The sequence below is a fragment of the Pseudomonas sp. JC1203 genome, from assembly GCF_056175065.1.
This window is the reverse complement of the sequence record NZ_JBWCAM010000017.1, coordinates 1-47,861: the sequence shown is the minus strand read 5'-3', so window position 1 is coordinate 47,861 and position 47,861 is coordinate 1. Positions and strand designations below refer to the sequence as shown.

Genomic DNA, 47,861 nt, shown 5'->3' with positions numbered 1-47,861 from the left:
GGGGGGGGGTGGGGGGGGGGGGGGGGGGGGCGGGGGGGGGGGGGGGGGGGGGCCCCCCCCCCCCCCCCCGGCTCCTACCGGGGGTGTTGTAGGTCAGCGGCGACGGAACAGCGGCAGCGGTTCGTCAGTGGCGGCCTGGTAGGTCACCGAGAAGTCTTTCAGGCTTTCCAGCGCCTCGTACGGGTCTTTGTCCGCGCGCAGGGCGAAGGCATCGAAGCCGCAGCGGGCCAGGTAGAACAGCTGGTCGCGCAGTACGTCGCCAATGGCGCGCAACTCACCCTTGAACTGGTAGCGGTCACGCAGCAGGCGCGCGTTGGAGTAGTTGCGCCCGTCGGTGAAGGCCGGGAAGTTCAGGGCGATGACCTGGAACTGGGCGACGTCGTCACCGATTTCCTCGGCTTCTTCATCGCTGTCCAACCACACGCCCAGGCCGCCGTCGCGGGCCTTGAGGGCGTGAGCGTGCTCGCGCCACAGGGCCAGCGGCACGATCAGGTCGTCGCAGTTGCTGATGCCGTCCAGCGTCGCGTCCTTGGGCAGCAGGTGCCAGGTTTCGTCGACGACGGCGTTGTTCTTAATGATTCGCTGCATAGACGCGTTCCTTGAACAGATCGATACCGATGCGCTGGTAGGTGTCGATGAAACGTTCATCTTCAGTGCGTTGTTCGATGTACACGTCGATCAGCTTGCTGATGACGTCGGGCATGGCTTCCTGGGCGAACGAGGGGCCGAGGATCTTGCCCAGGCTGGCGTCGCGGCTGGCGCTGCCACCCAGGGACACCTGGTAGAACTCCTCGCCTTTCTTGTCCACGCCCAGAATGCCGATGTGGCCCACGTGGTGGTGACCACAGGCGTTCATGCAGCCGGAAATGTTCAGGTCCAGCTCGCCGATGTCGAACAGGTAGTCCAGGTCGTCGAAGCGGCGCTGGATGGATTCGGCAATCGGGATCGACTTGGCGTTGGCCAGCGAGCAGAAATCGCCACCCGGGCAGCAGATGATGTCGGTCAGCAGGCCGATGTTCGGCGTGGCGAAACCACCTTCGCGCAGTTCCAGCCACAGTTCGTGCAGGCGGCTCTGCTCGACGTCGGCGAGGATGATGTTCTGCTCGTGGGAGGTGCGCAGCTGGCCGAAGCTGTAGCGGTCGGCCAGGTCGGCGACGGCGTCCAGCTGCTTGTCGGTCAGGTCGCCAGGGGCGACGCCGGTAGGCTTGAGCGACAGGGTCACGGCCACGTAGCCCGGCTTCTTGTGGGCCAGGGTGTTGCGCACGCGCCAGCGGGCAAAGCCCGGGTGCTCGACGTCGAGGGCGGCCAGTTCGGCGGCGAAGTCAGGCAGGGCCTTGTATTCGGGGTCGACGAAGTGCTTGGCCACGCGCTGCAGTTCGGCTTCGGTCAGCGTGGTGCTGCCGCCGCGCAGGTGTTCCATCTCGGCGTCGACCTTCTGGGCAAACACCTCGGGGGTGAGGGCCTTGACCAGGATCTTGATGCGCGCCTTGTACTTGTTGTCCCGGCGGCCATAGCGGTTGTACACCCGCAGGATGGCATCCAGATAGCTGAGCAGGTCTTGCCACGGCAGGAATTCGTTGATGAACGAACCCACCACCGGCGTACGGCCCAGGCCGCCACCTACCAATACGCGGAAGCCCAGTTCGCCGGCTTCGTTGTGCACGGGCTCAAGGCCGATATCGTGCACTTCAATGGCGGCGCGGTCGCTGCTGGCGCCGTTTACGGCAATCTTGAACTTGCGTGGCAAGTAGGCGAATTCAGGGTGGAAGGTGGTCCACTGGCGGACGATTTCACACCATGGGCGCGGGTCGATCACCTCGTCCGCGGCGACGCCGGCGAACTGGTCGGTGGTGACGTTGCGCAGGCAGTTGCCGCTGGTCTGGATGGCGTGCATCTGCACAGTGGCCAGTTCAGCCAGGATGTCCGGGATGTCTTCCACCGCCGGCCAGTTGAACTGCACGTTCTGGCGAGTACTGATGTGGGCATAGCCCTTGTCGTAGTCGCGGGCGATCTTGGCCATCATGCGCGTCTGACGCGAGGTCAGCTGGCCGTAAGGCACGGCCACCCGCAGCATGGGCGCGAAGCGCTGGATATAGAGGCCATTTTGCAGGCGCAGCGGGCGGAACTCTTCTTCGCTGAGTTCCCCGGCCAGGTAGCGTCGGGTCTGGTCACGGAACTGCTTGACGCGGTCCTCGATGATCCGTTGATCGTACTCGTCGTAAACGTACATAGGTGTCCTGTTCTCAGGCTGCTTACAGCAAATCTGCGCGCACGGCCGCGCACTCCTAACGGAGCCGACGAAAGATACCAGTTTAGGGTTATGCGCAAAAGTGATGTTTGAATATAAGGAAAGAACCAAAAGTACTAACCTTAGTACTTTAGTCTCAAGTCCATACTTGCCGTGGGGGCAAGGCTGAACTTTACTGCGAAGGCGTCCTGATAAAAATCATAAAGAGGCGAACGCACCATGAGCAACCCCGTGAAAAGCCGCAAACCCGATAGCAGCGTCGACGCCTGGGCGATTCTGTTTTTGATTATCCTCGTTGTTTCTGCCGCCGTGTTCTGGGTGAGCCACCAGTAACTTCCCCTTGGCAGCTGCCGTCAGGCTGCGTCAGGGCCTGGACGCGGCCTGGCGGCCGCTGCTACGTGGCGAGGTGGATTACCAGCTTTACCAGGCCGAACAACCCCAACGCAAACACCACCGTGCACAGGATGCCCAGCACAATGAAGTGCGCAGGCTTGCCGTGGGTGAAGTCGCGCTCGCGGTTCTTGTGGCTCTGCACGCCGAAGGCGGCAGCGACGATGCTGTGCAGCATCTGCCAGAGGGTAGGGGGCTTGGAGTCGGCCATGACGGGCATTCCCGGACGGATATGCCCAAGCGTAGCAGCAACTCTCCTGTGGGAGCTGGCTTGCCAGCGAGCTTTTAGGGCCTCAACAGCTCGCTGGCAAGCCAGCTCCCACACCTGTAGCAGCTGCTACAGGGGAGCGGGGCTTACGCGTCGTAGCCCAGGTTTGGCGACAACCAGCGTTCGCTGATGGTCAGGTCCTGGCGCTTGCGGGCGCTGTAGGCCTGCACCTGGTCCTTGTCGACCTTGCCCACGGCGAAGTACTGCGCCTGTGGGTGGGCGAAGTACCAGCCGCTGACGGCCGCTGCCGGGAACATGGCGAAGTGCTCGGTCAGGGTCACGCCGCTCTGGCCGTTGTGGTCCAGCAGTTCGAACAGGGTGCCTTTTTCGGTGTGGTCAGGGCAGGCCGGGTAGCCCGGGGCCGGGCGGATGCCTTTGTACTGCTCCTTGATCAGCGCCTCGTTGTCGAGCGCCTCGTCCTTGTCGTAACCCCAGTGCTCCTTGCGCACCTGCTGGTGAAGCCACTCGGCGCAGGCTTCGGCCAGGCGGTCGGCCAGGGCCTTGACCATGATCGAGTTGTAGTCGTCGCCCTTGTCCTGGTAGGCCTTGGCCACTTCCTCGGCGCCGATGCCGGCGGTGGTGATGAAGCCACCCACGTAGTCGGTGACGCCGCTTTCCTTCGGCGCCACGAAGTCAGCCAGGCTGAAGTTCGGCTTGCCGTCGGGCTTGATGGTCTGCTGGCGCAGGTGGTGCAGGCGCGCCAGCGGGCGGCCGTCGTCGGCGTACACTTCGATGTCGTCGTGGTCCACCTGGTTGGCTGGCCAGAAGCCGAACACCGCGCGGGCGCTGATCAGCTTCTCGTCGATCAGCTTGCGCAGCATGACCTTGGCGTCCTCGAACAGGGCCGTGGCCGCTTCGCCCACCACCTCGTCAGTGAGGATGCGCGGGAACTTGCCCGCCAGGTCCCAGGAGATGAAGAACGGCGTCCAGTCGATGTACTCGGCCAGCACGTTCAGGTCGATGTCATCCAGCACCTTGGCACCGGTGAAAGTCGGCTTGGCCGGCTGGTAGCTGGCCCAGTCGAAGTTGGCCTTGGCGGCGATCGCCTGCTCGTAGCTCAGGCGCTCGGTGCGGGCGCTGCGGTTGGCGGTGCGTTCGCGCACGTCCACGTAGTCCAGGCGGGTGCGCTCGACGAAGCCGGGCTTGAGTTCCTTGGACAGCAGCTGGGTAGCCACGCCCACGGCGCGCGAGGCGTCGGTGACGTAGACCACGGCGTCGTTGCTGTACTTGGGCTCGATCTTCACCGCAGTGTGGGCCTTGGAGGTGGTGGCGCCACCGATCATCAGCGGCAGGTGGAAGCCCTGGCGCTGCATTTCGCGGGCCACGTGCACCATCTCGTCCAGCGACGGGGTGATCAGCCCGGACAGGCCGATGATGTCGCACTTCTCTTCCTTGGCCACCTGCAGAATGCGCTCGGCCGGCACCATCACGCCCAGGTCGACGATGTCATAGCCGTTGCAACCCAGCACCACGCCGACAATGTTCTTGCCGATGTCGTGCACGTCGCCCTTCACCGTTGCCATCAGGATCTTGCCCTTGGCTTCCGGTTTGTCGCCCTTTTCCTCTTCGATGAAGGGGATCAGGTGCGCCACGGCCTGTTTCATCACGCGCGCCGACTTGACCACCTGCGGCAGGAACATCTTGCCCGAGCCGAACAGGTCGCCAACGATGTTCATGCCCGACATCAACGGGCCCTCGATTACCTCGATAGGGCGCTTGAACGACTGGCGCGACAGCTCGGTGTCTTCGACGATGTGGGTGGTGATGCCCTTGACCAGCGCGTGCTCCAGGCGCTTGTTGACCTCCCAGGTGCGCCACTCTTCGGTCTCCGCTTCCTTGACGCTGCCGTCACCCTTGTATTTGTCGGCGATGGCCAGCAGGGCGTCGGTGCCTTCCGGGGTGCGGTTGAGCACCACGTCTTCCACCGCGTCACGCAGTTCCTGCGGGATCTGGTCGTAGATTTCCAGCTGGCCGGCGTTGACGATACCCATGGTCAGGCCGTTGCGGATCGCGTACAGCAGGAACACCGAGTGAATCGCCTCGCGCACCGGGTTGTTGCCGCGGAACGAGAACGACACGTTGGACACGCCGCCGCTGCTCAGCGCATAGGGCAGCTCGTCACGAATGAAGGCGCAGGCGTTGATGAAGTCGACGGCGTAGTTGTTGTGTTCCTCGATGCCGGTGGCCACCGCGAAGATGTTCGGGTCGAAGATGATGTCTTCCGGCGGGAAGCCCACCACGTCCACCAGGATGTCGTAGCTGCGTTTGCAGATCTCTTTCTTGCGCGCCTCGGTGTCGGCCTGGCCGGCTTCGTCGAAGGCCATCACCACCACGGCGGCGCCGTAGCGCTTGCACAGCTTGGCGTGATGAATGAAAGCGTCCACGCCTTCCTTCATGCTGATGGAGTTGACGATGCCCTTGCCCTGGATGCACTTGAGGCCGGCTTCGATCACTTCCCACTTGGAGGAGTCGATCATGATCGGCACGCGGGAAATGTCCGGCTCGCCGGCGATCATGTTGAGGAAGGTCACCATGGCCTTCTTCGAGTCCAGCATGCCCTCGTCCATGTTGATGTCGATCACCTGGGCGCCGGCTTCAACCTGCTGCAGAGCCACTTCCAGCGCTTCGGTGTAGTTCTCTTCGCGGATCAGGCGGGCGAACTTGGCGGAACCGGTGATGTTGGTGCGCTCGCCGACGTTGACGAACAGCGAGTTGCGATCGATGGTGAACGGCTCCAGGCCCGACAGGCGGCAGGCCCGCGGAATGTCCGGGATGGCGCGTGGCTTGTGCTTGGCCACGGCTTCGGCGATGGCCTGGATGTGGCCCGGGGTGGTGCCGCAGCAACCGCCGATGATGTTCAGGAAGCCGCTGGCAGCGAACTCCTCGACCACCACGGCCATCTCGGCCGGGGTCTCGTCGTACTCGCCGAAGGCGTTCGGCAGGCCGGCGTTGGGGTGCGCGGAGACGTGGGTGCCGGCCTTGGTCGACAGCTCTTCCAGGTATGGCCGCAGGTCTTTGGCGCCCAGCGCGCAGTTCAGGCCGACGGAGATCGGGTTGGCGTGGCGCACCGAGTTCCAGAAGGCTTCGGTGGTCTGGCCCGACAGGGTGCGGCCCGAGGCGTCGGTGATGGTGCCGGAGATCATGATCGGCAGGCTGAAGCCGATCTTCTCGAACACGCCCTGCACGGCGAAGATCGCCGCCTTGGCGTTCAAGGTGTCGAAGATGGTCTCGATCAGGATCAGGTCGGCGCCGCCCTCGATCAGGCCTTCGGTGGCCTCGGTGTAGTTTTCCACCAGCTCGTCGAAGGTGACGTTGCGGTAGCCGGGGTCATTCACGTCCGGGGAAATGGAGCAGGTGCGGCTGGTCGGGCCCAGCACGCCGGCGACGAAGCGCGGCTTGTGCGGCGTTTCCAGGGTCTTGGCGTCGGCCACTTCACGGGCGATGCGTGCGCCTTCAACGTTCAGCTCGTAGACCAGGGATTCCATGCCGTAGTCGGCCTGGGACACCTGGGTGGCGTTGAAGGTGTTGGTTTCGAGGATGTCGGCGCCGGCGTCCAGGTAGGCCTTCTCGATGGCGGCAATGACGTCCGGGCGGCTCAGCAGCAGCAGGTCGTTGTTGCCCTTGACGTCGCTGGGCCAGTCGGCGAAGCGCGTACCACGATAGTCGGCTTCCTCCAGGCGGTAGCTTTGGATCATAGTGCCCATGCCGCCATCGAGAATCAGGATGCGCTCTTTGAGGGCTTGCTGAAGTGCTTGGAGACGAGCGCTGCGGTCAGACATAGGGCTACCTGTCAGGACAAAAACAAAAAGAAAGCGAATATATAAGGTGCGAAATCATAACAAACCTGCGCGCTTTTAAACGCTTCTACCTTTTACATGAATTCGGCTCATGTTGGAGGGGCGCCGCCACAGGTAGAATTGCCACTGCTAATACACAATCAGGACACCGCCACATGGTGCATCGCTTCCTTGCCGCCGCAGTCACACTGTTTGCCTGCCTGACCGCGCACGCGCAAGACCCCGTCGCCAGCCCGGCGATTTCGTACACCCGTGACATCCAGCCTATCCTCACCGAAAAGTGCGTGGCCTGCCATGCCTGCAACGATGCTGCCTGCCAGTTGAACCTGGGCAGTGCCGAGGGTGCCACCCGTGGGGCCAGCAAGGTGCCGGTGTACCAGGGCGACCGCAGCACGGCCGTGGCGCCGTCGCGCATTTTCTATGACGCCCAGGGCGAGGACGCCTGGCGCCGCAAGGGTTTCTACTCGGTGCTCGACGCCCAGGGCAGCCAGGCCGCGCTGATGGCGCGCATGCTGGAGCTGGGGCACAAGAACCCGTTGCCGCCCAATTCCAAGTTGCCCGACAACATCATGCTGGGCCTGAACCGCACCAACATGTGCCCGATGCCCGGCGAGTTCGACGCCTACGCCGCTGCCCATGTGCATGAAGGCATGCCCCTGGGCGTGACCGGCCTTACCGATGCCCAGTACGCCACCGTGCAGCGCTGGATAGCGGCCGGCGCGCCGGTCGACCAGCAGGCGCTGAAGGCCAGCCCCAAGGAGGCCGCGCAGATCGCCGAGTGGGAGGCGCTGCTCAACCGCCCAGGTTCCACCGAGGCGCTGGTGGGCCGTTGGCTGTATGAGCACCTGTTCCTGGCGCACATCTATTTCGTTGGCGGCGAGCCGGGCCACTTCTTCCAGTGGGTGCGCTCGCGCACGCCCAGCGGCAAGCCGATCGACCTGATTGCCACGCGCCGCCCCGACGATGACCCGGGCGCCGTCTTCTATTACCGGCTGATGGCGGTGCAGGGCGTGATCGTGCACAAGACCCACATCACCTACCCCATGGGGCCGGCCAAGCTGGCGCGGGTCAAGCAGCTGTTCTACAGCGGTGACTGGCACGCCACGTCGCTGCCCGGCTACGGCCCGCGGCACCGCGCCAATCCGTTCGAGACCTTCCAGGCCATTCCAGCCGTGGCGCGCTACCAGTTCATGCTCGATAACGCCGAATACTTCGTGCGCACCTTCATCCGTGGCCCGGTGTGCCGCGGGCAAATCGCCACCGACGTGATCCGCGACCACTTCTGGGCGCTGTTCCAGGAGCCGGCGCGCGACCGCTATGTCACCGATGCAGCCTACCGCGCCAAGGCCACGCCACTGCTGGAAATGCCTGGCCAGGACGACAACGTCGGCAGCATTCTGTCGCTGTGGCTGGCCTACCGCGACAAGCGCAACGAATACGAAGACCTGCGCCGCGATGCCTACGCCGACATGCCGCCGCCCAGCTGGGCCACGCTGTGGGCCGGCAATGACAACGCGCTGCTGACCATCTTCCGCCACTTTGACAGCGCCTCGGTCACCAAGGGCCTGATCGGTGACGTGCCTACCACGATGTGGCTGTTCGACTACCCGCTGCTGGAGCGCACCTATTACCAACTGGCGGTGAACTTCGACGTGTACGGCAACGTTGCCCACCAGGCGCAGACGCGCCTGTACTTCGACCTGATTCGCAACGGTGCGGAAATCAACTTCCTGCGCCTGATGCCGGCCGACAAGCGCGGCAAGCTCTTGGACAGCTGGTACCAGAACAGCGGCAAGGTGAAGATGTGGCTCGATTATCAGAAAATCGACACCAGCACGCCCAGCGCCATGGCGCTCGACGAGCATGACCCCAAGCGCGACTTCGGCCTGAAGTTGATCCAGCGGGCGGGCAGCCTCAACGCCAGCCCCGACCCGATCAACCGGTGCACGGGCGCGTATTGTTCGCGTGATGGCATCAGCGAGGAGTTCAAGAACGTCGAGCAGTCCCTGAGCCGCCTGGTGTCGCGCCCCGAGGCCGGCCTGCCGGTGATCGAGCGCATGCCCGAAGCCACCATGCTGCGTATTCCGGGCAAGAGCGGGCGCATGGTCTACAGCCTGTTGCGCAACCGCGCCCACACCAACGTGGCGTTCCTGCTGGGCGAGGCCTACCGCTACATTCCGGGGCTGGACAGCCTGACCCTGTGGCCAGGGGTGCTGAGCAGCTACCCCAACTTCATGTTCAACGTGCCGGCCGACCAGGTGCCTGCATTCGTCGACGCGATGCAGCAATCCCGGGACCAGGCCAGCTTCGACAAGATCGTCGAGCGTTGGGGCGTGCGCCGCACCAACCCGCAGTTCTGGGATTTCTTCCATGACCTGAGCCGTTATATCCAGGAGACCGAACCGCAGGAAGCAGGGGTGCTGGACATGAACCGCTACGAAAACCTCTGATCAGACCTGTGGGAGCTGGCTTGCCAGCGATTTTTTAGTAGCTGAACAGCTCGCTGGCAAGCCAGCTCCCACAACGGGCGGTAACCACCGCCCGTCAATCGGGATGACCTTTGCCCCATTTCTGTAGTCGGACCTAGTGAGCGTGCACCGAAAGGGCGCACAGTCCGGTTACAGGAACAGGCGGTAAACAATGCTGATTTCGCTTCAAGCCCTCCGGGCACTGGCAGCCTGGACGGTTGTCTGCCATCACTTCATGCAGATCTTCTTCGACTTCCATGCCAGCGGCCCCATCGGCCAATTCTTCGTTGACCGCGGCGCTGTAGGCGTGGACATTTTCTTCGTCATCAGCGGCCTGGTGATCTACCTCTCCACCCAGGACAAGGACATGCCCGCCGGGCGTTTCCTGCTTAACCGCGCCATTCGCATCGTACCCGCCTACTGGTTCTATACCCTGCTGATGGGGCTGATGATCGTCGCCGTCGGCCAGCAGATGCCGCACCAGGTGGTGGACCTGCCGCACTTCATTCTGTCGCTGCTGTTCATTCCCTCGGAAAACCCCGGCGGTTACGGCCTGTACCCCACGCTTAACGTGGGCTGGACCCTGAACTACGAAATGTTCTTCTACTTGATGTTCTCGCTGGTGTTCGTGGTGCCCAAGCGGCATCGTCCTTTAGTCGTAGGCCTGGCGCTGTTCGCGGTGTGTGAAATGGTCAGCCATTACGGTGTGTTGAGCCGCTTCTACGCCAACAACATCATTTACGAATTCCTGCTGGGCATCGGTATCGGCTGGGCCTACCGCCGGGGCTGGATTGCCCAGGCGCTGTGGGTGCCGCTGCTGGTGATCGGCGCTTCGCTGGTGGCTATCTACAACCTGCCGGCCAGTGACCGCCTGCTCAACTGGGGTGTGCCCAGCGCCCTGATTGTGCTGGCCTGCGTGGCCATGGAGCCGTGGTTCAAGGGCAATCGCCTGCTCAAGACCCTGGGCGACTGCAGCTACTCGGTGTACCTGATTCACGTGATGGTGCTGTACACCGGCTGGTTCGCCAGCGAGCGCCTGAACATCAACCCGTACCTGGTATTCGCGGTCTGTGTGCCAGTCATCGCCCTCACTTCCTGGGCCAGTTACGTGTGGATCGAGACCCGTTTGTATCGCCGCATGAAAGGCTGGGCCGAGGCCCGCCTGGCACCGGTGGAGGGCCGGTCCATAACCTGACAAAAATACTGGGACTTTGTGCCGCGCGCGGTTTGGCGTAAACTGCCAGCAAGTCTGTGAGGAACTTACATGAGCGCCATAACGATTACCGACGCGGCACACGATTACCTGGCCGATCTGCTGGAAAAGCAGAACACCCCGGGTATCGGCATTCGCATTTTCATCACCCAGCCGGGCACCACCTACGCCGAGACCTGCATTGCCTACTGCAAGCCGGGCGAAGAGAAGCCGGAAGACACTGCCATTGGCCTGAAGAACTTCACCGCCTGGCTGGACGCGGTCAGCGTGCCGTTCCTGGAAGATGCCGTGGTGGACTACGCCACCGACCGCATGGGTGGCCAGCTGACCATCAAGGCGCCGAACGCCAAGGTGCCGATGGTCAATGAAGACAGCCCGATCAACGAGCGCATCAACTATTACCTGCAGACCGAGATCAACCCGGGTCTGGCCAGCCACGGCGGCCAGGTTACCCTGATCGAAGTGGTCGAGGACGGCGTTGCCGTGCTGCAGTTTGGTGGCGGCTGCCAGGGCTGCGGCCAGGCCGACGTGACCCTGCGCGAAGGCATCGAGCGCACCCTGCTCGAACGCATCCCGGAGCTCAAGGGCGTGCGCGACGTGACTGACCACTCGCAGAAAGAAAACGCCTACTACTAAGGCGTACGCTGCGAAGCGGAAAAACGGCGCCCCGTGAGCGCCGTTTTTTTATGCCCGGCAATCGCTGCCAAAACGCTCGGCGTAATCCTGCGGGCTCACCCCCAACGCTTTGTGGAAGCTGCGGCGCATGCTTTCCGCGTGGCCGAAGCCGCACAGCCGCGCCACGCTCTGCACCGATGCCTGGCGGCCCTGGAGCAGGGCGCGGGCTGACTCCAGCCGCACCTGTTCTATATAGCGCGCCGGGGTAACCCCCAATTCGGCCATGAACACCCGGTACAGGGTGCGTGGCGCCATGCACGCCTGCTCGGCCAGCGCCTCCAGCGCCAGGTTTTCGCCCAGGTGGCCGGGTATCCATTCCAGCAGCGCGCCCAGGCGCGGCGCGCGGCTGGCCTGGGGCGCCAGGTGCGGGCTGAATTGCGCCTGGTCGCCGGGGCGCTTGAGGAACATCACCAGCCGCCGCGCCACCGCCAGGGCGATGGGGCGCCCCAAGTCGTCTTCCACCAGGGCCAGCGCCAGGTCGATGCCCGCCGTCACCCCGGCCGAGGTGAAGCGCCGGCGGCTTGCCGGGCTGTAGGTGTGCAGGCGCTCGCCCTGCACGTCGATGGCCGGAAAGGCTTGCAGCGCGTTGACGTCCGCCCAGTGGGTGGTGGCGCGGTGGCCGTCCAGCAGGCCGGCATGGGCCAGGATCAGCGCGCCGGAGCAGACCGAGCCCAGGCGTGGCACCTGCGGCTCGGCGTGCCTGAGCCAGTCCAGCAGCGGCTGGTTGGCGAATTGCGCAGCCTCGCCGCGCCCGCCGGGCACCAGCAGGGTGTCGAGGCTGGCGGGGTCGGTGTCCTGGTAGCGCTGCTCGGCATACAGGCTGAAGCCCGCCGACGTCACCACCGGGCCGGCCTGTTCGCCCAGCATCAGCAGGGCGTAGGCGGGGGCGCGGCCCAGGCGCGCCAATTCCTCGTTGGCCGAGGCGAACACCTGCATCGGCCCGGTGACGTCCAGGCTCATCACATCCGGGTAGAGCAAACAGGCAATCCGGCGCATAAAAACTCCTGGCTCAATTCTCCGTAGCAGCGGCCGTCTGTGGGAGCTGGCTTGCCCGCGAGCGTTTAGGGCCTCAACAGCTCGCTGGCAAGCCAGCTCCCACAGGCGGTCGCTGCTACAGGGGTTGTCTGTATAAGTGCGCGTGGCCGGCGCGATACAGCGCCGACTCGCCAAAGCAGTCAGTATCCAGCACCCGCCCGACCAGTATCAGCGCCGTGCGGCGGAAACCCTTGGCCGCGACTTTCGCTTCGATGTCGGCCAGGGTGCCGGTCACCCAGTCCTGGTCCGGCCAGCTGGCCTTGTGAATCACGGCGATGGGGCAGTCGGCGCCGTAGTGGGGCAGCAGCTCCAGGAGGATTTTTGGCAAATGCTGCACGCCCAGGTGAATGGCCATGGTCGCGCCGTGGCGGGCCAGGTCGTGCAGGGCTTCGCCTTCGGGCATCGGCGACTTGTCGGCGTAGCGGGTCAGGATGACCGTCTGCGACACCCCCGGCAGCGTCAACTCGGCGCCCAGCAGTGCGGCGCAGGCGGCGGTGGCGGTGACGCCAGGGATGATTTCGAAGGGGATGCCGCGTTCGCGCAGGCAACGGATCTGCTCGCCGATGGCGCCGTACAGGCTCGGGTCGCCCGAGTGCACCCGGGCCACGTCCTGGCCGCGGGCATGGGCGGCGGCCAGCAGCTCGATGATCTGCTCCAGGTGCAATTCGGCGCTGTTGACCACCATTTCGGCCTGGTGGCCTGCGAGCACGGCGGCAGGCACCAGGGAGCCGGCGTAGATGATCACCGGGCATTGGCGGATCAGCCGCTGGCCCTTGACGGTGATCAGTTCCGGGTCGCCGGGGCCGGCGCCGATGAAGTAGACGGTCATGTGCAAATCCTGAAGAAAACGAATGCTGCTTGAGCGAAATTCAAGTGCGAGGCGGTGATTATCCGGGAATCGGGCCCGCTTGTGCCAATGCCAGGGTGGCCTTGGTGTTTTTTTGCCGGCTGACGCGCAGCTGGCTGCCAGCGCCCGCCATTGCCAGGGCGGCGCTTTCGGCCACGCCGTGGCAGCCGGTGTGGGTGAAGGCTGCGGCGGAGCGGTGGGTCAGTTGCGCTTCGAAAAGGGCGAGTTGGGTGGTGCTGAATAGCGTCAATGGCACGTCCAGCGCCTGCGCCAGTTCCAGCAGGCCCGGCTCGTCGGCTTTCAGGTCAATGCTCGCCAGCCCCGCCAGGTCGGCGCGAGTCAGGCCGTGGTGGGCGAGGGTGGTGTCGAGCAGGTCGGCCAGCACGCTGGCGGGGCAGCCGCGCTGGCAGCCGAAGCCGGCGTAGAGGTCAGGCATGGGAGGCGTCCACAAAATCTCAAGCCGCCACTATACCGTAGCCGCTGCCGCAGGCAGCGGCCAGGGGCGATGTTGACCTTCCCCCCCACACTGCGTAGCCTTGCACCTTCGAGGTTCTCCGCCACGCGGAGCCAAGATGGGAATGCGGTTCAAGCCGCAGCTGCCCCCGCAACTGTAAGCGGTGCGCGCCCGGGCAATGCCACTGCGTTCCACGCGGGAAGGCGCCAGGGCCAGCTTTCGAGCCCACGCCGCAAGCCAGGAGACCTGCCTCGACAGACTTCCACTACAACCGGGCGGGGTGATCCGGTGGCGAATGCACCCGCGTGCCTGGCACCCGCGGTTCTCGTCCCGTTTGCCCGCCATATTGCCAAGGGCATCCGATGAAAACACTGGCCAAGCTACCCGTCACCATCGTCACCGGCTTCCTGGGCTCGGGCAAGACCACCTTGCTGCGCCACATGCTGGATAACGCCCAGGGCCGCCGCATCGCGGTCATCGTCAATGAATTCGGCGAGCTGGGTATCGACGGCGAAATCCTCAAGCAGTGCACCATCGGCTGCACCGAAGAAGAAGCCACCGGCCGCGTCTACGAACTGGCCAACGGCTGCCTGTGCTGCACCGTGCAGGAAGAGTTCTTCCCGGTCATGCGCGAGCTGGTAGCGCGCCGTGGCGACCTGGACCACATTCTCATCGAAACCAGCGGCCTGGCCCTGCCCAAGCCGTTGGTACAAGCCTTCCAGTGGCCGGAAATTCGCAGCGCCTGCACCGTCGACGCGGTGATCACCGTAGTCGACAGCCCGGCCGTGGCCGCCGGCACCTTCGCCGCCTTCCCGGACCAGGTCGACGCCCAGCGCAAGCTGGACCCCAACCTGGATCACGAGTCGCCCCTGCACGAGCTGTTCGCCGACCAACTGGCCAGCGCCGACCTGGTGATCCTCAACAAGGCCGACCTGATCGCGCCCGAGGCCCTGGCCGCCGTGCGCCGCGAAGTCGCCGAAGAGCTGCCGCCGGCGGTCAAGGTCATCGAAGCCAGCAGCGGCCGCCTGCCGCTGGACGTGCTGCTGGGCCTGGGCGCCGAGTCGGAGGAACACATCGACGGCCGCCTGACCCACCACGATCATCACCACGACGACGATGATCACGACGACCACGACCACGATGCCTTCGACTCCATCTCCATCGAGCTGCCCGAAGCGCCGGAAGCACAGCTGCTCGACGCCCTGACCACCCTGGTGGTCAAGCACGGCATCCTGCGCGTGAAGGGCTTCGCCGCTATTCCGGGCAAGCCGATGCGCCTGCTGATCCAGGGCGTGGGTACCCGCTTCGACAAGCATTTCGACCGCGCCTGGCGCGCCGAAGAAGCACGCAGCACGCGCCTGGTGCTGATCGGCCAGGAGCTGGACGCAGCCCTGCTGGAAAGCCAGCTGCGCGCTGCGCTGAACGGTTAAGCCATGCACCTGCTGAGAACCCAGCCCGGCGGTTTCGTGCCGGACGACAGCATCGCCGACCTGGGCCAGACGCCGGCCGAGCTGGTGATTCTCTGCAGCGGTGACTCGCACCTGGCGCTGCTGGCCGAAGCCGCCCGGCAACTGCCGGACGACTTCCCCAGCCTGCGCCTGGCCAACCCCATGCAGGTGCAGAACCACGCTTCCGTGGACCTGTACGTGGACGAGGTGTTGCGCCACGCCAAGGTCATCCTGATTTCCCTGCACGGCGGCATCGGCTACTGGCGCTACGGCGTCGAGCAGCTGGTGGCGCTGGCCGAACGCGGCGTGCAGCTTATTCTGGTGCCCGGCGACGACCGCCCCGACCCCGAGCTCAGCGACCTGGGCACCGTGGGCCGCGAGGTGGGCGAACGCCTGTGGCACTTCCTGCGCCAGGGCGGCATGGGTAACGCGTTGTCGTTGTTCAACTGCCTGGCCAGCCAATTTCTCGGTCGTGACTACGCCTGGGCCGAGCCACAGGCCTTGCCGCGCACCGCCATTTATCACCCGGCCCACCACGATGCCGGCCTGGCCCATTGGCGGGCGGACTGGCAGCCGGGGCAGGCGGTGGTGCCGCTGATTTTCTACCGCTCGCACCTGCAGGCGGCCAACACCGGTTTTGTCGACGTGTTCTGCCAGCGCCTGCTGGCGGCGGGCCTGAACCCGCTGCCCATGGCCGTGGCCAGCCTCAAGGAGGCTGGCTGCCTGAGCCAGGTGCAGGCCTGGATGGACGACGTCGGCGCGGCGGTGATTCTCAACACCACCGGTTTTGCCCAGTCCAGCCCGGAAGCGCCGCACTTGCGGCCGTTCCGCCGCGACATCCCGGTGATCCAGGCCATCTGTGCCCAGGACAACCAGCCTGGCTGGGAAGCCAGCGAGCAGGGCCTGGGCCCGCGCGACCTGGCCATGCACATCGCCCTGCCGGAGCTGGACGGGCGCATCATCAGCCGCCCCATCAGCTTCAAGGACCTGGCCTGGCGCAGCGAGCGCAGCCAGTCCGACGTGGTCTGCTACCGCGCGCACCCCGAGCGCATGGATTTCGTCGCCGAACTGGCGCGGCGCTGGGCCGAGCTGGCGCGGCTGCCCAATGGCCAGAAGCGTATAGCCCTGATCCTGGCCAACTACCCGACCCGCGACGGCCGCATTGGCAACGGCGTGGGCCTGGACACCCCGGCGGCGGCGCTGAACATTCTTCGCGCCCTGCACGCCGAGGGCTACCCAGTGCAGGGCTTGCCCGCCAGCGGCACGGCGCTGATCCAGCAATTGCTGGGCGGCGTCAGCAACGACCTCGACAGCCTCGACCTGCGCCCCTGCGCTCAGAGCATGGCCATGGACGACTACCTGGCGGCGTTTGCGCGCCTGCCGCTGGCCAACCAGCAGGCGGTGCGCGAGCGCTGGGGTGAGCCGAGCGCCGACCCCATGTGCCGCAGCGGCCGCATGATGGTCGCCGGACTGCGTTTTGGCCTGACTTTCGTCGGCATCCAGCCGGCCCGTGGCTACCAGCTGGACCCCAGCGCCGTGTACCACGACCCCGACCTGGTGCCGCCCCACGGCTACCTGGCGTTCTATTTCTGGCTGCGCCACGCCTATGGCGCCGACGCCGTGGTGCACGTGGGCAAGCACGGCAACCTGGAATGGCTGCCGGGCAAGGGCGTGGGCCTGTCGGAACACTGCTGGCCCGACGCGCTGTTGGGGCCGATGCCCAATGTCTACCCGTTTATCGTCAATGACCCGGGCGAGGGCGCCCAGGCCAAGCGCCGCACCCAGGCAGTGATCATTGACCACCTGATGCCGCCGCTGACCCGTGCCGAAACCTATGGCCCGCTGCGCGACCTGGAGCGCCTGGCCGACGAATACTACGACGCCCAACTGCTGGACCCGCGCCGCGCCCGCGAGCTGCAACGCGAGATTCTGGCGCTGGTGCGCGACGCGCAGATCGACCGCGAGCTGCAACTGGACGCCGGCTGGGACAGCGACGCCGACGCCGCGCTGTGGCTGCCGCGCCTGGACACCTACCTGTGTGACCTGAAGGAATCGCAGATCCGCGACGGCCTGCACATCTTCGGCGAGTCGCCCACCGGGCGCCTGCGCATCGACACCCTGGCGTCCCTGTTGCGCATTCCCCGGGGCGACGGCCGTGGCGCCCATGCCAGCCTGATCCGCGCCCTGGGGCGGGCGCTGCAGCTGGGCTTCGACCCGCTGGACTGTAACCTCGGCGACAGCTGGGAAGGCGCGCGCCCGGCGTCCCTGCAAGCGGTCTGCGAGGACAGCTGGCGCACCGCCGGCGACACCCGTGAGCGCCTGGAACTGTATGCCGCGCAACTGATCGAGCAGGCGCTGCACACGCCCGCCACTACCGGCTGGGCCGACGTCGACCTGATTCTCGACGGCCTGCGCGACACCGTCGCGCCACGCCTGGATGCCTGCGGCCCGGCCGAGATCGGCGGCCTGCTGGCCGCCCTGGGCGGGCGTTTCGTGCCAGCCGGCGCCAGCGGCGCACCCAGCCGCGGGCGCCTGGATGTGCTGCCCACCGGCCGCAACTTCTTCTCGGTGGATGTGCGCAACCTGCCCACCACTACTGCCTGGCGCATCGGCTTCGCCTCGGCCAATCTGATTCTTGAACGCCACCTGCAGGACCACGGCGACCATTTGCGCCAGCTGGGCCTGTCGGTATGGGGAACGGCCACCATGCGCACCGGCGGCGACGACATTGCCCAGGCCATGGCGCTGATGGGCGTGCGCCCGGTGTGGGCCACCGGCAGCCAGCGCGTCGACGATTTCGAGATTCTGCCGCTGAGCCTGCTCGACCGCCCGCGGGTGGACGTGACCCTGCGGGTGTCGGGCTTCTTCCGTGACGCCTTCGCCAACCTGCTGCGCCTGTTCGACGCCGCCGTGCAGGCGGTGGCCGCGCTGGACGAACCCGACGACCTCAACCCGTTGGCGGCCAAGGTGCGCAGCGAGCACCAGGCCCTGCTGGCGCAGGGTATCGACGCCGAACAGGCGCGCCGCGAAGCTGGCTGGCGTATTTTCGGCGCCAAGCCCGGCAGCTACGGCGCCGGCGTTCAGGGCGCCATCGACGGCCGCCTGTGGCAGACCCGCGAAGACCTGGCCCAGGCTTACCTGAACTGGGGCGGCTACGCCTACGGTGGCACCGACGACGGCACGCCGGCGCGGGCGCAGTTCGCCCAGCGGCTGGGCCAGGTGCAGGCCGTGGTGCAGAACCAGGATAACCGCGAGCATGACCTGCTCGACTCCAACGACTACTACCAGTTCCAGGGTGGCATGCTTGCCGCGGCCGAGACCCTGGGCGGCAAGGCTGCCGCCAGCTACCACGGCGACCACAGCCAGCCTGACCTGCCGCGCATCCGCACCCTCAAGGAAGAGCTCAACCGCGTGGTGCGCGCGCGTGCCGCGAACCCCAAATGGATCGACGGCGCCAAGCGCCACGGTTATAAAGGAGCGTTCGAGCTGGCCGCGACGGTGGACAACCTGTTCGCCTTCGACGCCACCACCCATTTGATCGACGACCACCAGTACGCCTTGCTCGCCGATGCCTACGTGCTGGACGCCGACACCCGAGGTTTCATGCAGCAGCACAATCCCCATGCCTTGCGCGACATCACCGAGCGCCTGATCGAGGCCCAGCAGCGTGGCCTGTGGGGCGAGCCGGGCGACTACCGCCAGGCCCTGGAAGAGCTGCTGCTGGATATAGAAGAAGATGCCTGACATGCGCGACACCCCGCATTTCCCCCTGGCCGCCGTGGTCGGCGCCGACTCGCTGAAGCTGGCCCTGTGCCTGAGCGCCATCGACCCGAAAATCGGCGGCGTGCTGATCGAAGGCCCGCGCGGCATGGCGAAAAGCACCCTTGCCCGGGGCCTGGCCGACCTGCTCGCCAGCGGCCAGTTCGTCACCTTGCCGTTGGGCACCACTGAGGAGCGCCTGGTGGGCACCCTGGACCTGGACGCGGCGCTGGGTGAAGGCCGTGCGCAGTTTTCCCCTGGGGTGTTGGCCAAGGCCGACGGCGGCGTGCTGTACGTGGACGAAGTCAACCTGCTGCCCGACCACCTGGTGGACCTGCTGCTGGACGTGGCTGCCAGCGGCGTCAACCGCGTGGAGCGCGACGGCATTTCCCATCGGCACAGTGCACGCTTCGTGCTGATCGGCACCATGAACCCGGAGGAGGGCGAGCTGCGCCCGCAGCTGCTGGACCGTTTTGGCCTCAATGTGGCCCTGGACGGCCAACCGCCGCCCCAGGAACGCAGCCAGATCATCCGCCGGCGCCTGGCGTTCGATGCCGACCCGTACGCGTTTTGCGAGGAATGGGCGAGCCGCCAGGACGCCCTGCGGCAGCGTTGCCAGCTGGCGCGCGAGGTGCTTGAAGAGGTGCCGCTGGACGACCAGGCGCTGGCCATCATTACCGAACGCTGTTTCGCCGCGGGCGTCGACGGCATGCGCGCCGACCTGGTGTGGCTGCGCGCCGCGCGGGCGCACGCGGCCTGGCGCGGGGCGCTGGGTATCGAAGCCGTGGACATTGACGCGGTGGCCGAATTTGCCCTGCGCCACCGCCGCCGCCAGCCACCCGAAGCGCCCCAGGGCGAGCAACCGCCTGCGGGTGCGCAAACCTCCCAGAATGCCAGCGGTGAAGGCCAGTGGGGTGGTTTGCCGCCCCAGGCCACGGCCATGGGCCAGCGCCGCGAAGTACCGAGCTGGCCAAAAAAGCCCTGAGCATCCGCCGGCGCCCTGCGGCGGGTGCCAAACCTGAAGGCGGGCAGCAGCAGGGGCGCCGTGGCGCCGCGCGGGCTGCGCAGCAAGGTACGCTGGATTGGGCCGCAACCCTGCTGCGGGGGCGGCCACGCCATATCACTGACCTGCGCTGGCAGCAGCGCCGTGCCAGCCCTCATGAACTGTGGCTGGTCATCGTCGACGCCTCGGCTTCCACCCGCAAACACCAGGCCCTGGCCGACGCCAAGGGCCTGCTCGCCGAGCTGTTCGACCAGGCTTATCGCCAGCGCGCGCGCCTGGCGCTGCTGACCGCCAGTGGCGAGCAGCCGCGCTGGCAACGCCATGGCCTGAAAGCCTCGCAAGCCTTGCAGCCATGGCTGCAGGCGCTGGGTGCAGGCGGTGGCACGCCGCTGGTGGCGGCCCTGCGTCAGGCTGGCGAATTTCTGACGCGCCGGGCCAAGGCATTCCCTCACGAGCAACGTCGTTGCCTGATTGTTACCGACGGCCGTATCAAGCGCGCAGACGCTATCGAGCCGCTACCGTGCGCGGCGCTGCTGATTGATATGGAACGGGGAAGTATTCGCCTGGGGCGCGCGGTGGAATTGGCGAGTCAGCTAGGTGCGGAGTATCGGCATATAGACAGTTTGCCAGGCACTTTATAAGTGCTGCGCTGTTATGCCGCAGGCAAGGCAACTCGGATTTAAAGAATTAGCCAGCTATCCGAAGTTGCCACTTCTGCCATGTGCAAAGTGCCACTTATTGTTGCGGCATGCTCCAGGGTTGCAGCGCGTAACCGTCCTGGCGCAGTTCGGCGCGTACTTCTTCAAGCAGGTGGGCCCATTGCGCAGGGTCCGAATAAGTGCTGCTTGGTACTTGCTTGCGGCCGATGCTGTTACGGGTGCGGTCTACCACGGTCAGGCTCAGTTCGCCATTGCCGTCCTGCGGGGCCCAGGCCACGCATTGGAAGGGTTCGAAGGCGTGGCCGGCAATCAGCAGTGCTTCGTTGACACGCAGTGGGGCGTTCATGGGTTCAGTCTCTCTAGTGTGCCCGAAAAGGTATGCAGCGCGGCGGCAAGGTCATTACCGTTTGCGGTTGCTTGTCTGTACTGATGCTGCCAACCGGGCAACAAGTCACACGCGGGCAGAAAATTGATCAAACTTTTTTTCTCGCAGGCTTTGGGCGTTGACTTTGACGTTGAAAAATCAACGAAATTCCGCTTTGTAAAAATGTGTAACAGTTTTGCAGACCAACGGTCCTTGGCAGCGTCAAGTTCATTGCTACTGTTACAGACGGGGTCGCCAACTAGCTGTTTCTAATAACTTTTATATTATTGGCGCCAAGGAGCCGGTCATGCTCGAGATGGCAAACACGCGACGCCTTTTAATTGTCGACCCATGCGACGATTGCCATCAGCTGTTGCCCGGCCTGCGCACCGTGGGGTGGGAGGTGGACAGCTGCGAGCTGGACCAGGCCGCCCAGCACCCCTGCGACGTGGGGCTGCTGCGCCTGCAGCCTTTTCACCTGGAGCGCCCGGAGGCCGTGAAGGAGCTGATAAGCCGCAGCAATACCGAGTGGATAGCGGTGCTCAACCAGGACGTGCTGCGCATGCAGAACGTTGGCGACTTCGTCTGCGAGTGGTTTTTCGACTTTCATACCCTGCCGTTCGATGTGTCGCGGGTGCAGGTCACCCTTGGCCGCGCATTCGGCATGGCGCGCCTGCGTGGGCAGGGCGCGGTACACGTCAACCAGCCCGAGCACGAACTGCTGGGCGACAGCCGCCCCATCCGTGACCTGCGCAAGCTGCTGAGCAAACTGGCGCCCACCGAATCGCCGGTGCTTATCCGCGGCGAGAGCGGCACCGGCAAGGAACTGGTGGCGCGCACCCTGCACCGTCAGTCCCAGCGGCATGCCAAGCCGTTCGTGGCCATCAACTGCGGGGCCATACCCGAGCACCTTATCCAGTCGGAGCTGTTCGGCCACGAGAAGGGCGCTTTCACCGGCGCGCACCAGCGCAAGGTCGGGCGCATCGAGGCGGCCAATGGCGGCACGCTGTTTCTGGACGAAATCGGCGACCTGCCGCTGGAACTGCAGGCGAATTTGCTGCGCTTCCTGCAGGAAAAACACATCGAACGGGTAGGCGGCAGCCAGCCCATTGCCGTCGACGTGCGGGTACTGGCGGCCACCCATGTGAACCTGGAGTCGGCGATCAGTGCCGGGCGCTTTCGTGAAGACCTTTATTACCGCCTTAACGTGCTGCAAGTGGTGACCGCGCCGCTGCGCGAACGCCATGGTGACTTGGCCATGCTGGCCAACCACTTCGCCCACTTCTACAGCCAGGAAACCGGGCGGCGGCCACGCAGCTTCAGCGAGGACGCGCTCATTGCCATGGGCAAGCACGACTGGCCGGGCAACGTGCGCGAACTGGCCAACCGTGTGCGCCGCGGGCTGGTGCTGGCCGAGGGGCGGCAGATAGAGGCGCAGGACCTGGGGCTGGTCAGCCAGACAGCGGCGGTTGTGCCCATGGGTACGCTGGAGGATTACAAGCACCGGGCGGAGCGGCAGGCGTTGTGTGATGTGCTGAACCGCCATTCAGATAATTTGAGTATTGCGGCGCGGGTGCTGGGGATATCGCGTCCGACGTTTTATCGGTTGTTGCACAAACATCAGATTCGGTGACGGGGGCACCCCGTCATCCGCCCCCCCGCGCCCGGGCTTTTGATCTTGATCCCGTGTGGCCCTTGATCTTGATTGTGTGCCCCATAAAGCGCCAGGGCCGACTGGAGGCGTTGACCGAGCGGTCCCTGGCGTCGCCCGCTTCGGCGATTTCGGACATATCCATTTTCGCGGCGAGACCACCGACCGTTTCGGCCTTACGCCGACTCACTTTTTTTCAGACGCCAAAAAAAGTAAGCAAAAAACGCTTGCCCCTGCTTGGGCCCTGCGCTGCGCTACGGGTCCCCTCCTTCCGGCGCCGCTCAACGGGCAGACGGCACCCGCTATAGAAGCCTGCGGGTTACCGTCTCTTCGGCCTGCGGCCTCGGCCCTTCGGGCAGCCCGTTGATCGACGCCTCCAGTCGGCCCGGGCGCTTTACGGGGCATACAATCAAGATCACAAGCCAGATCAAGGTCACAAGCAGATCAACCGCAGCGGCTGCGGGCTTTCGCCCGGTTGCCGCTGTTGGTGGGTGGGTCAGAAGTAGTACGGGAATTTCAGGCTGAAGGTGAAATCCGGCGCATCGTCCGTCAGCCCGATCGACAGGTTCGGCACAATCGTCAACGAATCACTCGCCGCAATGGTCATGCCAATGTTGAAGTACCCCGCGTTCGCATCACTGGCCGGAACACCCTGCCAGTCACCGCCATCCTGCTTGATCTTGCTGCGCCGCTGAATCAGGTCCGACAGCGAGAACGACATGCTCATCTTCTCGTTGAGGGCGAAGGCCACGCCCGCGCCAATCTGGAAGCTGTCGCCCAGGTCGACCTTGCCGGGGATCTTGCTGTTGACCTGCGGGCTGATATCGCTGAACGAATCCTCGAAGTTGTGGGTGTAGGAGAAGCTGCCGAACAGCACCGCCGGGTCGAAGCTCTTGATCAGCGAGATACCCGGGGTGATCGACCACACGCCGTTGCCGGTCGGCAGCGACTCGGGCACCGACAGGTTGTTATTGGTCGACGACTGGATCAGCTTGATGCCGTAGGGGTCCTGGCCGGTAGGCGCCTTGACGCGCACGCTGAACACTGCGTCGGGGCGGTAGGGGCCCTCGTCCATGAATTTGTAGGCCACGCCGGCGTTGATGTCGCCGATGGTCGGGTCGCGGCGCACCGACTCCTGGGATATGGCCGTGGTAGAGCCGCCGGCGCCGGCCGACTGGAAGGTGGAATCGCGGTACACCACGGGCACGTTGAGGTCGAACTGCCAGCGGTTGTTGACGTTGTAGCGCCCGGTGAGGTCCAGGGTCCAGTTATCGGACTTGATGCGGTCGATGTTGATATTGCCCAGGAAGATCGAATCCAGCGCCAGGAAGCCGTTGAGCACCAGTTGCCGGGTGTCGTAGTGCGAGTAGGTGATGCCGGTCTCGAGGCTGAATTTGCCGCCGCCGAAGAACCCGGTGTTCTCGTCATAGAGGTTGTTCACGCTCTGTGCCGGTGAAGAGTCGTCCTTGAGCGACTGGCCGTAGGAAGAGCCGCCGGCCGCGCTGACCCCGGAGCTGGTGCCCGGCGCGCCAGTGGCCACAGTCTGCGCCCGGCTGGGCTCGGCTGGGGATTTGCTCAGGCGCTTGGGCGGTGGCGCCGTTGGCGTCTCCTCCACTTGCTTGACGCGTTGTTCAAGTACCATCAAGGCTTGTTGTTGTTGATCGTAACGCTGTTTTAGCTGCAGCAGTTCTTGTTTGAGTTCTTCCACCTGGGGGTCAGGTGCCGCCTGCAATGCGGCTGCCGGTAACAAAGCGCTTAGGCAGACAACCGCATTGAACGAAAACGATCGGTGCATGGTGAGCCGTCCCTTGTGACTGCAACATTTTGAGACGAAGCGTAGTCCAGAATTTTTCGTCCCGCCGTTCACATGCCCATGTTGCGCAGCCCCTTCAGCTGGCTGAGATTGCAGTCCAGCGCGCCGGCCGTCGGCAGGTTGTCACGCAGTACCACGTTGAGTTGGGTGAGGTTGTTGACCGCGTTGGCGCCGCCCAGCAACGTCGCGGTCTGCATCAGCCCCGATTCGTTGATGCGCTGCACCGCCGTGCCCTGGTTGTTGTTGGCCGCGATGGACATCTGCACGCCACCGCCGGTGCTGGAAACGCTGAGGCTGCCCGCGCCGTTGGCGCCGGTGATGGTGCTGCCCGCGGCCAGTACCTGGCCTTGGGGCGTGGCCACGGCAGGCGCCGAGCCGCTTTCCTTGACGTTGATGTCAACGTTGTTATACGCCGTGTTGTAGTCACCTGCGGCACGCACCGACTGGGTCACGCCCTGGGTGGTGCCAAGGCCTGCGCCACCGGTCACGGTGCCGGTGCCCTGGGCAATCGCGTTGTTGCCGCTGGCGGCCTGTTGCAGGCCCTTCTGGTCAATCATCTGTACGTAGAACTGCGGCTTGATGGTGGTGGCCTGTACATCCAGGGTGCCACGGGCACCAATGACGTCACCATTGGCATTTTGCCAGGTGGTGGACATCACCACGCCGAAGCTGATGATGCGGCCGGGCATCACGTATTTGCCGCGCAGGGTCGCCAGCTCGGCGTCCTTTATCTCGATCGGCTTGAGCACCGACTGGGCGTGCGCGGGCAGGCTGGCTGCAAGGCAGGCAGCCAGCAACCACTGTTGAGTGTTCATGGGATGCTCCCAGGGCTTCATGCCCTTTTTTATTTAGAAGAAATCACTCTGGATGAAGCCGAAGTCCATCAGGTCTGCATCCTGTACGGGCTTGAACTGATCCAGCTGGCCCTTGGCCGTCAACGGCACCGGTGGGGTGAGCAAGGCGTTGGTCTTGTCATAGCCCTGGCCGACGACGGCAAAAATGATCCCGTTCCAACCTTTGGCAAAGTCTTCGCGGCTATAGCGCTTGTGCCCCAGCACCGGGTCGCCGACATAGACCCAGTCGCGCTGGACGCGCTGCAGCACCACGAAATGCTTGTAACCACGAATATCCATCAGCACCACCACCGGAATGGTGATTTTTTCCAGGCTGTCGGCGGGGATGCGATAGCCCCTGCCGCGCATGCCGATGCTTTCGACGTACTTTTTCATGTCGAGCATGGAGAAGCCCTGCACCTTGACGGTGTCCATGTCCGAATGAGCCAGCATGCCTTCGATGACCTGGTGTTCATCCACATCCAGCCAGTAGGCCTGGCGCAGCACCGTTGCCAGCGCGGCGGCGCCGCAACTGAAATCGGTCTTCTGCTGGACCAGGTCGGAAAAGTGCCGCTCGCGGATGCTCTGGATCGGCTTGTAGATGACGGTGCCGCCAGGCAGGGCGGCCACTGACATCTGTCCGGCCCAGGCAGGGCCAGCCAACAGCAGCAACAGGGGAAGCAGCGCGCAAATTCGCATGGTCTGGATGCCTTGCTTGATGGTGTCGAAAAAGAGCCCCCGGGTGGGGGCTCTCAGGGCATCGCGTGTTACATGCAGGCTTTGCAACCGGCAGCGATGGACAGCGAGTTGCTTTGCTGGTTGCCCACGCCAGCCGAGACGTTGGCGCCGACGTTGCCCGACACGTTGTTGAGCGAGTTGGACATCGAGGCGCTGTTGGTCACAGGGTTGGCCCAGCCGCTTGGGGTCAGCACTTGGTACGAGGCAACGCCACCCAGTTCGAAGCTGCCGCTCTCCTTGAATTTCAGAGGCTCGACCTTGTCGTGGTCTTTGCCGCCACGGCTGTCCCAGCCGCCATGGCCGCCACCACGTGGGTCTTCGGTACCCACGGTGCCGGTGCCGGTGCCTTTGTAGCTGCCGGTGGCATAGAAGGCCGAGTACAGGGTGTCTTTGCTGTAGGTGCGGTCGGCGGCGTTGGTAACCACGGTGCCAGACGAAGTCTGGTTGGCCGAAGCAGCGGCGCCGGCTACACGGCCACCCGATACAGCGATGGCCAGGTTGTTTTTCTGTTGGTTGAAGTCGCCGGTGGTGATGTTGATGCCAATGTTGCCCGAGCTGCCGTTGGCGCTGTTGTTGAGCGAGGTGCTGGAGGTCGTGGAGTAGTTGGCCACGGCGTTGCCAGTGTTGCTCTGGGTGGCAGCGGACGATGCATAGGCACTGCCGAAGATGAAGCTTTCGTCGGCGGTGGCGATGGCAGCGGCGTTATCTTGTTGGTTGGCGTCGCCGGCGGCGACGTTGACGCCCAGGTTGCCGTTGGAGTTGCCAGCGGAGGAATCGATGGCGGCGCCGTTGCGGGTGCCCTGGTTGATCACGGCGTTGCCGGTGCTGGTTTGCGCATCCTGGACGACTGCGGCCGAACCTGCGGTCAGCTGGATCTGAACCATGGGATCGGGTTGTTGCTGATGACCACCATGGTGCGGATCGTTATGACCACCTTTGCGATCGTCTGCATGGGCGGCGACAGCCATGACGGCAGCGAGTGCGAATACCAGTGGCTTGAGTGCCATTGTAGGTTTCATGGTGTTTCTCCGTACTATTATTGTAGTTAAGTGTTGTTTCTGTCTTGGAGGGTCAATCAGCGACCCGTACGCTCAGGGTGTTACCCATTCGGTTACCCACCCCTGCGCTCTGGTTCAGCTGGATCAGCCCGCGGCTACCGGTGAAGGCCTGGTCATCTGTGTTGACCTGGCGGTTGCCGAGTGTCGGACCTGCTGAATCGGAGCCTTTTACCAGCGCCACGTTTTGTTGCGACAGGGCGCTGTCGTCCATGCTCAGCGGCTGGGCACTGATGGTCAGCCGCATGGCATTGGCCTGTTGATTGGCGGCACCGGCTGACTGGTTCACGCCCAGTGCGCCGTTGCCATTGCTGAAGGCGTTGCCCTGGATCGAGGCCCGGGCGTTCATGGCCGGGTCTGCCTGGGTACGCAGTTTCTGGTTGATTCGGGTGCTGGCGTTGGCCTCGGTGCCAATGGCGATGGCGCGCGCGTTGGTCTGCTGTTGCAGGTCGCCGGCCGCCTGGTTGACGTTGAGGCTGCCCTGGTAACCGGCGCCGGAGCTGTCGATGACCGCGGTGTTGTCCACGGCCACGGGGCCGGCGGCGAAGAGGTTGCTGCTGACCAGCAGGGCAAGGGCGCTCAGGGATGCTTTCATTTCAGCGGCTCCCGCTCAGAATGCGCAGGGGCGACAGGCCCTGGCTGACGGCCTGGTTGACGGTATTGGAGATGCTGTTGCCCGAGCCGCCACCATGGCCGGCGCTCATCCCGGGCAAGGCCTGGTCAGGCCCGCCCATGCCGCGCAGATTGCCGTCAGGCACAATCAGGCGGGTAATCGCGTTGCCGCTGCTGATGCCGGCGATATCGCCATCACTCAGCTCCATCGTGGTGGCTGCGCGCACCTGTGCGGAAACGTTGGTGTTGACGGTCAGGGGATTGGGGTCGGGTTGCAGCGGTGGCCGGGTGGCCATTCGCGGCTGGACATCGCGCTGGATGACGATGGTGCCGTCGCCGGCGGCCAGGGCCGTCAGGCTGTGGCAGCATCCCATCAGCAGCAGGCAGACAATGCCTTTTTGAGTTGTCCCGAGCATGGCCATCATCCCTCTTCTTCTTGTTGATGCATCGGCCTTGGTGGCGTTGCGAGGAAGAGAGCAGGGGATGTGCCAGGTTTTTGAATGCCAGCTGAATCAAGGACTTAACAGGTGACGGGGCAAGTGACAGAAAATTGCTGTAACAACGCTGAGACAGAAAAGCGGGTGTAACACTGCCGGACGGTGGCCAGTGGCCCCGCAAGCCCCAAAGGTGGGTGTATCGGCAGCCTTACAGTTAACAGTGGCACGTTGCCAACCCGCCAATAATGGGCCTCGGCGCTGTCACGGGTGTTTCAGGAATGGACACTGGGCGGTTCACCCAGCAGTTCGCCCACCCGCTTGAAGGCCTGCGCGCTGCGCTGGGCAAAGTCGCCTTCGAGCACCTCCGCGCATTGGTGGTGGGTGTCGAGCCAGTGCCAAACCTGATCGAAAAACGCCAGGCGGTCCTGCAGGGCCGGCTGGCAGCGCTGGCCATCGTCCACCCAGTCCATGCCCCGGGGGGATAGCACCAGGTGCAGGTCGTAATGGCGGCCGCGCAACTGCTCTTCGATCCAGGCCGGGCATTCGCCGAACAGCGTGCAGCTCCACAACAGGTTGCTCAGCAGGTGCGTATCCAGTATCAGCAGTTTCGGCTGCCGGGCGCGGGCCGCGTCTTCCCAGGCCAGCTGGCCACGGGCGATGGCGGGAATGTCGGCAAGGGAGGTGTCGCGGCCAGCGTGGCTGTCGATGAAATGGCGCACGTACTCGCCCACCACTATGCCGCCGAACCGGTGTTGAAGGGCCAGGGCCAGCACGCTCTTGCCGCTGGATTCAGGGCCGGTGAGCACGACTGTTTTCATGAAAAGGCTCGCGGGGGCGCAAAAGAACTGGGGAACATTTACCGATTCCGTGGGACAAACGTGGCGATTGTAACCTTGGCCACGGATTGCTGGCAGATTGATACACGAAAAGCGCCGCAGTAGAGCGGTTTTCATCGTTTTGTCAGCGGAGTGGGCTACTGTCTTCTGATAGCATTTCGCCGCTTTTCCAGCGTGTGTTTCAACTATAAAGAAAATCAGGAACCTGCCCATGAGCAGGCTTTCCACTTGGGGGAATTGATGGATTTATGGACCGCCGTACAGGCATTGATTCTAGGGATAGTCGAGGGGCTCACGGAGTTTTTGCCCATTTCCAGCACCGGGCACCAGATCATTGTCGCGGACTTGCTCAACTTTGGCGGTGAGCGGGCGATGGCCTTCAACATCATCATTCAGTTGGGGGCGATTCTGGCGGTGGTGTGGGAGTTCCGGCAGAAGATCATCGAGATCGTCACCGGCTTGCCCACCCGGCCCCAGGCACGGCGCTTCACGGCCAACCTGTTGATCGCCTTCCTGCCGGCGGTGGTGCTGGGGGTGATTTTCGCCGACGCCATTCACCAGTACCTGTTCAACCCGGTGACCGTGGCTGTGGCGCTGGTAGTGGGCGGTATCGTCATGCTGTGGGCCGAGGAGCGCGAGCATGTGATACGCGTGGAACATGTGGATGACATGCGTTGGCATGATGCCCTGAAAATCGGTTTCGCCCAGTGCCTGGCGATGATCCCGGGCACCTCGCGTTCCGGCTCCACCATCATTGGCGGGCTGGTGTTCGGCCTGTCGCGCAAGGCCGCCACCGAGTTCTCGTTCTTCCTGGCCATGCCCACCATGGTCGGGGCGGCCGTGTATTCGGGGTTCAAGTACCGCCACCTGTTCCAGGCCAGCGACCTGCCGGTGTTCGCCCTGGGTTTCATCACCGCGTTCGTGTTCGCCATGATCGCGGTGAAGGGCTTGCTGAAGTTCATCGCCAACCACACCTACGACCTGTTCGCCTGGTACCGCATCGGCTTCGGCATGCTGATTCTGGCGACCTGGTGGTTTGGCTGGATCGACTGGGACCATGTCCAGCCGTAGCGCCGGCGCCCAGCGGGCGTCGCAACCGGTGGGCAGGCCCGGGGTGCGTTACCTCAAGCTGAAGCTGCTGGCGTTCGTGGTGCTGTGCGCGCTGCCGGCCAGCGGGGTGGTCATGCAGTTGCTGCGCGGCGGCCGGCCAGTGGTGCTGCTGGTGTACCTGGCCATGAGCCTGGTGACCTTCGGGCTGTACTGGCGCGACAAGCACCAGGCCCGTCGCGAGGGGCAGCGCACGCCGGAGAAACTGCTGCATGGCGCCGAACTGCTGGGCGGCTGGCCCGGCGCCTTGCTGGCGCAGCAGGCATTTCGCCACAAGACCCGCAAGGTCAGCTACCAGGTGGTGTTCTGGCTGATCGTGTCGGCGCATCAGCTGGGCTGGTTGTACGTGTTCACCCAGCACGCGCTGTGACGCAGCCTTTGGCAGCTGCTACGCAGAGCCCGCTCCCCCCGGGAACATCGTAGCAGCGGCCGCAAGGCCGCGTCCCAGACGCTGCGGTGTCACTGGTCCAGCAGCAACCCCAGCTGCGTTTTCTTCGGCAACCGCCGCACCACCAGTTGGTGCGAGCGGCGCAGCAGGTCGCGCACCTCGTCGTCGCTGATGCCCAGCGGCATGGCCACGCTCACCCAGTGGGCGCGCGCCAGGTACGGCGCCGGGCGAAAGCCGGGGCGGTCGACGTAGCCCAGGAACAGCTCCTTGCCGACTTTCAGCGACAGGCTGTCACCCGCCAGGCCGAACACCGCGAACATCTTGTTGCCCGCCACCGACAGCACGCGAATGCCGCCCCACTTGTAGTCTTCGCGCGCGCCAGGCAGGCCCAGGCAATACTCGGCCAACTGTTGCTCATCCATCATACGAATCGCTCCCCACATTCCTCGAGTGTCTTCACCAAATGGTCGATCCACGCCCGCACGGCCGGCAGCACCCCGCGCCGGTGCGGGTACACCGCCTGCAGCCAGCCGCCGCCCAGGGACCAGTCCGGCAGCAGCTGCACCAGCTCGCCGCTGGCCAGCTCCGCCTCGCAGTGCATCAGCGGCAGCATGGTGAAGCCCAGCCCGGCGATGGCGGCCGCCTTGCGCACCACGAAGTCCTCGATGCCCAGGCGTGCCTCCAGCACCAGGTCGCGCTTGTTGCCCTGTTCGTCGAGCAGGCGCAAATGGACCATGCGGTCGGCCTCCAGCGCGCCCATCACCGGCAGCACCACCAGGTCGTCTGGGCTGGCGATGGTATTGCCGGCCAGCAGCGCCGGGCTGGCCACCAGAATTGCCCGTGCCTCGCGCAGCCGCCGCGTCACCAGGCCCGGGTCTTCGTCCCAGGGCTCGCGCACGCGCAGGGCCACGTCGATGCCTTCGGTGATCAGGTCGACACGGCGGTTGAGCAGCACCATGTCCAACTGCACATGGGGGTATTCCTGCAGGAAGCTGCTGATCACCTTGGGCAGGAACTCGTGCGCCAGGCCCACCGGGCACGACACCCGCAGGCGCCCGCGCGGCTCGCTGGACAGGCTGGCTACCACCTCGTCGGCCATTTCCGCTTCCAGCAGCATGGCCTGGCAGTGGCGCAGGTAGCGCTCACCCACGCTGGTCAGCTTCAGTTGCCGCGTGGTGCGTTGCAACAGCCGTGCGCCCAGGCGCTCTTCCAGCTCGGCGATGCGCCGCGACAGGCGCGATTTGGGCACGCCCAGCAGGCGCCCGGCGGCGGCGAAGCCACCGGCCTCCACCACCTTGGCGAAGTAATACAGGTCGTTGAGATCTTGCATGGAGCATTTCCCGACTGTCTCATGTGTGGGACAATCTAACGCAAATGAAGGGACTAATCATCCATTCCGCATCCCGGTAGGATGATCACCATTCCAGCTGCCCCGGCGGCTTAATAGACAGGAGCTACCCATGAAACTGTTGCACATCGATTCCAGCATTCTCGGCGACAATTCCGCCTCCCGTCAGCTGAGCCGCGCCGTGGTTCAGTCCTTCGAAGGTGCCGAGGTTACCTACCGTGACCTGGCCGCCGAAGCCCTGACTCACTTCTCGTCCGCCACCCTGGCTGGCGGCGAAGTGGAAGCCAAGCTGTCGGCCGACACCCTGGGCGAATTCCTGGCTGCCGACGTGGTTGTGATCGGCGCGCCGATGTACAACTTCTCCATCCCGACCCAGCTGAAGGCCTGGATCGACCGCATCTGTGTGGCCGGTACCACCTTCCGCTACACCGAAGCCGGCCCTGAAGGCCTGTGCGGCGGCAAGAAAGTGGTGATCGTTTCCACTTCCGGCGGCATCCACGCTGGCCAGCCATCGGGCGTCGCCCACGAAGAGTTCCTGAAAGTGCTGCTGGGCTTCATCGGCATCACCGACATCGAAATCGTTCGCGCCGAAGGCCTGGCCTACGGTGACGAAGTTCGCACCAAGGCCCTGGCCGGTGCACAGGCCAAGATCGATTCGAAATTGTTCGCCGCCTGATAGATCGAAATACGCTGAACCCAAGCGCCCGTGGTTGCTCAAAGCACCACGGGCGCTTTGCTTTGCGCGGCATTCGCGTATGATGCGCGGCTTTTGGCCCGGGTTATGCTTGTGCATAGCTGACTAACCTTTCATTCGGTGGCGGCCCCAACTGGACGTACACTGTGATCACTGCGAAAGGTTCCTATCGGGCGGGTAGCAAAGGTGGGCATCCCATGATGCGTCTTTGTGCAAAAGTTCTCATGTGTCTGGCCCTTGGCCTGCTTTCGGTGCAGGCGTGGGCCGCGCCGCCCGCGCACTGGAGCGTGGGCTTTCATCGCCTGACCTTCCTCGACCCGCTCGACCACCAGCCCATGCAGGCGCTGGCGTTCTACCCCTCGAACCAGCGCGAGCAGGTCACGGCCATCGAGGGCTACAAGGTCGAGGCCACCGAGGATGCGCGCATTGCCATGGGCCGCTACCCCATGCTGATGCTCTCCCACGGCAACGCCGGCACGCCGCTGGCCCTGCACGACCTGATCACCTCACTGACCCGCAAGGGCTTCGTGGTGGTGGCGGTCTACCACCCCGGTGACAACTACAAGGACCACAGCCGCCTGGGTGCGGTGAGCAACCTGTATGGCCGGCCGCTGCAGATTTCCGAAGCCATTACCTCGGCGCTGGCCGCGCCCATGCTGTCGCCCTTCATCGACCCCGACCAGATCGGCGTGATCGGCTATTCGGCCGGCGGCGAAACCGCGCTGATCCTGTCCGGCGCGCAGCCCAATTTCGACCGCCTGCGCAAATACTGCGCCGAGTTTCCCAAGGACGCCGACGCCTGCCAGACCGGCGGCGAGCTGGTGGTGGACCGTGGCGACCTGCACGCCGCCGCCGACCCGCGGGTGAAGGCGCTGCTGCTGATGGCGCCGCTGGGGCTGATGTTCAACCGCCAGGCGCTGTCCCAGGTGCAGGTGCCGACGCTGATCTACAGCGGCGACAGCGACAAGCTGCTGTCTTTGGACAAGAACGCCGCCGCCCTGGCGCGCAAGCTGCCCAAGGTGTCGGATTACAAACTGCTGGCCGGTGCCGGGCACTTCGTGTTCATGGCGCCGTGCGATGACGAGCAGAAGGCGCGCATGCCGGGCCTGTGCAACGACGCCGACGGCGTCAACCGGGTGGACATCCACCGCGACCTGGTACGCCAGGCCGGGCACTTCTTCGCCCAGACCCTGAGCGAGCCCAGCCACGCCGGGCTGCAGACCGCAGATCAGTGAGCGGCTGAGCGGCGCGCCAGCAGCAGTACCAGGCCCAGGCCGCCGAGCGACAGCAGCGCTGCGCAGAAGAAGATCCACGGGTAGCCCAGGTGCAGGGCCACCAAGCCCATCAAGGGCCCGGCGACCGCCAGGGCCAGGTCGAAGAACACCGCGAACGCGCTCAGCCCAGCCCCGCGGCTGGTGCTGGGCACTTGGCTGATTGCCAGCACGCCAAGCGCCGGGTACACCAGCGACAGGCCGAAGCCGGCCAGGCTGGCGCCTACCAGGGTCAAGCCGGTGGTGGGGGCCAGCCACACCAACGCCAGCCCCAGGGTTTCGATGGCCATGCAGCTGACCGCCACGGTGAAGCCGCCCAGGCGGTTGATGGCGTTGATGAACACCAGCCGGGAAACGATGAAGCTCAGGCCGAAAGCGGTCAGGCAATAGGCTGCGCCGGTCCAACCGCGGTCCAGGTAATACAGGGTGATGAAGGTGGTCAGGGTGCCGTAGCCGATGGATGCCAGGGTCAGGCTGACGCCATACGGCGCCACGCGCCCGAAGGCGGCCCAGAACGGCAGCCGTTCGCCACGCACCACGGGCACCGATGCCTTGTTGCGAATGCACAGCAGGGCCAGCACCGCCAGCGTGGTCAGCGCCAACCCCAAGGTGTTGAAGCCTGCCGCGCCCACCATCAGCACGCCCAGCGGCGCGCCCAGGGCGATGGCGCCGTAGGAGGCGATGCCGTTCCAGGAAATTACCCGCGCCGTCTGCTCGCTGCCCACCTGGCCGATACCCCAACTGATGGTGCCCACGCCAATCAGGCCCTGGGCGATGCCCAGCAGCACCCGCGCCAGCAGCAGAATGCCGAGGCTGGCCAGGGGCAGGCTTTGCAGCAGGGTCGACAGCAGGGTCAGCGCGCCGCTGATGGCGATGCCGCCCAGCCCCAGCACGATCGCCCGCTTGGTGCCCAGGCTGTCTGCCGCGCGCCCCGCCATGGGGCGGCTGAGCAGGGTGGCCAGGTACTGGGAACCTATGGTCAGGCCCGCCACCACGGCGCTGAAGCCCAGTTGATCGTGGACATAGCCGGGCAGCACCGCAATCGGCAGGCCGATGCAGAGGAAGGCGATGAAGGTGTAGAACACGATCGAGACGATCTTGAGGGTGATGCTGAGGTTGCTGGCGGGCGGAAGCGGTTCGGCGGCAGTCATGGCAACTCGTTCGCGGGCGGGCGGTTAGAGAGTTGGATCATGATGGCGGGGTAGGGATGGAATTGGAAGCCACCTAACGAACATGTGGGAGCTGGCTCGCCAGCGAGCTTTTGGGGTTGTCCAAAAAACTCGCTGGCAAGCCAGCTCCCACAGGCTGCTTAGAATGTCACGCCCTGGCTGCGCAGGTAGTCGTCGTAGGTGCCGCTGAAGTCGATGACGCCGGTGGCGCTCAACTCGATGATGCGGGTGGCCAGGGACGATACGAACTCACGGTCGTGGCTGACGAAGATCAGCGTGCCCGGGTAGTTTTCCAGCGCCAGGTTCAGCGATTCGATGGATTCCATGTCCAGGTGGTTGGTCGGTTCGTCCATGATCAGCACGTTCGGCTTTTGCAGGATCAGCTTGCCGAACAGCATGCGGCCTTGCTCACCACCGGAAATCACCTTCACCGACTTCTGGATCTCGTCGTTGGAGAACAGCATGCGGCCCAGGGTGCCACGGATCATCTGCTCGCCCTGGGTCCACTGGCCCATCCAGTCGAACAGGGTGACGTCGTCTTCGAAGTCGTGGGCGTGGTCCTGGGCGTAGTAGCCCAGTTCCGCGGCGTCGGTCCACTTGACGCTACCGGCATCCGGGGTCAGTTCGTTGACCAGGGTGCGCAGCAGGGTGGTCTTGCCGATACCGTTCGGGCCGATGATGGCCACGCGCTCGCCGGCTTCAACCTGGAAGCTGAAGTCCTTGAACAGCGGCTTGCCGTCGAAGCCCTTGGCCATGTTCTCGACGATGACCGCCTGGCGGTGCAGCTTCTTGGTCTGTTCGAAACGAATGAACGGGCTCACGCGGCTCGAAGGCTTGACCTCGGCCAGCTGGATCTTGTCGATGGCCTTGGCGCGGGAAGTGGCCTGCTTGGCTTTCGAGGCGTTGGCCGAGAAGCGGCTGACGAACGATTGCAGTTCCGAGATCTGCGCTTTCTTCTTGGCGTTGTCCGACAGCAGCTGCTCGCGGGACTGGGTCGCCACGGTCATGTACTCGTCGTAGTTGCCCGGGAACAGGCGCAGCTCGCCGTAGTCCAGGTCAGCCATGTGGGTGCACACGCTGTTCAGGAAGTGACGGTCGTGAGAGATGATGATCATCAGGCTGGAACGCTGGGTCAGGATGTTCTCCAGCCAGCGAATGGTGTTGATGTCCAGGTGGTTGGTCGGTTCGTCGAGCAACAGCACTTCAGGGTCGGAGAACAGCGCCTGTGCCAGCAGCACACGCAGTTTCCAGCCTGGGGATACTTCGGTCATCGGGCCGAAATGCTGTTCCAGGGGAATGCCCAGGCCCAGCAGCAGCTCGCCGGCGCGCGATTCGGCGGTGTAGCCGTCCATTTCGGCGAACTCGGTTTCCAGCTCGGCCACGGCCATGCCGTCTTCTTCGCTCATTTCCGGCAGCGAGTAGATGCGGTCGCGCTCGGCCTTGACCTTCCACAGCTCTTCATGGCCCATGATGACGGTGTCGATCACGGTGAACTGCTCGTAGGCGAACTGGTCCTGGCGCAGCTTACCCAGGCGCACGTTCGGCTCCAGCATCACCTGGCCACCGGACGGGTCGAGGTCGCCGCCGAGGATTTTCATGAAGGTCGACTTGCCGCAACCGTTGGCGCCGATCAGGCCGTAACGGTTGCCGCCGTTGAACTTGACCGAGACGTTCTCGAACAGCGGCTTGGCGCCGAACTGCATGGTGATGTTAGCTGTGGAGATCAAAAGACTTACCTATCAATAACTTAAGGCGCAAACGTCGACAGCAGCATCAGGCCCTAGGGTCGAGCTGCGGGGAGAGGAGTGCGGGAGTCATACCGGACGTTGCGGCCATTGTCTCACAGCCGGGGCCGTGGGCGAAACGCAATCGCGCAGCGGCCGCTGCTACACGAAACCTGTAGCAGCGGCCGCAGGCCGCGTCCTGCACAGAGATCTCAGACGAACGGCTGGGCGTTCGCGCTGCCGCGCGGCAGGCGGCAAGTGTTGGGCAGTGCGGTCAGGCGCTGGCGCCAGTTGGCGTGGAAGCAGAAGCCGGCCTTGGGCTGGGCCTTGGCGGCGGCTTGTGCCTGCATCCGCTGCTGGCGGATCTCGGCCAGGGAGGGGGTGGTGTTCTTCTGCGCCTTTGGCGCTGCATCGCTCTTGCCCAGGGATTTCAGGCAGGATTTGCAGGAAACTTCCTCAGGGTTCGCGCAGCTGACGACGTTGGGGGTGTTGCGGCCACAGGCGATGTCGCTGCCGTTCGGTGAGTAGTGTGTAACCAAACCGTGTTTCTCCAAGCATTTGAAATCAATGCTGATTTTCTCACATAAAGAGGTCGCCTGCCGAGTCGGGCGTGCTCAACGGTGCAATCAGGCCGGCGCCTTCGTTGCGTACGTTGCCCACTTCGGGCCCCACGCGGTACCACTGGAAGTCGGCCACGGGGCGGCCTTCATGGCGGGCCAGGGCTTCGGCCTGGGCGGCGCCGAGGCCGGGGTCGAGCCAGGCGCGGGCGGCGTCGGGAGCCAGCACCACGGGGCGGCGGTCGTGGATGTCGACCATGCCCTGGTCGCTTTCATCGGTGATGATGACGAAGCCGTCATTGTCGCCGCTTACCTGGGCAAGCCCGGCGAAAAATAGCGGGGCGCCGCTGTTGAGGCGGATGAACCAGGGTTGCTTGAGCTTGGGGTGCGCGGGGTCTTTCACCCATTCGTACCAGCCGTCGGCCGGCACCAGCACGCGGCCGGACGGCCACAGGCCCTTGAAGAAGCGGCTGCTGGCGACGGTCTCGACGCGGGCATTGATGGGCGCCGGGCGTTTGTCGGCAGCCCAGGAAGGGGCCCAGCCCCAGCGAGCCGCGTCGATGCGCAGCCCTTGCTCGTCCACGCGCAGCAACGGCACCCGGGTGGTGGGCGCCACGTTGTAGCGCGCCGTGGCCGGCGGGTCGCCGTGCACGGCGCGGGTGATGAATTCCAGTTCCAGCAGGTACTGGTCCATCCGCGCTGCCTGGGAGAAACGTCCGCACATCGCCTGGCCCTCGTTGATGCAGTCAAGCGTAGCAGTGCGGCGCGTTTTTCAAACTCAGGGGTTCAGCGATACACCCTGGTTTGCGCCCTTGGGCTGGCGGTACAGGTCAAGCAGGGCCTGGTCCAGCACCGAGGAAGCACCCCACGGTTTCGGGTCGTTGAGGATGGCCACCACGGCCCAGCTGTTGCCGTTGTCGTCGCGGCTGAAGCCGGCGATGGCGCGCACGGTGTTCAGGGTGCCGGTCTTGACGTGGCCTTCGCCGGCCAGCGCCGTGGTTTTCAGGCGCTTGCGCATGGTGCCGTCGGTGCCGATGATCGGCAGCGAGCTCATGAACTCGGCAGCGTACGGGCTTTTCCAGGCAACCTGCAGCATGGTTGCCAGCTCACGGGCACTGACGCGCTCGCCGCGTGACAGGCCCGAGCCGTTCTCCATCACCAGGTGGCTGGCGGGGATGCCCTTGCGCGCCATCCAGGCGCGGATCACGCGCTGGGCGGCCTTGGCGTCGTCAGCGTCGGCATCGGTGCGGTAGCGCGCGCCGATGCTCAGGAACAGCTGCTGGGCCATGGTGTTGTTGCTGTATTTGTTGATGTCGCGAATGATCTCGGCCAGGTCCGGCGAGAACGCGCGGGCCAGCAGCTTGGCGTCCTTGGGCACCACCGCCTCGCGGTCGCGGCCGGCGATGCTGCCGCCCAGTTCGCTCCAGATGGCGCGCACGGCGCCTGCGGTGTAGGTGGGGTGGTCGAGCAGCGACAGGTAGGTCTGCGAGCTGCAGCCTTCACCCAGGTTGCCGCTGACCACGACGCTGATGCCATCGGCGGCGGTCACCGGGTTGTAGCGCACGTCGCCACCGCAGGTTTTGCTGGCCAGCGCCTTGACCTGGTTATCGACGTGGATGCTGGCGATCGGCGGCTCGACCGACACCGACACTTTGCCGCCGTCGTTGCGGGCCACGAAGCGCAGCGCCTTGAGGTTGACCATCAGCGCGTCCGGGCGCACCAGGAACGGCGCGTTCTCGTCGCCGCCGTCGTCGTCGAACACCGGCAAGGTAGGCTGGATGAAGTAGCTGCGGTCCAGCACCAGGTCACCGGTGACCTGTTGCACGCCGTTGGCGCGCAGGTCACGCATCAGCAGCCAGAGCTTTTCCATGTTCAGCTTGGGGTCGCCGCCGCCCTTGAGGTACAGGTTGCCGTGCAGCACGCCGTTGCTCAGGGTGCCATCGGTGTAGAACTCGGTCTTCCACTGGTAGTTGGGGCCCAGCAGTTCCAGGGCAGCGAAGGTGGTGATGGTCTTCATGGTCGAGGCCGGGTTCACCGACACGTCGGCGTTGAACACGGTGGGCGTGCCCGGGCCGTTGAGCGGCACCATCACCAGCGACAGCGAATTGTCGCCGATCTTGCTGGTCTTCAGCGCCTGCGCCACTTTCGGCGGCAGGCTGGTGTTCAGCGGGGCGGCATGGGCGGGCAGGGCCAGGGGCAGCATCAGGCCTGCGAGCAAGAGGGGGCGGAACGATTTGATCATGATGAAAAAGACCCTGCGGGCGAGGGGTGAAAAGATGAGGGCGCGAAAAGGTGAAGGCCCCCGTACATAAAAGTGTCGGCATTATGCCCCAAGGTTTTAGTGCTTTGGCCCGGCTGACAGCTAATTCATGTTTTTTTCGACACTTGGGCGGGTTTGCTTGCAGGAAACGGGGCAGGCGGCCGCCGAAACTGGTAAAGTGCCGCGCGTTAATACTCAAGAGGATTGTTTCATGGCCACTAACCGTTCCCGCCGTCTGCGCAAAAAACTCTGCGTGGATGAATTCCAGGAGCTGGGTTTCGAACTGAACCTGGGCTTCAAGGAAGACCTGGACGACCAGGCAATCGACGCATTCCTCGACGCCTTCCTGGCTGACGCCATGGACGCCAACGGCCTGGACTACGTCGGTACCGATGACGTGGGCCTGGTGTGCACCGTTCAGCGTGGCTCGGTCAACGAAGAGCAACGCGCTGCCGTTGAAGCCTGGCTCAAGGGCCGTGACGAGCTGACCACTATCGAAGTCAGCCCGCTGCTGGACGCCTGGTACCCGGAAAAGCCGATCAACCCGGTCGCCTGATCCGAGTCAACGAAGAAGCCGCTGCCAGCCAGCGGCTTTTTTGTGCCTGGCGTTTGGGTGCTGATGACGTAGCAATCGCGGCTGCGTCAGGGTTCGCCACGGTGTGCCGGGAACAGCGCGGTGCCTTGGACGCGGCCTGCGGCCGCTGCTACAGGAACCGCGTTGTGCGTGTCGCGTAGCAGCTGCCGCAGGCGGCGTCCGGGGTTTGCCGGGGGGGTGGTGTTGCGCGTGGCCTTTGGACGCGGCCTCCGGCGCATGGCCGCCCCGTCGCTGCTACGCCAGTACGCCGGCCTTGGCCAGGACCTGCTCGATGTCGACTTTGTCCAATTGCTGCGCCGGCAGATATTCGCGGGCGTAGTCCATGTACACGCCGCTGCGCAGGAACAGCTCGAACAGCTCGGGGTCGATGTGCGCGTCGCGGCACATGAACGCCATGATGTTCAGCGCCTCGCTGAGGGTCTTGCCCTTTTTGTAAGGGCGGTCGGCGGCGGTCAGGGCTTCGAAGATGTCGGCGATGGCCATGACCCTTGCCGGCACGCTCATCTGCTCGCGGGTGAGCCCGCGCGGGTAACCGCTGCCGTCCATTTTCTCGTGGTGCCCGCCGGCCATTTCCACCACGTTCTGCAGGTGGCTGGGGAACGGCAGGCGGCCGAGCATCAGAATGGTCTGCACCATGTGGTGGTTGATGATGTAGCGCTCCTCGGCCGTCAGCGTGCCGCGGCCGATGCTGAGGTTGTACAGCTCGCCGCGGTTGAACTTGTAGGCCGGCACCTGCATGTTGAAACCCCAGGGGTTGTCGGCGGGCATGCGTTCGTTTTCCGGGCGTTCGAACAGGTGCTCGGGGCGGTCGGCCAGCAATGTTTCGCGTACCGGCAGCGCCGGCGCCGGGCTGCGCTCCTGGCGGTGGTTTTCTTCCCAGGACACGCCCAGGCGGTCGTCCAGGGTGCGCAGCCAGCTGCGTTCGGCGATGCGCGCCAGGCGTTCCAGGCTGGCGGCGTCCATGAACTCGCCGCCCAGGTTGCAGCGGGCAACGAAGGCAAAGTCATCGTCCAGCGCCTGCAGTTCGGCGTCGCGGGCGCTGGCCAGCGTCGCTTCATCGCCGCCTTCGGCGCGTTGCTGCCAATAGCTGACCCAGGCATCGCGCTTGAGCACCTCGAAACGGGTGCGAATCTCGTGGATACGGTCGTACAGGGTTTCCAGCTTGGTGGCTTTGTCCACCACGTATTCGGGCGTGGTCACCTTGCCGCAGTCGTGCAGCCACGCGGCAATGTGCAGCGCCTCCCATTCCTCTTCGCTGGGCTGGTAGGCGGCAAACGGCGCGGCCGGGCTGTCGGCGGCGGCGCGGGCGAGCATTTTGGTCAGCACCGGCACGCGCTGGCAGTGGCCGCCGGTGTAGGGGCTCTTGGCGTCGATGGCGCCGGCGATTATCTGGATGAAGGCGTCCAGCAGTTGCTGCTGGTGCACCTGCTGGCGCTGGCCTTCGATGCTGGCGGCGGCCACGCCCGACACCGCCTGGATGAAGGCGATGCGGTCGGAGCTGAACTTGGCCAGGTCGCTGCGGCTGCCGGTGTCGCGGTGCAGCAGCACCAGCACGCCGATGGTTTCGCCGCGCCGGTTGTGCAGGCGCACGCTGATCAGGTCCAGGCGCGGGCTGTCGAGCTTGAGCATGACCTGCTTGAGATCGCGGGCCTGGTCGAAGCCGATGGAGGTCACCACGCTATCGTGCTGCGCGCCAAGTGCCTGCAGCCACTCCGGGGTATCGCTGGCGCCCAGGGTGTGGGCGGTGAGCCCGTAATGGCCGACGTTGCGGCGCTTGCCGTTGATGATCAAACCGTTGGGCTGCACTTGGCCACTGTCGCTGTCGTACAGGTAGATGATGCCGGCCTGGGCGTTGCTCAGGTTCACGGTTTCCTGCAGCACGCGCTTGAGCAAGGGTTCGAAGCGGGTTTCCGCCGACAAGGTGGCAGTGATCTCGAAGAAGCTGGCCAGGGTCTGCTTCATGCGGTGCATGGACTCGGTCAGCTGGTCCACCTCCAGCACCGGCGAGCGGCGCGTGGCCGGGCGCTTGAAGTCGAAGCTGCGGATGGCATCGGCCTCCTTTACCAGTGCATACAGCGGCTTGACCAGCAGGCGCGAGGTCAGCCAGCCCACCGGCAGGCACAGCAGCAGAATGGTCAGGGTCACCAGCGCGCCTTGCCAGCGCAGGCGGTAGGCGTCGGCCAGCAGCTCATCCTCGGGCACCAGCAGGGCCAGTTGCAGGCCATCGGGGGCGCCCTGGTCGATGCTGCTGCGCGACACCACCCAGTTGCGGCCGTTGACGTGCAGGCGGTTGTCGGCCCCGGCACCGGTGGCCAGCAGCGCGGCCAGCGCCGGGTCCAGGTCCGCGACCTTGACCAGTTGCGCGGTGCCGCTCTGGGTAATCAGGCGCTGGTTGTCGGGGTAGGCGACTGCGTTGCCGTCATGATCGAACAGGGCAATTTGCGTGTGCGGCGTGACGCGGTGCTTGGCCAGGGTGGCGCTGAGATCGTCCAGAGTCAGGTCGGCGCCGATCACCGCATGGTCGTTCACCCGCAGCGCCAGGGTGGTGCCCACCGCGTGGCTGGAGAAAAACACGTAGGGGTCGGTGGTGATCTGCCCGCGATCGCCCAGCGCGCGGCCAAACCAGTCGCGGCTGCGCGGGTCGTAGGGGTCGTCGGTGATGTCGTGGCGGCTGATCAGGTTCAGCGAGCGGTCGAACATCAGCGACTGCGAATGAGTGACGCCGGCGCTGTCGTGCTCGATGCTCCACACCTGGTACAGCGCGTCGGCGGGCGCGGCGAAGTGCTCGCGCAGCGCCGCGGTGCGCAGCGGCCGCACCATGAAGAAGTCACCGTTGCCGTAGCCGGTGTACAGCGACGCCAGGTTGGGGTTGTCGGCCAGCGACTGCGCCATGGGCTCCAGCAGGGCCAGGCGTTGTTCGAGGCTGGCGGTCTGGGCTGCATCGTTGAGCGCCAGCAGGCTGAGCAGGTGGCGAATGGGCAGGTAGGTGTGGTCGATGTCCAGGCGCACGTCCTGGTCGATGCGTGAGAACAGCGCCTGGCTGCTGGACAGGATGATCTGCGAGGTTTGCCGGTAGTTGAACAGGCCCAGCACCGTGCCGGTCAACAACAGCAGCAGGGTGAACATGGCACTGATGTGCACGTGCAGTGGAAAGCGGCGTTGGAAGAGCCTGGGCATCGCGAATCACTCCTTGAGGATGCGTCCACCGCCTGCCAGACGCGGCCGTGGCAAGCAGTGTGCAGAGCCTGATCACCGCAGCCCTTGCGAGCCGATAATGGCCAACCGTGTGCTGCTTTACAAGGCCTGCGCTTCAACGGTGCGGCGGGTTTTCCAAATGATGTGCCAGGGCTTTTTCCAGCATGTCCATGGCCCGGATCACCTGGTTGGGCGAAACGTGCGGGTCGCGGTGTTTGCACGCCGCTTCCAGGGCTTCGCAAGCCTGGGTCAGGGCGCTGGCGGCGACGATGCGGGCCGCGCCCTTGATGCGGTGCGCCAGGTCGAACAGTGCGGCGGCACCCTTGGCCGCCAGCAGGGCCTCGCGGTCCTCCTTGCAGCTGCGCCGCACCTGCTCCAGCAGGCGGCGTTCCATGTCGGGGTTGCCGCCGGTCAATGAGGCCAGTTGGCTGAGGTCGATGATGTGGTTGCGGGCGTTCACGGTCATGGCTTCCAGGGCTAGGGTCAGGTCAGTGAGGCTGATGGGTTTGAACAGGCAGTCATTCATGCCCGCGGCCAGGCAGCGCTCGCGCTCCTGGTGCTGGGCGCTGGCGGTGTAGCCGAAAATCACCCGCGGGTGCTGGTCGTGATCGCGCTCGTGCTGGCGCAGGCGCCGGGTCAGTTCGTAGCCGTCCATGCCGGGCATGTTGCAGTCCACCAGCAGTACGTCGAAAACCCCGGCCAATGCCGCCTGCAGGCCGGTGTTGCCGTTATCGGCGGTGGTGGCGCCCACGCCCAGGAACTCCAGTTGCTGGGTCATCAGCAGGCGGTTGGCAGGGTGGTCATCCACCACCAGCACGCGCAGGCCGCTCAACAAGGCGGCTGACGGTGGGGCGGGGGTTTCGACGTTTTCCAGGGGCGGCAACTCCTCGGCCACAAGGCCCAGGCACACCTGGGTGCCCCGGCCCGGTTCGCTGTGCAGTTCCAGGCTGGCGCCCATCAGTTCGCAGAGGCTTTTGCTGATCATCAGGCCCAGGCCGGTACCGCTGCGCGCCCGGCGGCTGCCGGGGTCTACCTGCACGAAGGGTTGGAACAGGCGCTGGCGATCGTGAGCGGCGATGCCGATACCGCTGTCGCTGACCTGTACGTGCACCTGGCGGGTGCCCGGGGCGGTACCGGGCACCATGCGCAGGTCGATGGTGACCTGGCCCTTGTCGGTGAATTTTATCGCGTTGCTGACCAGGTTCGACAGCACCTGCTTCAGGCGCAAGGGGTCCAGGGTTACGTCCGGTTGCGGCCCGGCCGGTACCTGCACCAGCAGTTGCAGGCCCTTGTCGCGGGCCAGGCCTTCGAAAATGCGCGCCACATCGCTGATCACCCGCATGGGCTGCGTGCGTTCGAGCTTGAGCGTCAGGTGCCCGGCTTCGATGCGTGACACGTCGAGAATGTCGCCGATCAGCGCCAGCAAGTCACGGGCAGAGCCGTAGGCCACCTCGATGGCGCCGCGGTCCAGCTGGTTGTGCTCGGCGCGCCGCAACGCCAGCTCCAGCATGCCAATCAGGGCATTCATGGGCGTGCGGATCTCGTGGCTCATGGTGGTCAGGAACGTGCTCTTGGCGCGGTTGGCCTGGTCGGCCTGCTCCTTGGCCTGGCTCAGGTCTTCCAGCAACTGGTGGCGCTCGCTGATGTCCACCCAGCCGCCGATCACGCCCTGCACCAGGCCTGCGGTGTCGCGGTACGGCAATATCCAGTGGTAAATGTGCAAGGTGCGGTCACCCAGGCGCAACGGCCGGTCCATGACCAGCGGCTTGCCCTGTGCCATCACCTGCAGGTAGTCCAGGTGAAAGGCGCGGGCCTGCTCGGCATCCAGCAGCACGCCTTGCTCGACGGTCTTGCCGATGACGGCTTCGCGGCGCGCAGCGAAGGTCTTCAGGTAGCTGTCGTTGCAACTGAGCAGGCAGCCGTGACGGTCGCGCACGTAGATGGGGTGGGGCGTACCGTCCACCAGCGCGCGCATGAACTGGAACTGGTCGGCCAGGGCGCGCTCTGCGGCTAGGCGCTGGCGTATCTGCCGGCGCATGTACAGAATCCACAGCAGTGCCAGGCCCAGCAGCACGCCCGCCACGCCGACGATCTGCAGTATCAGCCGGTGATAATTGCGCCAGTAGCCGTTGCTGTCCGGGGTGAAGTTGCGCCAGCGCGCGGTGATGGCGGTCATTTCCGCCGGGCCGATGCTCAGCAGCGCCTTGTCGAGGATTGGCCCCAGCTCGCCGGCCTGTTCGCCGGTGGCCATGGCAAAGGTGGCCGGCGCAGTGCCGACGGTGCTGCGCATGGCCAGGCGGTCACGGAACACCGGCGAGGCCAGCAGGTGGCGGGCGATCACCAGGGCGCTGATGCCGGCGTCGGCCTGGCCCTGGGCAAGCAGGTCGAGGGTGGCGAAGGCATCGTCGGTTTCCACCAGCCGCGCCTGCGGGTAATGCTGGCGCAGCCACGGCACCAGCGGGTTGCCCCGGGTAATGGCCAGGCGCCCGGCGAAGCTGCTCAGTTCAAGGGGCCCGCTGGCGTTGGCGGCGGTGACCAGCACGTAGGAATTGCTCAGGTAGGGGCGGCTGAACTGCACGCTCTGTTCGCGCTCGTCGCTGGGGATGATCGCGGCGATCAGGTCGGCACGGCCCTGGCGCACGCGTTCGAGCATGTCGCCCACGCCGTTGGCCCGTTGAATCTCGAATTGCAGCCCGGTGCGCAGGCGGATCAGTTCCAGCAGGTCGGCGCTGATGCCGCGCAGGTTGCCCTGGCGGTCGAAGAACGTCAGGGGCGCGAATGATTCGTCCACCACCACCCGCACGGTGGGGTGCGCGGCCAGCCAGCTCTCTTCGCGGCGGCTGAGTTGCAGCTTGCGGTCGGTGAGCAGCAGGTCACTGGCGCCGCTCCAGCGCTGGAAAATGCTTTCGCGCACGTCCTGGCCGATGCTGTTCAGCGCGGTATTGACCTGGTCCAGCAGCGCCTGGTTGTCGCGCCGCAAGGCGAAGCTGAAACCTGCCGGTTCGTCGCGGCTGAAATTGACCATGCGCAGATTGTTCAGCAGGCCCTGGTCCATCTGGTAATGGGTGGAGATGGTGTCGCCCAGGAACACATCGGCCTGCTCGAACGCCACGGCATTCAGGGCGTTCTGGTACGAAGGGAAAAACTGCACCAGCGCCTTGGGGTAGTGGGTTTCCAGGTAGCTGGCCGGCAGGTAATGGTTGACCACGCTCAGGCGGCGGCCGGCCAGTTGCTCATCCAGCGGCTGGGTGTCGTTTACCCGTGCCACGAGCACCGGGCGGTCGACCGCGTAGGCCTGCGACAGCACCAGCTCGGGCCTGGCCGCTTCATAGCCATTGGCGCTGGCCAGCAGGTCGATGCGCCCCTCGCTCAGCGCTTGTATGGCCTGGTCGCGGCTGGGGTAGCGCTGCACGGTCAGCGGCCGGTGCAGCGCCTGGCCCAGCAGCGCGGCATAGTCGGCGCTCAGGCCCTCGTATTCCTGGCCGTTGCTGATGTCGAAGGGTGGGTAGTCGGGGGCCGAGGTGCCCAGGCGCAGGGGCACGCCTTGGTTGTTGGGCGCTGCGTGCCCCGGTTGTGCACCGTTGTGGTCGCGCAACAGCAGCCGCTGGGTGTCCTCTGCCAAGGTGGTGCCGACAAGGCAGCACAGGGTGCAGACAAGGGCCAGGCGACGGCGCACTGTCTTCATACCAGGTAGTTGCGCTTGGCAATTTCAATCAGGTCGACCAACGAGGCTACCTGCAGTTTTTGCATCAGGCGCTTCTTGTAAGTGCTGACGGTCTTGTTGCTGAGAAACATGCCCTTGGCGATTTCCTTGTTGGAGTGGCCTTGGGCAAAAAGTTGCAGCACCATCAGTTCCCGGTCATTCACACCTTTGAATAACTCGATCTCATCACGCTCGCCGGGTGCCACCGGGGGGGAACTCAGCACGGTGCTGGGGAAATAACTGTAGCCGGTCATTACCGCCGCAACGGCACTCTTCAGCTCTGCCAGGGCCTCACGCTTGCACACATAGCCCGCCGCCCCCGACTGCATGCAGCGGTGGGTAAACAGCGGTGGTGTCTGGGCAGTCAGTACCAGTATCCGCGAACCGATATTCATGGTCTGAAAGCGCGCCAGCACCTCAAGGCCGTCCAGGCGCGGGATGCTGATGTCGAGGATGATCAGGTCCGGCGGGTTCTCGCGGATCATCTGCATGGCATCGACGCCGTTGTTGCATTCACCGATCACGGTGTAGCCCTGCTTCTCCAGGATGAAGCGAACGGCGAGGCGTATGACCGGGTGGTCGTCAACAATAAAAGCAGTGCTCATAGTAACTTCCCATACAGGCGACGAAGAAAAGGCGCACATTAGCCCAGTTAATGGGGGTGGCATATGAGTAAGCACGCCATCTGCGCTATATAGGAAATTTCCTACAGAAAATGAAGTTTTAGAATACACCGCTTTGTTGGTTTTTAAAGTGTCAAGGGGTTGATTGGTTCGTGTTGTTGCAACGTGAAAGTGCGTGTTTGCTCATGTTCATGGTGTATGAAAATATTCTGTTAGTTGTTGTATTTGTCGTGCGATGTTGAAAATAAATATACACATGAGTGGTTGAGTTGATGCTTGCGGTAACTTTCCTTACAGGCACAGACGATTATTCTCCATATCGGCAGTGCGAGGGGAGCAGACGATTCCGAAAGTGTTGTAGGCTTTTTCCGAGTAGCAACGGGCTTGAAACCGCGTTGCCTGCATCGCGACTAAAGTCGGCTCCTACGCCGTGCGTGCTAGGGCCTTGGCTGCGCAACTCTGTAGCAGCTGCCGAAGGCGGCGTCCGGATTCGCTGCGGTGTGCCAGAAACAGCGCAGCGCCTTGGACGCGGCCTGCGGCCGCTGCTACGAAACCACCTACGCCGTGCGTGCTAGGGCCTTGGCTGCGCAACTCTGTAGCAGCTGCCGAAGGCGGCGTCCGGAT

At 64.7% G+C, this 47,861-nt stretch carries 38 protein-coding genes and 1 riboswitch; of the genes, 13 read left to right on the top strand and 25 right to left on the bottom strand.

The window, feature by feature from the left end:
* Positions 1-93 precede the first annotated feature (93 nt).
* From AC0SZ7_RS23230 to metH, 4 genes are all read right to left on the bottom strand, one after another.
* Positions 94-588, bottom strand: a complete 495-nt coding sequence (locus AC0SZ7_RS23230; RefSeq protein ID WP_475506564.1) for a DUF934 domain-containing protein — start codon at positions 586-588, stop codon at positions 94-96.
* Positions 572-2,230, bottom strand: a complete 1,659-nt coding sequence (locus tag AC0SZ7_RS23225; protein ID WP_475506563.1) for a nitrite/sulfite reductase — start codon at positions 2,228-2,230, stop codon at positions 572-574. Before AC0SZ7_RS23225 ends, AC0SZ7_RS23230 begins: the two co-directional genes overlap by 17 nt.
* A gap of 412 nt (positions 2,231-2,642) precedes the next feature.
* Entirely contained in the window at positions 2,643-2,849 is a 207-nt protein-coding gene (locus tag AC0SZ7_RS23220; RefSeq protein ID WP_475506562.1) for a DUF2970 domain-containing protein, read from the bottom strand.
* A gap of 143 nt (positions 2,850-2,992) precedes the next feature.
* Entirely contained in the window at positions 2,993-6,685 is a 3,693-nt protein-coding gene (metH, locus tag AC0SZ7_RS23215; protein WP_475506561.1) for a methionine synthase, read from the bottom strand.
* 173 nt (positions 6,686-6,858) lie between these two features.
* Here metH and AC0SZ7_RS23210 point away from each other — a divergent pair, with 173 nt between their 5' ends.
* The 3 genes from AC0SZ7_RS23210 (at position 6,859) to nfuA (ending at position 11,020) form a co-directional block, all read left to right on the top strand.
* Positions 6,859-9,153, top strand: a complete 2,295-nt coding sequence (locus tag AC0SZ7_RS23210; protein WP_475506560.1) for a fatty acid cis/trans isomerase — start codon at positions 6,859-6,861, stop codon at positions 9,151-9,153.
* 190 nt (positions 9,154-9,343) lie between these two features.
* On the top strand, positions 9,344-10,366 hold the full coding sequence (locus AC0SZ7_RS23205) for an acyltransferase family protein (RefSeq protein ID WP_475506559.1): 1,023 nt from the start codon (positions 9,344-9,346) through the stop codon (positions 10,364-10,366).
* A 69-nt stretch (positions 10,367-10,435) separates the two neighbouring features.
* Entirely contained in the window at positions 10,436-11,020 is a 585-nt protein-coding gene (nfuA, locus tag AC0SZ7_RS23200) for a Fe-S biogenesis protein NfuA (RefSeq protein WP_475506558.1), read from the top strand.
* 48 nt (positions 11,021-11,068) lie between these two features.
* On the opposite strand, the gene AC0SZ7_RS23195 is transcribed toward nfuA, so the two are convergent.
* The 3 genes from AC0SZ7_RS23195 to AC0SZ7_RS23185 form a co-directional block, all read right to left on the bottom strand.
* Positions 11,069-12,055 carry a GlxA family transcriptional regulator gene (locus AC0SZ7_RS23195; protein ID WP_475506557.1) on the bottom strand — a complete coding sequence of 329 codons (987 nt, stop codon included), beginning with the start codon at positions 12,053-12,055 and terminating at the stop codon, positions 11,069-11,071.
* 115 nt (positions 12,056-12,170) lie between these two features.
* Positions 12,171-12,923, bottom strand: coding sequence for a precorrin-4 C(11)-methyltransferase (gene cobM, locus AC0SZ7_RS23190; protein ID WP_475506556.1), 753 nt, complete (start codon positions 12,921-12,923; stop codon positions 12,171-12,173).
* 58 nt (positions 12,924-12,981) lie between these two features.
* Positions 12,982-13,377, bottom strand: coding sequence for a cobalamin biosynthesis protein (locus tag AC0SZ7_RS23185; protein ID WP_475506555.1), 396 nt, complete (start codon positions 13,375-13,377; stop codon positions 12,982-12,984).
* A 94-nt stretch (positions 13,378-13,471) separates the two neighbouring features.
* Positions 13,472-13,663: riboswitch (cobalamin riboswitch) on the top strand.
* 94 nt (positions 13,664-13,757) lie between these two features.
* Between AC0SZ7_RS23185 and cobW the strand changes: the two genes are divergently transcribed.
* From cobW to AC0SZ7_RS23165, 4 genes are read left to right on the top strand one after another with little or no spacing between them, the layout of a single operon-like run.
* Positions 13,758-14,825, top strand: coding sequence for a cobalamin biosynthesis protein CobW (gene cobW / locus AC0SZ7_RS23180; RefSeq protein ID WP_475506554.1), 1,068 nt, complete (start codon positions 13,758-13,760; stop codon positions 14,823-14,825).
* Between the two features lie 3 nt (positions 14,826-14,828).
* Positions 14,829-18,587, top strand: a complete 3,759-nt coding sequence (gene cobN / locus AC0SZ7_RS23175) for a cobaltochelatase subunit CobN (protein WP_475506553.1) — start codon at positions 14,829-14,831, stop codon at positions 18,585-18,587.
* 1 nt (position 18,588) lies between these two features.
* Positions 18,589-19,587 (top strand): magnesium chelatase ATPase subunit I, encoded by a 999-nt coding sequence (locus tag AC0SZ7_RS23170; RefSeq protein ID WP_475506552.1) that lies wholly within the window; start codon positions 18,589-18,591, stop codon positions 19,585-19,587.
* On the top strand, positions 19,512-20,246 hold the full coding sequence (locus tag AC0SZ7_RS23165; protein ID WP_475506551.1) for a vWA domain-containing protein: 735 nt from the start codon (positions 19,512-19,514) through the stop codon (positions 20,244-20,246). Before AC0SZ7_RS23170 ends, AC0SZ7_RS23165 begins: the two co-directional genes overlap by 76 nt.
* A gap of 94 nt (positions 20,247-20,340) precedes the next feature.
* On the opposite strand, the gene AC0SZ7_RS23160 is transcribed toward AC0SZ7_RS23165, so the two are convergent.
* A complete protein-coding gene (locus tag AC0SZ7_RS23160) occupies positions 20,341-20,610 on the bottom strand; it encodes a hypothetical protein (protein WP_475506550.1) in 270 nt (89 codons plus the stop codon).
* 325 nt (positions 20,611-20,935) lie between these two features.
* Here AC0SZ7_RS23160 and AC0SZ7_RS23155 point away from each other — a divergent pair, with 325 nt between their 5' ends.
* On the top strand, positions 20,936-22,261 hold the full coding sequence (locus tag AC0SZ7_RS23155; protein ID WP_475506549.1) for a sigma-54 dependent transcriptional regulator: 1,326 nt from the start codon (positions 20,936-20,938) through the stop codon (positions 22,259-22,261).
* 514 nt (positions 22,262-22,775) lie between these two features.
* Here AC0SZ7_RS23155 and AC0SZ7_RS23150 read toward each other — a convergent pair.
* From AC0SZ7_RS23150 to AC0SZ7_RS23120, 7 genes are all read right to left on the bottom strand, one after another.
* Positions 22,776-24,074: a coiled-coil domain-containing protein gene (locus tag AC0SZ7_RS23150; protein ID WP_475506548.1), complete on the bottom strand. Its 1,299-nt coding sequence runs from the start codon at positions 24,072-24,074 to the stop codon at positions 22,776-22,778.
* Between the two features lie 68 nt (positions 24,075-24,142).
* The gene (locus AC0SZ7_RS23145; RefSeq protein ID WP_475506547.1) at positions 24,143-24,907 is read right to left on the bottom strand and encodes a hypothetical protein; all 765 of its coding nucleotides are present in this window, start codon (positions 24,905-24,907) and stop codon (positions 24,143-24,145) included.
* Positions 24,908-24,940: 33 nt separating this feature from the next.
* Complete coding sequence (locus AC0SZ7_RS23140) at positions 24,941-25,624, bottom strand: C39 family peptidase (protein ID WP_475506546.1); 684 nt, start codon at positions 25,622-25,624, stop codon at positions 24,941-24,943.
* A 68-nt stretch (positions 25,625-25,692) separates the two neighbouring features.
* Positions 25,693-26,682: a heme utilization protein gene (locus tag AC0SZ7_RS23135; RefSeq protein WP_475506545.1), complete on the bottom strand. Its 990-nt coding sequence runs from the start codon at positions 26,680-26,682 to the stop codon at positions 25,693-25,695.
* 52 nt (positions 26,683-26,734) lie between these two features.
* A complete protein-coding gene (locus tag AC0SZ7_RS23130) occupies positions 26,735-27,313 on the bottom strand; it encodes an adhesin (RefSeq protein WP_475506544.1) in 579 nt (192 codons plus the stop codon).
* A gap of 1 nt (position 27,314) precedes the next feature.
* Positions 27,315-27,746: a hypothetical protein gene (locus tag AC0SZ7_RS23125; RefSeq protein ID WP_475506543.1), complete on the bottom strand. Its 432-nt coding sequence runs from the start codon at positions 27,744-27,746 to the stop codon at positions 27,315-27,317.
* A gap of 293 nt (positions 27,747-28,039) precedes the next feature.
* Positions 28,040-28,585, bottom strand: a complete 546-nt coding sequence (locus AC0SZ7_RS23120) for an AAA family ATPase (RefSeq protein ID WP_475506542.1) — start codon at positions 28,583-28,585, stop codon at positions 28,040-28,042.
* A gap of 258 nt (positions 28,586-28,843) precedes the next feature.
* Here AC0SZ7_RS23120 and AC0SZ7_RS23115 point away from each other — a divergent pair, with 258 nt between their 5' ends.
* On the top strand, positions 28,844-29,674 hold the full coding sequence (locus AC0SZ7_RS23115; RefSeq protein WP_475506541.1) for an undecaprenyl-diphosphate phosphatase: 831 nt from the start codon (positions 28,844-28,846) through the stop codon (positions 29,672-29,674).
* Positions 29,661-30,080: a DUF1294 domain-containing protein gene (locus AC0SZ7_RS23110; protein ID WP_475506540.1), complete on the top strand. Its 420-nt coding sequence runs from the start codon at positions 29,661-29,663 to the stop codon at positions 30,078-30,080. Before AC0SZ7_RS23115 ends, AC0SZ7_RS23110 begins: the two co-directional genes overlap by 14 nt.
* A gap of 89 nt (positions 30,081-30,169) precedes the next feature.
* On the opposite strand, the gene AC0SZ7_RS23105 is transcribed toward AC0SZ7_RS23110, so the two are convergent.
* Positions 30,170-30,520 (bottom strand): MmcQ/YjbR family DNA-binding protein, encoded by a 351-nt coding sequence (locus AC0SZ7_RS23105; RefSeq protein WP_475506649.1) that lies wholly within the window; start codon positions 30,518-30,520, stop codon positions 30,170-30,172.
* Positions 30,520-31,428: a LysR substrate-binding domain-containing protein gene (locus tag AC0SZ7_RS23100; RefSeq protein WP_475506539.1), complete on the bottom strand. Its 909-nt coding sequence runs from the start codon at positions 31,426-31,428 to the stop codon at positions 30,520-30,522. The genes AC0SZ7_RS23105 and AC0SZ7_RS23100 overlap by 1 nt, the downstream gene beginning before the upstream one ends.
* Before the next feature lie 130 nt (positions 31,429-31,558).
* Between AC0SZ7_RS23100 and AC0SZ7_RS23095 the strand changes: the two genes are divergently transcribed.
* Both AC0SZ7_RS23095 and AC0SZ7_RS23090 read left to right on the top strand, forming a co-directional pair.
* Positions 31,559-32,122: an FMN-dependent NADH-azoreductase gene (locus AC0SZ7_RS23095; protein ID WP_416425393.1), complete on the top strand. Its 564-nt coding sequence runs from the start codon at positions 31,559-31,561 to the stop codon at positions 32,120-32,122.
* Between the two features lie 215 nt (positions 32,123-32,337).
* On the top strand, positions 32,338-33,375 hold the full coding sequence (locus tag AC0SZ7_RS23090; protein WP_475506538.1) for an alpha/beta hydrolase family protein: 1,038 nt from the start codon (positions 32,338-32,340) through the stop codon (positions 33,373-33,375).
* Here the strand turns inward: AC0SZ7_RS23090 and AC0SZ7_RS23085 are convergent.
* The 5 genes from AC0SZ7_RS23085 to dacB form a co-directional block, all read right to left on the bottom strand.
* Positions 33,369-34,562, bottom strand: a complete 1,194-nt coding sequence (locus AC0SZ7_RS23085; RefSeq protein ID WP_475506537.1) for an MFS transporter — start codon at positions 34,560-34,562, stop codon at positions 33,369-33,371. The two genes, AC0SZ7_RS23090 and AC0SZ7_RS23085, sit on opposite strands and share 7 nt — an antisense overlap.
* A 158-nt stretch (positions 34,563-34,720) precedes the next feature.
* Positions 34,721-36,307, bottom strand: coding sequence for an ABC-F family ATPase (locus tag AC0SZ7_RS23080; RefSeq protein ID WP_475506536.1), 1,587 nt, complete (start codon positions 36,305-36,307; stop codon positions 34,721-34,723).
* 209 nt (positions 36,308-36,516) lie between these two features.
* On the bottom strand, positions 36,517-36,843 hold the full coding sequence (locus AC0SZ7_RS23075; protein WP_475506535.1) for a hypothetical protein: 327 nt from the start codon (positions 36,841-36,843) through the stop codon (positions 36,517-36,519).
* A 40-nt stretch (positions 36,844-36,883) separates the two neighbouring features.
* Positions 36,884-37,585, bottom strand: a complete 702-nt coding sequence (locus tag AC0SZ7_RS23070) for an SOS response-associated peptidase (protein ID WP_475506534.1) — start codon at positions 37,583-37,585, stop codon at positions 36,884-36,886.
* A 54-nt stretch (positions 37,586-37,639) separates the two neighbouring features.
* Positions 37,640-39,103, bottom strand: coding sequence for a D-alanyl-D-alanine carboxypeptidase/D-alanyl-D-alanine endopeptidase (gene dacB, locus AC0SZ7_RS23065; protein ID WP_475506533.1), 1,464 nt, complete (start codon positions 39,101-39,103; stop codon positions 37,640-37,642).
* A gap of 229 nt (positions 39,104-39,332) precedes the next feature.
* On the opposite strand from dacB, the gene AC0SZ7_RS23060 reads away from it, so the two are divergent.
* Entirely contained in the window at positions 39,333-39,677 is a 345-nt protein-coding gene (locus tag AC0SZ7_RS23060) for a YggL family protein (RefSeq protein ID WP_475506532.1), read from the top strand.
* A 273-nt stretch (positions 39,678-39,950) separates the two neighbouring features.
* Here the strand turns inward: AC0SZ7_RS23060 and AC0SZ7_RS23055 are convergent, their stop codons facing one another.
* The 3 genes from AC0SZ7_RS23055 to AC0SZ7_RS23045 form a co-directional block, all read right to left on the bottom strand.
* Complete coding sequence (locus AC0SZ7_RS23055) at positions 39,951-42,893, bottom strand: HD domain-containing phosphohydrolase (RefSeq protein ID WP_475506531.1); 2,943 nt, start codon at positions 42,891-42,893, stop codon at positions 39,951-39,953.
* A 133-nt stretch (positions 42,894-43,026) separates the two neighbouring features.
* Complete coding sequence (locus tag AC0SZ7_RS23050) at positions 43,027-46,596, bottom strand: transporter substrate-binding domain-containing protein (protein WP_475506530.1); 3,570 nt, start codon at positions 46,594-46,596, stop codon at positions 43,027-43,029.
* Positions 46,593-47,219, bottom strand: a complete 627-nt coding sequence (locus AC0SZ7_RS23045) for a response regulator (protein ID WP_475506529.1) — start codon at positions 47,217-47,219, stop codon at positions 46,593-46,595. Before AC0SZ7_RS23045 ends, AC0SZ7_RS23050 begins: the two co-directional genes overlap by 4 nt.
* Positions 47,220-47,861 lie beyond the last annotated feature (642 nt).

Excerpts from the sequence above, each read along its gene's own strand:
- AC0SZ7_RS23230 (WP_475506564.1), bottom strand. The coding sequence starts at position 588 with ATGCAGCGAATCATTAAGAACAACGCCGTCGTCGACGAAACCTGGCAC.
- AC0SZ7_RS23225 (WP_475506563.1), bottom strand. The coding sequence starts at position 2,230 with ATGTACGTTTACGACGAGTACGATCAACGGATCATCGAGGACCGCGTC.
- AC0SZ7_RS23220 (WP_475506562.1), bottom strand. The coding sequence starts at position 2,849 with ATGGCCGACTCCAAGCCCCCTACCCTCTGGCAGATGCTGCACAGCATC.
- metH (WP_475506561.1), bottom strand. The coding sequence starts at position 6,685 with ATGTCTGACCGCAGCGCTCGTCTCCAAGCACTTCAGCAAGCCCTCAAA.
- AC0SZ7_RS23210 (WP_475506560.1), top strand. The coding sequence starts at position 6,859 with ATGGTGCATCGCTTCCTTGCCGCCGCAGTCACACTGTTTGCCTGCCTG.
- AC0SZ7_RS23205 (WP_475506559.1), top strand. The coding sequence starts at position 9,344 with ATGCTGATTTCGCTTCAAGCCCTCCGGGCACTGGCAGCCTGGACGGTT.
- nfuA (WP_475506558.1), top strand. The coding sequence starts at position 10,436 with ATGAGCGCCATAACGATTACCGACGCGGCACACGATTACCTGGCCGAT.
- AC0SZ7_RS23195 (WP_475506557.1), bottom strand. The coding sequence starts at position 12,055 with ATGCGCCGGATTGCCTGTTTGCTCTACCCGGATGTGATGAGCCTGGAC.
- cobM (WP_475506556.1), bottom strand. The coding sequence starts at position 12,923 with ATGACCGTCTACTTCATCGGCGCCGGCCCCGGCGACCCGGAACTGATC.
- AC0SZ7_RS23185 (WP_475506555.1), bottom strand. The coding sequence starts at position 13,377 with ATGCCTGACCTCTACGCCGGCTTCGGCTGCCAGCGCGGCTGCCCCGCC.
- cobW (WP_475506554.1), top strand. The coding sequence starts at position 13,758 with ATGAAAACACTGGCCAAGCTACCCGTCACCATCGTCACCGGCTTCCTG.
- cobN (WP_475506553.1), top strand. The coding sequence starts at position 14,829 with ATGCACCTGCTGAGAACCCAGCCCGGCGGTTTCGTGCCGGACGACAGC.
- AC0SZ7_RS23170 (WP_475506552.1), top strand. The coding sequence starts at position 18,589 with ATGCGCGACACCCCGCATTTCCCCCTGGCCGCCGTGGTCGGCGCCGAC.
- AC0SZ7_RS23160 (WP_475506550.1), bottom strand. The coding sequence starts at position 20,610 with ATGAACGCCCCACTGCGTGTCAACGAAGCACTGCTGATTGCCGGCCAC.
- AC0SZ7_RS23155 (WP_475506549.1), top strand. The coding sequence starts at position 20,936 with ATGCTCGAGATGGCAAACACGCGACGCCTTTTAATTGTCGACCCATGC.
- AC0SZ7_RS23150 (WP_475506548.1), bottom strand. The coding sequence starts at position 24,074 with ATGCACCGATCGTTTTCGTTCAATGCGGTTGTCTGCCTAAGCGCTTTG.
- AC0SZ7_RS23145 (WP_475506547.1), bottom strand. The coding sequence starts at position 24,907 with ATGAACACTCAACAGTGGTTGCTGGCTGCCTGCCTTGCAGCCAGCCTG.
- AC0SZ7_RS23140 (WP_475506546.1), bottom strand. The coding sequence starts at position 25,624 with ATGCGAATTTGCGCGCTGCTTCCCCTGTTGCTGCTGTTGGCTGGCCCT.
- AC0SZ7_RS23135 (WP_475506545.1), bottom strand. The coding sequence starts at position 26,682 with ATGAAACCTACAATGGCACTCAAGCCACTGGTATTCGCACTCGCTGCC.
- AC0SZ7_RS23130 (WP_475506544.1), bottom strand. The coding sequence starts at position 27,313 with ATGAAAGCATCCCTGAGCGCCCTTGCCCTGCTGGTCAGCAGCAACCTC.
- AC0SZ7_RS23125 (WP_475506543.1), bottom strand. The coding sequence starts at position 27,746 with ATGCTCGGGACAACTCAAAAAGGCATTGTCTGCCTGCTGCTGATGGGA.
- AC0SZ7_RS23120 (WP_475506542.1), bottom strand. The coding sequence starts at position 28,585 with ATGAAAACAGTCGTGCTCACCGGCCCTGAATCCAGCGGCAAGAGCGTG.
- AC0SZ7_RS23115 (WP_475506541.1), top strand. The coding sequence starts at position 28,844 with ATGGATTTATGGACCGCCGTACAGGCATTGATTCTAGGGATAGTCGAG.
- AC0SZ7_RS23110 (WP_475506540.1), top strand. The coding sequence starts at position 29,661 with ATGTCCAGCCGTAGCGCCGGCGCCCAGCGGGCGTCGCAACCGGTGGGC.
- AC0SZ7_RS23105 (WP_475506649.1), bottom strand. The coding sequence starts at position 30,520 with ATGGATGAGCAACAGTTGGCCGAGTATTGCCTGGGCCTGCCTGGCGCG.
- AC0SZ7_RS23100 (WP_475506539.1), bottom strand. The coding sequence starts at position 31,428 with ATGCAAGATCTCAACGACCTGTATTACTTCGCCAAGGTGGTGGAGGCC.
- AC0SZ7_RS23095 (WP_416425393.1), top strand. The coding sequence starts at position 31,559 with ATGAAACTGTTGCACATCGATTCCAGCATTCTCGGCGACAATTCCGCC.
- AC0SZ7_RS23090 (WP_475506538.1), top strand. The coding sequence starts at position 32,338 with ATGATGCGTCTTTGTGCAAAAGTTCTCATGTGTCTGGCCCTTGGCCTG.
- AC0SZ7_RS23085 (WP_475506537.1), bottom strand. The coding sequence starts at position 34,562 with ATGACTGCCGCCGAACCGCTTCCGCCCGCCAGCAACCTCAGCATCACC.
- AC0SZ7_RS23070 (WP_475506534.1), bottom strand. The coding sequence starts at position 37,585 with ATGTGCGGACGTTTCTCCCAGGCAGCGCGGATGGACCAGTACCTGCTG.
- dacB (WP_475506533.1), bottom strand. The coding sequence starts at position 39,103 with ATGATCAAATCGTTCCGCCCCCTCTTGCTCGCAGGCCTGATGCTGCCC.
- AC0SZ7_RS23060 (WP_475506532.1), top strand. The coding sequence starts at position 39,333 with ATGGCCACTAACCGTTCCCGCCGTCTGCGCAAAAAACTCTGCGTGGAT.
- AC0SZ7_RS23055 (WP_475506531.1), bottom strand. The coding sequence starts at position 42,893 with ATGCCCAGGCTCTTCCAACGCCGCTTTCCACTGCACGTGCACATCAGT.
- AC0SZ7_RS23050 (WP_475506530.1), bottom strand. The coding sequence starts at position 46,596 with ATGAAGACAGTGCGCCGTCGCCTGGCCCTTGTCTGCACCCTGTGCTGC.
- AC0SZ7_RS23045 (WP_475506529.1), bottom strand. The coding sequence starts at position 47,219 with ATGAGCACTGCTTTTATTGTTGACGACCACCCGGTCATACGCCTCGCC.